Source organism: Dysosmobacter sp., assembly GCF_034093755.1.
In the GTDB taxonomy this organism is placed as follows: domain Bacteria; phylum Bacillota; class Clostridia; order Oscillospirales; family Oscillospiraceae; genus Oscillibacter.
On the sequence record NZ_JAXEBZ010000021.1, the window covers coordinates 57522 to 114985 of the forward strand.

Below are 57464 nucleotides of genomic sequence, written 5' to 3' on the forward strand. Positions count from 1 at the left end.
CGCAGGGGATGCCCCGCTGCTCCAACAAAGCACGGACGGCGGCCTTGTCCCGGTCCCCCACCGGCAGCAGCAGGTGGGACAGCTGGCGCTGGGTCAACTGATAGAGGAAGTAGGTCTGGTCCTTGGCCCGGTCCTGCCCCCGCAGCAGCTGCCAGCGGCCGCCGGCCGGATCGAAGCGCACCTGGGCGTAGTGGCCGGTGGCGATGTAGTCGGCGCCCTGCTCCAGTGCCCAGTCCAGCATGGCGCCGAACTTGATCTCCCGGTTGCAGTCCACGCAGGGGTTGGGAGTCCGCCCGGCGGCGTATTCCGCGGCGAAGCGGTCCATGACCTCCCGGGCGAACCGCTGCCGCAGATCCAGCACCCGGTGGGGGATGCCCAGCGCGGCGGCGGTTTCCCGGGCGGAGCGGAGGTCGTCGCCTTCCGCCGGCTGATCCGGCTGCAGGCACATGGTGACGCCGGTGACGTCATACCCGGCCTGCTGCAGTAGCAGCGCCGCGCCGGCGCTGTCCACGCCGCCGCTCATGCCGACAAATACCCGCTTTTTCATGGAAACAGTCCTCCTTTTGGGTGGTGGGTCACTCCTCCTCCCGCAGGAGGAAGGCGGCAGGGGGCAGGGCATCCGCCAGCCCCAGCAGTGTGGGGTTGAAGCCGCCGGCGCCGTCGGCGGGCAGGTCCGCCTCCGGGGGGCGGCCCACCTGCCGGTCCGGCAGGGAGAGGGTGACGGTGCTGCCCTCACCGGGCCGGGTCTCCGCCACCATGCTGCCGCCGTGGGCCTGAGCGATGCGGCGGCACAGCAGCAGCCCCAGGCCCAGGCCGTGGGGCGGCAGGGCGGAGGGCCCCTCCTGCCGGAGACAGTGGGTGAACAGGGTGGGCAGCAGCTCCGCCGGAATCCCGCTGCCGGTGTCCCACACCGACAGCAGCACGCGGCCGGAGGCGCGCCGAAGCTCCACCGTGACGGAGCCGCCGGCGGGGGTGAATTTGAAGGCGTTGGACAGCAGCTGCAGCAGCAGATGCTCATAGCTGTCCCGGTCCACGGCGCAGACGTGGGCGGGCAGGGTGCAGCGGAACGTGACGTTCAGCTCCAGCAGCGCCCCCAGGGAGACGCACCGGCGGCAGACCTGCTCTGTGAGAGCCACAATGTCCCGGTCTGCCGGATACAGGGGACTTCCGCCCTGCAGCCGGGCCGCCATGGTGAGATTGGCGGCCAGCCGCCCCAGCCGGTAACAGCCCTGGTCCAGCAGGGCCGCCCGGGCGTCCAGCGCCGGGTCCCCGTCCCGGTCCTCCGGCGGGGCCAGGGCCGCCGCGGCGGCGGGGATGCCCTCCATGGCGCTGCGGAGCTGGGCAGCCGTCCGGGCAAGCAGCTGCTCCGCAGATCCCAACTCGTCTTGTTCCATGGTCCACGCTCCTTTGCTTGCTGAGGGTAGCATTCACACAAAGGTGGCCGGTGAACCGTGGAAAACGCTGCCTGAATTAACAGAATCATAGCAAACGCCGGGAGAAAAAACAAGGATTCCCGGCGGATTTGCCGGCAGCGGACGAAAAAGGGGGAGGATCGGGTCAAAACGATTGCGCAAACGTCGCCTTATAAAAAACGGACAAAAAGTTTGCGCAAATATCGTTACTTTTTTACGCAAATAATGAAGCAAAATGAAAATCCAGGCGTTATAATGAAAATGGACAGACCGGCGGAGGCCGGAAAACGGGAAAACGTGAAATCGTGGAGGTACGCAATATGGCGATCAAAGTTGGCATCAATGGTTTTGGCCGCATTGGCCGCGTGGCCCTGCGGGTCATGGTGGAGAGAGGCTGCAACTCCTATCAGATCTGCGGCATCAACCTGCGCAACGCGGATCTGGATTATATGGTTTATCAGGTGAAGTATGACTCGGTGTTCCGTACCTTTACGGGCATTGTGGAGCGGGATGACAAGCACCTGATTGTCAATGGCAAGAAGATTCGGGTTTACAGCGAGTCTGACGCCGCCAATATCCCCTGGGATGACTGCGGCGCGGAGTACATCATCGAGTCCACCGGTGCCTACTGCACCACGGAGAAGGCCTCCGCCCACTTCAAGCACGGCGCGAAGAAGGTCATTATCTCCGCCCCCTCCAAGGATGACGTGACCCCCACCTTCGTCATGGGCGTCAACCATCTGAAATATGAGCCCACCATGGACGTGGTGTCCAACGCCTCCTGCACTACCAACTGCCTGGCCCCCATGACCAAGGTCATCAACGATACCTTCGGCATTGAGCAGGCCCTCATGAGCACCATCCACGCCGCCACCGCCAAGCAGAAGGCCGTGGACTCCCGCGCCGGCCGTGACTGGCGGACGGGCCGCAGCGTCATGGGCAACATCATCCCCTCCACCACCGGCGCCGCCAAGGCCGTGGGCCTGGTGATTCCGGAGCTGAAGGGCAAGATGACGGGCATGAGCTTCCGCGTTCCCACCAACGATGTGTCCGTGGTGGACCTGACCGCCCGGCTGAAGCACCCCGCCTCCTACCATGACGTGTGCGTGGCCATGGAGAACGCCGCCCACAACAGCATGCGGGGCATCATCTCCTACACCACCGATCAGGTGGTGTCCTCCGACCTCACCGGCTTCTCCGAGACCTGCATTTTCGACGAGACCGCCGGCATCATGCTGGACAACAACTTTGTCAAGCTGATTGCCTGGTATGACAACGAGTGGGGCTACACCAACAAGATCCTGGACCTGATGGCCCATATGTATCAGGTGGATAACCAGTAACAAAGGCGAAAGTGCTCCCTTTCCGGCACGTGGCCGGAAAGGGAGCGCTTTTCTGAACCGCCGGGTATGGCGGAAACAGGGGGAAGGAACGGATATGATGTGGGTGATCATAGCGGCTGCAGTCATCGTTTTCGCGGTCTGGAAGATCGCCAATGGGCGTGCGGAAGGTCCCCGGGGACCTTCCTCTCAACAGGGAAGCGGCGCCGGCAGGCCCAATCCCGCGGCGTTCCGCTGCCCCAATTGCGGAAGCCCCGTGAAAATCAGCGGCAGGCAATGGGAGTGCGGCTGGTGCGGCGATTATGGATATTTCCGCTGAACGGACCGCTTTTGTGAGAATGCCGGGGATCAACCGGGCGCAGACAGTGAAAAAAGGCTCCGGCGAAAGCCGGAGCCTTTTGCTCGTCGAAAAAACGAGGCATTGTTTTGATTATTATTCGTCGGCGCCGTCAGTCTCGATGAGGCCGTAGCCGCCCCGGTTGCGGCGGTAGACGATGCTCAGGGCGTTGGTCTCCTCGCTGCGGAACACGAAGAAGGAGTGGTCCAGCAGGTTCATCTGCAGAATGGCCTCCTCGGTGCTCATGGGCTTCACGGAGAAGCGCTTGGTGCGCACCACGTCGAACTCCTTCTCCTCGGCCACCTCGAAATCGTCCTCAGGGGCGGAGACCGGCAGGGCCTCGCTGCGCAGCTTCTTGGCGAGGCGGGTCTTGTTCTTCAGGATCTGGCGCTCAATGTAGCCGCAGGCCGCGTCCACGGCACCGCGCATGTCGCCGTCGGGGGCCTCCGTCTGGGCGCGGAGCAGCGTTCCGGCGCCGCGGATGGTAATCTCAGCGGAGCAGAGGTGATTCTTCTCCACGGAGAAGGTTACGAAAGCAGTCGGCTCCTCCTGAAAATAGCGATCCAGCTTGGAAATCTTCTTCTCGGCATAGTCCTTGATGGAATCGTTCAGGGAGACTTTCTTGCAGGAAAAGGTACACTTCATAGTTATCGCTCCTTTCGTATGGCGGGGAGGATGGCCCCCTCACCGTATAACCAGTATAGCACAGGAAAGCGCCGTTGAAAAGGGGGCGGGGGATTCTCTTTTCAAAAAGTTCAAATCTGGGGAAAGGCGGCGTAAAAAGGAGCCGTCCGTCCCGGAGGACAGGCGGCTCAAGCGGGTGGGATATTGGAAAGCTTCCGGGAAACAGCATACCGCACTGCCGGCGAAAAAGCGGTCGAAACCGGGGAAGCGGAAAGAAAAAAACAGCGCGGAGCGCTGTTTTTTTGCGCGTGGGGCCTGCCGGCCCGGTTTTTCGCCCCGGAACCGGAAAAAAACCATCTCCGGAGCGGCGCTCCGGAGATGGCGGGTGCTTATTTTCTGCGGCGGCCGCCCCGCTTGCCGTCAATGTTGCGGTTCAGGTCCGCCATCTTTCCCTCGGAGGCGGTCATGAACTGCTTCAGCTTGTCCTCGAAGGACAGGTCGGCGGAGGGGGCCAGCGTCTGCTGGGGCGCCCGGGCGAACCGGGGGGCGCCGCCGGCGGGACGGGGCTGCTGCGCCGGCCGGGGGGCGCGGGGGGCTGCGGCGGGGCGGGGTTCCGGAGGCAGCGCCTTTTTGATGGACAGATTGATTTTTCCGTTTTCCGTGGACAGGACCTTGACATTGACGGTCTGCCCCTCCTGCAGGAAATCGTGGACGTCATTGACGAAGGTGTTGGCGATCTCCGAGATGTGTACCAGCCCGGATCTGCCGTTGCCCAACGCCACGAAGGCGCCGAACTTCATGATTGCGGTGACTTTTCCTTCCAGAATGCTCCCAACCTCAGGCTCCATGTGTTCTACTTTTTCTCCTTCCGCGATGTTTCAACGCGGCGCCGCCGGAGGACCCCACACAAATGGCCCGCCGGGCGGACACCGGTCAGTTGCTGGTGTCGTAAAAAACCTTTTCGTTCGGTTCCACCAGGCCCAGCTCATCCCTGGCGATTTTTTTCATCTCTTCCTCGCTGCCGCCGTGGTCGATGCTCTCCTGCAGGGCGTCGTTTTCCTGCTGGCGGAGGGCCACCTGCGCGGCCAGCTGCTGCTGCTGTGCTCTGGCTGCCTCCATCTGTCCCTGCAGATGGTACAGCTGAAATCCCAGGGCCGCCAGCAGCACGCACAGCAGCACCTTGGTGAAAAAGCCGGCCCGGACTGGCGGACGCTTTTCCGTTTTTGCCATGGCTGACGCCCCCTCTCTCCCGGCGGGATGGGCCCATCCCGCCATTTTTCCTTATTGTATAGCATTTGCGGGCAAAATAAAAGAACTTTTTGCAGCGGACGGTGATTTTTTTCCCGAGTCCCACCGCCTTCCACGCCGGAAGGACCAGCAGCCGGAGGGCCAGGGACAGCGTGTCCGCCCAGAAATCCCACACCGGCCGCAGCACCGGAGACGGCAGCGTGAAGTACAGCGTCCCGCCCCCCGCCAGCCCCAGCAGCACGTACAGCCGGGGGACCCCCTCCACCTGCCGCAGCAGAAAGAGGAACGTCACCGTCAGCGCCGCGGCGCAGTAGGCGCCGTCGGCCAGGAACGTGAGCCGGGGATGCCGCAGCCGCAGCGGCCGCAGCAGGTCATACAGCAGGGCGATGCCCGCCCCCAGCAGGATGGACCGGCCGAAGGTGGCCAGCTGGACGGAGATCTCATTGCCCATGTCAGCCGAACAGGCGGCGCAGCAGGCCGCCCCGCCCTCCGTCATCCTCCTCGTAGGAGATGGAGTCCACCCGGCCGTCCACGTGAAGCTCCCCGCCCTCCAGAGAGAGCTGGCCGATGTGGAGGCCCTCGCCTGTCACCGTCAGCACGCCGGCGGAGGTGGTCATGACGATGCCCGTCTCGTCAAAGCGCTCCACATCCTCCACGCCGGAGACGGTCAGTCGTTCCCGCCCCTCCAGCTCCAGCCGGTGGGCGGCGTAATTCGCGGCATAGTCGTTGTTCATCGGTCGTCCCTCCCTGCCGCCAGTGTATGCGGCGGGCAGGGGGCTTAGACCTCTTTGTACAGGGCGGCGGCCTCCGCCTGGCGCACGTTCTCCTGCACCGACACCACCTCCACCGTCACGGTGCGCACGCCGAAGCGCAGGGAGATCACGTCCCCCACCTTCACGTCATAGGACGCCCGGGCGGGCTTGCCGTTCACCGTCACCAGCCCGTTGTCGCAGGCCTCGTTGGCCACGGTGCGGCGCTTGATGAGCCGGGACACCTTCAGATATTTGTCCAGTCGCATGACAGTTCCTCCAATGAAAGACTGCCGGCACGCAGACGTACCGGCAGTCGGAAATTCAGACAGCTTACTTCGCCACGGCGTCCTTCAGGGCCTTGCCGGCCTTGAACACGGGGACGGAGGAGGCGGGGATCTCGATGGCCTCCTTGGTCTTGGGGTTGCGGCCGGTACGGGCGGCGCGCTTCTTCACCTCGAAGGAGCCAAAGCCCACCAGCTGCACCTTCTCGCCTTCCTGCAGGGCGGCGGTGATGGTGTCCACGGCGGCGGTGATGACAGCCTCGGCGTCCTTCTTGGAGACGTCGGCGGCGGCGGCAACGGCATTGATCAGTTCAGCTTTGTTCATAAGAAATTCCTCCTGTTGTTTTCCTCAGTATGATGAAATGAATGAAACGCTATTCTCAGTGCGGACGCACAAAGTCAGGACTCTGCCCGCTTGCTGCGGTCCCACAGCTCCAGCAGCTCCCGGGGACTCAGGTCGGAAAGGGGGGTGCCTTCCGCCCCCTCCTCCACGCCCCGGAACCGGCGGGCAAACTTGTCGCAGGCGGCGTGAAGGGCTTCCTCCGGGTCCACGCCGTGGTTGGCCGCCACCTGCGCGGCCATGAACAGCACGTCCCCGATCTCCTCCCGGACGCCGTGGTGACCGTCCGTATTCCCGGTGTCCACCGCGGCGGCCAGCTCGTCCACTTCCTCCCGCAGCTTGTCCATGCCGCTGTGGGCGTCCGGCCAGCGGAAGCCGGCCTTGGCGGCCTTGGACTGCATCTTTTCCGCCCGCCACAATCCCGGCAGCGTCCGGGCCACGGCGTCCACCGCGTCGGCGGTGGACCGCTGGTGCTTTTCCTTCCGCTTCAGGGCCTCCCAGTTCACCAGAACCTGGTCGCTGGTGTCGGCCTGCAGGGAGCCGCCGAACACGTGGGGATGGCGGTATATCAGCTTTTTGCAGACGCCGTCAATGACGTCGTCCATGGTGAAGCCGCCCCGCTCCTCTTCCATGCGGGCGTGGAACACCACCTGCATCATCACGTCTCCCAGCTCCTCGCACAGGGCGGGCATGTCGCCCCGGTCGATGGCCTCCACGGCCTCGCAGGTCTCCTCCAGGAAATTGCGCCGGATGGACGCGTGGTCCTGTTCCCGGTCCCAGGGGCACCCGCCGGGAGAACGCAGCAGCGCCATGACGCGCAGCAGGTCCTCGTAATCATAACGTTCCTTACACTGAAAATCTACCATATCTTATCCGCCTTTGCAAGAAGAATTAGCATATCCGGGCTGTTTACGGAAAAAAGTCACTTCAGATGCAGCAGCCGCACCAGTTTGTCGCCCTTGGGCATGGACCGCACGTCCTCCGCCCGGAGAATCCGCAGGGCCACCACCAGCACGGCGTACACCGCCACGCCGGCGCAGATGCTGACCATGGTGGCCAGGGCGTTGGCGCCGTAGGCGGAGTGGCCGGCGCTGAGCAGGCGGTAAACCAGCCCGTGAATGGCCCACACGGCAGCCCCCATGACGCAGGAGGCCAGCACCGGCTTGGCGAACAGCTGGAAGTATCTGGGCTTTTTCGGGGAGTAAATCCACACGAACACCAGGTTCAGCACCACAATCACCAGGTAGCAGCACAGGGTGGAGATGGGGGCGCCGTGGATGTTGATGGCGGGGTTGCCCACCAGAATGTAGTTCAGGGCGATTTTGGTGATGCCGCCGATGATGACGGTGATGATGGGGATGCGCTCTTTTCCGTAGGTCTGCAGAATGGCGTTGGTGAGGTTCATCAGGCAGATGAAGATGCAGGCAAGGCCCAGCCAGCGCATGTGGGGGCCGGCGGCCATGGCGTCGGTCTGCTGGGCGGGATAGAGCATCATCAGCGCGCTGCCGCCCACCACGCTGAGGCCCACGCCGGCGGGGATGGCCAGCACGGCGATGATGCGGAAGGCGGAGGAGATGATGCGGTCCGCCTCCCCGTGGCCCTTCCGGGCCATGGCCGCCGCCGCGAAGGGGATCAGGCTCATGGTGACGGGGAACACGAAGGAGGGGGGCAGGTTGATGAGGTTCATGCCGAACTGGTACTGGCCGAACAGCGTGGCGGCGGAGTCCGCCAGCTCCGGAATGGTGTGGAGCCGGCCCAGCACGTTCTTGGTGTCAATGAGGGTGATGATGCTCATGGCGGAGTTGCTGAGGGTGATGGGCACGCCGATGGAGAGCACCTGGCGCATGATGGCGCCGCCGGAGTCCGGGGTGTCGGCGGAGGGGAGACGGTCCCGGTGGGTCATGAGATAGACCATCAGGAACAGCATGGAGAGGATGGTGCCCACGGTGACGCCCAGAATGGCGCCGGCGGCGGCGATGTCCAGCCCCTTGCCCAGCTGCAGGAAATACCACGCCAGGGACAGCCCCAGCACCATTTTGCACACCGCCTCCAGCACCTGGGACACGGCGGTGAGGGTCATGTTGCCCTGGCCCTGGGTGTAGCCCCGCATGCAGGCCAGCAGGCACACGCAGAACACCGCCGGGGCCAGCGCCCGGATGGGCCAGTAGCCCAGCGGCTCGTTCATGAAGGATGCCAGCTGCGCCGCGCCGAAGTACATCAGGGCGGAGCCCACCAGACCCAGGCCGAAGAACAGCCAGATGGCGGTGCGGAAGATCTTCCGCTTCTGATTCTCCCGCCCCTGGGCGTGGGCCTGGCTGGTGAGCTTGGAGATGGCCAGGGGCAGACCGGCGGTGGAGATGGTCAGCAGCACGTTGTAGATGTTGTAGGCCACGTTGAAGTAGGTCTGGCCCTGGCTGCCCACAATGTTGCCGAAGGGGATTTTGTAGATGGCGCCGATGACCTTGACGATGGCCACGGCGGAGGCCAGAATGGCGGCTCCGCCCAGGAAGGACTGCTTTTTGGCTTTAGACATTTGGCGATTACCTCGATCAGACGTTCAGAATACGGGGACCTTACAGCCTGGCGCCGCAGTGGCGGCAGAAGCGGTCCTCTCCGCCGGACACGCCGCCGCAGCGCTGGCAGAGCCGGCCGCCCTTCCGGCGCGCCAGCTCCCCGTTGACTTCGGCGATCCGGTCATTGACCTCATCCACAACCCGCAGCTGCTCCAGCAGCTGCTCCGAGTCGGTGGGGTCGCCGGTGTGGGTGGCGTAAACCAGCTGGCCTACCCGGCGCAGCTCCCGGTCCCGCCGGTTTTCCAGCTCCGCCAGCTGCAGACGCAGCCTGGCGCTGTCCGTCAGGCGGACGGCCTGGTGCATGGCCAGATACGCCGTGTCCGCGGCGGCGGAGGAGGCGCGGCGGCAGGTCTGCCGGGCCTTTTCCTGCAGCTCCTGCAGTTTTTCATCCATGGGACGTTCTCCTTTCCTCCCTGCGGCGGCTTCCGCCGCCATGCTCAATAGGCGTGATAGCTGCTGCCGCCGATGAACTCCCGGATCAGGGAGTTCTCCGGCACGTATTTGTCTTCCATGGGCTCAATGGCCTGACAGGCCTTCAGAATCTGGTCCGCCTCCGGGAACTCACCCCGGGGCAGCTCCTCCAGCAGCGGCACCACGTAGGGCTTCAGCACGGAGAGCTCGTAGGCCAGGGAGGAGTCGAACATGAGGCTGGCGTTTTCCTTGTAGGGGGAGATGTACAGCTTCTCGCCCCGGCGGACGTTGGGCCACAGCTTCATGGTGGTCCGGGCGCCGCAGCCCCGGAACTTGAAGTCCCGCACAATGCGGCGGCAAAGCCGCAGCCACGCGTGCTGGAACACCACCTGGCCGTCCGCGTCCACCACGTTGGACCGGGCGGCGATGTACAGCTTGAAGGCCTCCGGATTCTTGCCCACAATCACGTCGTTGAGGGCGTGGATGCCCTCGAAGATCACCAGCTCATCCTTCCCCAGGTGCATGGCCTGGGACAGGGTGTCGGAGCGCATCTGCCGGGCGAACTCGTACTTGGGGATGTGGATGGTCTCTCCCCGGTCCAGCATGGCGAAGTGCCGGTTCAGAAGCTCAATGTCCAGGCAGAAGGGGGACTCGTAGTCGATGGCGCCCTCCCGGGTCCGGGGGGCGGTCTCCGGGTCCACGGTGTTGAAATAGTTGTCCATGGACACGGTGTGGGTCTCCACGCCGCTGTCATCCAGGCACTTTTCAATCATCATGGCAGTGGTGGTCTTGCCGGAGCCGGAGGGACCGGACAGCAGGATGATGTGGGACTGGTCCCGGTGGGCGGCGATGCGGCGGGCGGCGTCCCGGATTTTCTTTTCGTGGGCGGCTTCGCACTCCGCGGCGAAGGCTGCCGGGTCGCTGCGGACGGCAGTGTTGATGGTCTCCAGAGAATATGCCATGGTACAGTACTCCTTTCCCGTGGTGGTTATTCCTCTGCGTAGAAGGCGGCGAACTCCGCCTGGTTGGCCTGCCACTTCTCCGGGCGGGCGATATACTCCTGGGGGTATTTCAGGTTGAAGGCCCGGGTGATGCGCCTGTCCGCCGGGCCCACCATCTTGGTGGAGCCGCCGGCGCCCATGGACAGGATGGAGCACAGCTCCTCCATGATATAGATGTTGTACAGGTTCTCCCCGCCGGGGCGGCACCAGCCCACGTTCTCAAAGCTGCCGGACATGTACTTCTGCCGGTAGAGGTAGTAGGGGGCGTAGCCGGCGGCGCGGAGGGTGGGGGCGGCGTAGTCCAGCATCTCCGCCACCGCCTCCGCCGGAGGAATGCGCAGCCCCTCCGTCAGGATGGTGCTGCCCTTTTTCAGGCTGAGGGTGTGGACGGTGATGTTGTTGGCCCCCAGGGCGATGCACTCGTCCAGGGACCGGCGGAAGCCCTCCGGGGTGTCCTCCGGCAGTCCCGCGATCAGGTCCATGTTCACGTGTTGGAACCCGGCAGCGGCCACCTGCTCCATGGCCCGGCGGGTGTCCGCCGCCGTGTGGCGGCGGCCGATGGCCCGCAGCACCCGGTCCTCCATGGTCTGGGGGTTCACGGACACCCGGGTGACGCCGTGGCGCCGCAGCACCGCCAGCTTCTCCGGGTCAATGGTGTCGGGACGGCCTGCCTCGATGGTGGTTTCGGCGCAGGCCGACAGGTCGAAGGCGGATTCAAAGGCGGTGAGCAGCCGGTCCATCTGACCGGCGGACAGCGTGGTGGGGGTGCCGCCGCCCATGTAGAAGGCCCGGACCCGGAGGGCATGGCGGCGGGTCAGCTCTCCCGCGGCCCGGACCTCCTCCAGCAGCGCCTCCAGATACGGCTCTACCTGCCGCAGCGACCGCTCCACGCTGCTGGAGACGAAGGAGCAGTAGGCGCAGCGGGTGGGGCAGAAGGGAATGCCGATATAGGCGGCGATGTCCCGCCGGGAGAGACCCGCGGCGGCGTCCAGGCCGGCCCGAGCCGCCTCCGCCGCCAGCACCGCCCGGTCATGGGTGACGTAGTACTCCTCCTCCAGCCGGCGGACGGCCTCCTCCGGTTCCGCGCCCTGCCGCAGCAGCTTCGCGGCCACCTTGGCGGGGCGGACGCCGGTGAGGCTGCCCCAGGCGGGGGCGATGCCGGCGGCGTCCCGGGCGGCCAGAAACACGCTTTTGCCCAGACAGCGGCGGCGCAGGCCCTCGTTTTCATAGTCGGTGCCGCTGAGCGTCTCGCTCCACTCCCGGACGGCGGTATTTCCGTCCCAGTGGAGCTCCGTGGTGAAGCGGCAGCGGCCCTCCCGCTCCTCCATGGAGAGCACGGCCCAGCGGGTGTCCGCCGGCTCCGGCGGCCCGTAGGTCAGCTTTTCCTCCGGAAACAATGCCAGCAGGGACTGCTCCGCGGCGTAGACCTCGTTGTGTCCGACGAATGTAATCCGCATGGCTCAACCCCGCATGGCCATGGTCATGTAGTAGTTGGTGGAGCGCTCCAGATCCAGGCTGGAGGTGTCCATGTGGCCGGGCAGCACGGCAAAATCGCCCTCCAGCTGCCCCAGGCGGCGGAGGGAGGACAGCATGTCCTGCATGCTGCCGCCGTAGAGGTCCGTCCGGCCGCAGGACCCGGCGAACAGGGTGTCGCCGGTGAACAGCACGTCGCCGCACCGGAACACCACGGAGCCCAGGGAGTGGCCGGGGGTGTGGAGTACCTCCACCTGCAGCCCGCCCACGGCGATGGTGTCCCCCTCGCCGCAGTCCAGCACGGGGCCGGGCAGGGCGGGGAACAGCTGGTCGGACATGGCGCCGGGGATGGCCTGGCCCAGCACTTCCGCGTCCCGGCGGTTGAGATACAGCGCCGCGCCGGGATACCGTTGGCGCAGCTCCGCCACGGCGCCGGTGTGGTCATAGTGGGCGTGGGTCAGGAGGATGGCGGTGAGGGCGTACTCCCGGCCGTCAATGGCGCCGGCGATGCGGCCCGCGTCTCCGCCGGGGTCCACCACGGCGCAGCATTTGGCCTCCTCGTCGCAGAGAAGGTAGCAGTTGGTGCCCAGAGGGGCGACCTGCATGGACAGGACTTTCATGGCGTTCACCTCGTATTCATCATAAGTCGGCAGTGTCCAGAATCAGCGTCAGGGGGCCGTCGTTTTCCGACGTCACCTGCATGTCGGCGCCAAATTGGCCGGTTTCCGTGTGGAAGCCCTTCTCCCGGCACAGGGACACGAATGTCTCGTAAAGGGGGATGGCGGTCTCCGGCCGGGCGGCGGCCAGGAAATCCGGGCGGCGGCCGTGGCGGCAGCTGCCGTACAGGGTGAACTGGGAGACGATCAGCAGCTCGCCGCCCACCTGGTCCAGCCCGATGTTCATTTTCCCGGCTTCATCCTCAAAAATGCGCAGGGAGCAGATTTTGTCCGCCAGCTTTTTGGCTTGGGCCTCGGTGTCATCGTGGGTGACGCCCAGCAGAATGAGAAAGCCCCGGCCGATCCGGCCCACGGTCTCGCCGCCGATGGCCACAGCGGCGTGGTTCACCCGGGTAACAACAGCGCGCATAGAGTTCCTCCTTAAAATTCCGGATGGGGAAAGGGGAAAACCCTGCGGGTTTTCCCGGTTCGCCTGTGGCAGCAGGCAGAAAAGGGAGGGGACGGGGAACCGTAGGTTCCCGTTTTCGTCCGCCCGCAGGCGGACGAAAGAATTGAAATGATTTTTGCCGCGGCACGGAGTGCGTCTCCTCGCGGCATAGCCGCTGCGGCCTCCGCTGAAAACATGACGCCGGCATGTTTTCTTAACGCTGCGGCGGCGGAAAAATACTTTGACCTAAGCGCCCTGGGCGCGTTCACCAGTGACCGATGTCACTGGCGTCTTCTGAGCAAACCAGCGCAGCGTTTGCGAAGGAGGAAGGTCAGCCGGCCGGACGGGTGACCTTCAGTACCCCGGAGATCTGATTCAGCTTGTTCATGATCTCCCGCAGGTGCTGGCCGTTGCGGACGTTGATCTCCACGTGGAACATGGCGAAATGGTCATCGGTGCTGCGGGTCTGGATGCTCACCACGTTGGTGTTGGTGACGGACAGGGCCGTGGACACGTCCAGCAGCAGGTTGGCCCGGTCCTTGCACACCAGCTCCACGGAGGTCTGGTAGGTGTCATTGACGTTGTCACCCCAGGAGACCTTCAGCCACCGGCCCTCCTGGCCGGGGGCGCCCCGGCGGGCGGCGCTGGCGTTGGGGCAGTCTGCCCGGTGGACGGACACACCGTAGCCCCGGGTGATAAAGCCCACAATCTCGTCGCCGGGGACGGGGGTGCAGCACTTGGAGAACTTCACCAGGCAGTTGTCCAGCCCCTCCACCACGATGCCCTCCTGGCTGCGGGGCTTTTTCACGGGGGCGGGGGCAGGAGCGGCCTTTTCGTCGGCGGGCTTCTCCTCCGCCAGGGCGGCGGCAGCCGCCTTTTCCGCCTTCAGCTTGGCGGTGCGGCTCAGCTCGCCCTGCAGGCGGCTGACCGCCTTCTGGGCGGTGAAGCCGCCGTAGCCGATGGCGGCGTACAGGTCATCCAGCGTGCTGTAGGAGGACCGCTTCAGCAGCAGGTGCAGGTTTTCCGGCTGCAGCACCTCCTTCATGGAGATGCCCACGTGCTTCAGCTCCGCCTCCAGGGCGGCCCGGCCGTTGGCAATGTTCTCCTCCCGCTTCTCCTTTTTGAACCACTGGCGGATTTTGCTGCGGGCCTCGCTGGACTTGGCGATTTTCAGCCAGTCCCGGCTGGGGCCCTTGGAGGCCTTGGAGGTGATGATCTCCACAATGTCGCCGTTTTTCAGGGTGGAGTCCAGGGGCACAATGCGGTTATTCACCTTGGCGCCCACCATCCGGTTGCCCACGGCGGAGTGGACGGAATAGGCGAAGTCGATGGGGGTGGCGCCGGCGGGCAGGTTCTGCACGTCGCCGTTGGGGGTGAACACGAACACCTCGTCGGCGAACATGTCCACCTTCAGGGAGTGGATATACTCCTCGGCGTCGGTGCCCTCCTGGTTCTCCAGCAGGCGCCGGACCCACTCGTAGCGGCCCTCGGTGCCGGAGCCGGCGCCGCCCTGCTTGTACTTCCAGTGGGCGGCCACGCCGTACTCGGCGATCTCATGCATCTCCCGGGTGCGGATCTGCACCTCGAACTGCAGGCCGTCGCCGCCCATGACGGTGGTGTGGAGGGATTGGTAGCCGTTGGGCTTGGGGGTGCCGATATAGTCCTTGAACCGGCCCAGAATGGGCTTGTACAGATCGTGGATGACGCCCAGCACGTTGTAGCAGTCGCCCACGGTGTCCACCACCACCCGGAAGGCGAACAGGTCGAAGATTTCATCCAGGGACTTGTTCTGGTTGAACATCTTGCGGTAGATGGAGTAGGGGTGCTTGATGCGGCCGTAGACAATGTGGTGGATGCCCAGCTCCTCCAGCCGCTGGTGAATCTGGTTCTGGGTCTTTTCCATGAAGGCGTCGTATTCCGCCTGCCGGGCGGAGAGACGTGAGACAATCTCCTCGTAGCCGATGGGGTCCAGATACTTCAGCGACAGGTCCTCCAGCTCCCACTTGATGCGCTGCATGCCCAGCCGGTGGGAGATGGGGGCGTAGATTTCCATGGTCTCCAGGGATTTCTGCTTCTGCTTGGCGGGGGACTGGTACTCCATGGTCCGCATGTTGTGGAGCCGGTCGGAGATTTTGATGAGAATGACCCGGATGTCCTTGGACATGGCGATGAGCATCTTGCGCAGGTTCTCCATCTGCTCATCTTCCTTGGTGGCGTACTGGATGCGGGTCAGCTTGCTGACGCCGTCCACCAGGTCCGCCACCGTGGGGCTGAACAGCTTGGCAATCTGCTCGTGGGTGGCGGCGGTGTCCTCAATGCAGTCGTGGAGCAGGGCGGCCTCGATGGACTCGGAGTCCAGCTTCAGCTCCTCCGCCACGATCTGGGCTACCGCCAGCGGGTGGATGATATAGGGCTCGCCGCTTTTGCGCCGCTGGTTTTTGTGGCACAGGTCGGCAAACTCGAAGGCGGCCCGGATCTGGGCGAAGTCCGCCGAGGGGTTGTAGCCCCGGATGGTTTTTTCCAGTTTGTCGTATTCGGCCCGGATTTCCTCGTCGGTGGTAATCAGCATATCAGTCAGCTCCTGTCGGAAGAAGATGGAATCAAAGCGCGGATAGGTAGGGACAGGCGAACAGGTCCACCTTTCCCTGGGTGGGGACGAGACTGAGGGTCAGGCGCCCGTCTCCCCGGGACAGATGCAGCAATCCCCGCTCGGCAAAGACCTCCATGGCCAGGGCGGCCCGGAGGAAGCTCTCGCTGCCGCCGGCCTCCGCTGCCAGCTGCCGCAGCAGCGGCAGCTCCGTCTCTGATACCTTGCCCCGGCGGAGACGGCGCTCCAGCAGCGTCCAGTACACGCCGAACTGCTCCCGGGAGGTCCGCAGCCGGGACCGCTCCTGGGGCGTCAGCGGTTCGCCGGCACAGCACCGGCGGCACAGGGCGATGGCCTCCGCCTCGTGGCGGCTGGCGGTGAGGGAGGGACGGATGTCAATGAGCTGCAGCTGCAGGGTGGTCTGGCCCCGGAAGGAGTTGGCCTGGAGATAGAAGGCGGCGTCCACCCGGCTGCCGGCGGCCACGCCGCAGCTCTCCGCCGTGGCGGAGAAGAAAATGGCGTCGAAGCGGCAGGTGCCCTTGCTGAGCCGCAGCTTCAGGTGGCGGCCCTGGCCCACGGTCTGGAGGGAGTCCACCGTGGCACCCAGCAGGGCGAACACCGGCCGGGGGTTGCCGGAGCCGTAGGGCTCCAGCTGGGAGAGGTGCTCCACCTCCGCCAGCGTCACGGCGGCGGGGGCGAGAATGGGGGCGTCGATCTCCAGGGAGGACACCGGCAGCTCTCCGTCCATGGAGGAGCGGACGAACCGGTTCATCCGCTGGCGGAAGGCGTCGATATTCTCCTCCCGGATGGTGAAGCCCGCCGCCAGCTCATGGCCGCCGAAGCCCTCCAGCAGGTCGGCGCAGGACTCCAGGGCGGAAAACAGGTTGAATCCGCCGTAGGAGCGGCAGGAGCCCTTGCCCGTGCCGTCCTTCAGATGGATCATGAAGCTGGGGCAGGAGTATTTTTCCGAAAGCCGGGAAGCCACAATGCCCACCACGCCCTGGTGCCAGTCCTCGCTGGCCAGTACCAGTGCGCTGCGGGCCTCCTCCGGCAGCCTTTCAATCTGGGAAATGGCGTCCAGGCAGATGGCCTGCTCCACGCTCTGGCGCTCCCGGTTCAGTTCGCACAGCTGCCGGGCCAGCCGCTCCGCCTCCGCGCTGTCGGAGGTCATCAGCAGGTCCGCCGCCAGGTCCGCCGCGCCCATGCGCCCGGCGGCGTTGATGCGGGGCGCCAGCACAAAGCCCACCTGGATGGAGGTGATGGGCTTGCCCTGCAGCCCCGCCTCCTTCAGAAGCGTCCGTATGCCCACAAAGTCCGTGTGGGACAGGGCCTCCAGACCGCTGTACACAATGGTGCGGTTCTCGCCCTCCATCAGCATCACGTCGGCGATGGTGCCGATGGCCGCCAGGGAGCAGTACCGGGCGAACAGGGCGTCCTCCCGGGACTCGCCGCCCAGGGCCAGCACCAGCTTCAGCGCCACGCCCACGCCCGCCAGATGGGGGAAGGGGTAATGGCAGTCCGGCCGGTGGGGGTCCACCACCGCCAGGGCGTTGGGCAGGGGGAACTTGCACTCGTGATGGTCCGTGATCACCACGTCCATGCCCAGGGAGTTGGCGTAGTCCACCTCCTCGTTGCCGGTGACGCCGCAGTCCACGGTGATCATCAGGGTGGCGCCCTGGTCGTGCAGGCCCCGGATGGCATCCCGGGACAGGCCGTAGCCGTCCTCGATGCGCCGGGGGATGTAGCGCAGGCATCTGGCGCCGCACCGGCACAGGTAGTCCATCAGCACCACGGTGGAGGTGATGCCGTCCACGTCATAGTCGCCGAACACGGCAATGGTCTCGCCGTGGGCAATGGCCCGCTGGATGCGGTCCACCGCCTTGTCCATGTCCCGCATCAGCAGGGGGGAATGGGACAGCTTCCGCTCCCGGTCCAGAAACACGGCGGCGTCCTCCGGGGTGGTAATCCCCCGGGCGGCCAGCACCGTACTGAGCAGATAGGGATAACCGGCGGAGCGCAGGAGGTCCACATCCTGTTGCCGCGGTGTGCCGATCATCCATTTTTCGTATTTCATCCGGAGACCTCCTCTCTGTCTGCCAAAGCAAACAAAACTCCACATTAACCACTCTATTATAGCAAAGCTGCCTGCAAACGTAAAGAAAATTATCGTCAATCGACGGGATTCCTTTGACTGCCCGCCGGTCCTCTGGTACAATAAACAAATGTCTAAGACTTTCGAAAAAGCGGCAGAGCCGCTTTTTCGAGAAAGATGCGCTCCGCCGCGCGCACTCGCCGTCCGCTGAAGGCGGACGGCTCGCACACTTGCGGACCGAGAAGTATTTTCTGCCACGTACACGCCGCGGCAGAAAATCAATTTGTTTTTTTCGCGCCTGCGGGCGCGAACTCGGTGAGACCATTTTGAAAAAGAGGAAATACCCTCGGAAATCACGGATTTTGGGAGGATGACACATGAATCGACTGAAACGATGGCTGGCGGTGTGCCTGTTGTGCCTGCTGACGGCCTCGGCCGCGGCGCCGGCCGCCGCTGCCGCTTCCGACACAGGCTTCCGGGATGTGCCCGCCGGCCACTGGGCGGCGTCGGAGATCCGCCGGGCGGTGGACGCGGGGCTGGTGCAGGGCGTCAGCGCAGCGGAGTTCGGCCTGGGCCGCCCCATGACCCGGGCCGCCTTCACGGTGGTGCTGTGCCGCTTCTTCGGCTGGGAGATGCAGACCCCCTCCCAGGGGTCCTTCGCCGACAACCGGAACCCCGCCGCCTGGTACTACAGCGCGGTGGAGACCGCCTGCGCCAACGGCGCCGTGGTGCGCAAGGCGGAGAATTTCCGGCCGGATGACCCCATCACCCGGGAGGAGATGGCGGTGATGCTGGTGCGTGCCCTGGGCTTCACGGCTCTGGCGGGGCTGGACCAGGGGCTGGAGTGCCCCTTCGGCGACGTGACCACCAACCAGGGGTACCTGACCATGGCCTATTACCTGGGCATCTCCCAGGGTGCCGGCGACGGCTCCTTTGCCCCGGACCGGGCTGCCACCCGGGAGCAGGCGGTGGTGATGCTGATGCGGGTGTATGACCGCTGGAAGGCCGGGGCGCCGGAGCGCATCGGCGTTACCACCTTCGCGGAGCAGCTGACGGACTTCCGGGGCTGCGGCGCGGTGGCCCTCAGCGGCCCCCGGCTCACCTCGGTGGGCGGACTGTCCTCCCTGCCGGCGGCGGAGACTGCCGCCGCTGCCCGGGACGCGGTGCGGGCCTCCGGGGCCAAAGTGCTGCTGGGAGTCTCCGGCAGCCAGACCGGCCTGCAGGACAAACCGGCCGCCATTGCCCGGGCCATCGCGGCGGAGGCGGAGGCCTATGACGGCGTCCTGCTGGACGTGTCAAAGCTGCCGGAGAACCGGCGGAAGGCCTACACCGCGCTGGCGGAGGCGCTGCGGACGGAGCTGGGCGACAAGCTGCTGTACGTGGCGGCAGACGCTCCGGAGAGCGACGGCACCCGGTACGGCTACGACTATGCCGCACTGGCGGAGACGGCGGACCGGCTGATTCTCCGCACCTGCCGCTATGACACCCAGACCGGCGGCTTCCCCACCATGCCCCAGGAGCCGCTGGAGGAGGTCTACTACGCCCTGGCCGCCCTCAGCGACAGCACGGACCTGAGCAAGTGCAGCCTGTGGCTCACCACCTCCGGCCTGGGCCGGGAGGGGAACCGGGGCGGCGTCTCCTACTATTCGGCGGAGAAGCTGGCGGAGCTGCTGGCGGACCCGCTGACGGAGCGGTATTACTCCGCCCGCTACGCCGACGGCTACCTGAGCCGCACCGTGGGAGACCTGCGGACGGTGGTGTGGTACCACACCGGCCGGGCGGCGGAGGCCCGGACCCGCCTGGGGGCCTTCTTCGGCGTGGACAGCGTCTGTCTCAGCGGCATTGGGGACGCCTCGGAGGAGCTGCTGGAGGGCCTTGCGTGACGGCGAACGGCCGGGCTTTTGCCGTCCCTGTCAGAAATGGCAAAAAAGAATGCAGGTTTTTATTCATGATTTTCAAAAAGCTGTGTTGACTTCCGGGGAAAAGACCGATAGAATAAGCTTGAGTGGAGAATAGCTCAGTTTTTTCGGCGAAAACAACAGTTTTCGCCTGCAAGTTTTCTTTCATTTTTAAGGCGGATCAATCAAACGAACATATAATTTTTAGAGGAGGAACAGCAACATGGGTTACAAAGTACTTACCCTGAAGCACATGGACGAGGCCGGCCACAAGTATCTGGCGGAGCACGGCGTGGAGGTTATCACCTCTCAGTATGACAGCGAAGAGGGCTTCCTGAAGGAGATCACCGAGAACCAGGTGGACGCCATCTACTGCCGCGTGGACAAGATCACCCACGCCATGATGGACGCCAGCGCCAACCTGAAGGTCATCGCCAAGCAGGGCGCCGGCCTGGACAACATGGACCTGGCCTACGCCGCCGAGAAGGGCATCCAGGTGGTGTTCTCCCCCGCCGGCAACGCCCAGACCGTGGCGGAGCACGCCACCATGCTGCTGCTGGAGTGCGCTCAGCGTGCCCGCTATGTGGACTGCGAGATGCGCCGCGGCAACTTCAACGTCCGCTACACCCTCACCGGCACCCATGACCTGCAGGGCCACGTGCTGGGCCTGATCGGCTGCGGCCGCATCAGCCAGCTGTTCGCCCACATCGCCATCCACGGCTTCGGCATGAAGGTCATCGGCTACGATCCCTTCCTGAAGCCCGAGATGCTCCGCGAGCCCATCGAGCTGCGTCCCACCGCCGAGGAGGTCTGGAAGGAAGCCGACTACGTTTCCATCCACATGCAGTCCAACGACGCCACCCGCTACAGCGTGGGCTACGCCCAGTTCAGCAGCATGAAGCCCACCGCTTCCTTCATCAACTGCGCCCGCGGCGATCTGATCGTGGAGGAGGATCTGATCCGCGCCCTGGACGAGGGCAAGCTGGCCAACGCCGCCCTGGACGTGTTCGAGCAGGAGCCCCTGCCCATGGACCATCCCTTCCTGACCCGGGAGAACGTGGTGCTGACTCCCCACATGGGCGCCGCCACCGAGGACTCCGTCATCCGCTGCACCCTCAGCTGCTGCGAGGACATTGTCCGCGTGTTCAACGGCGAGGCTCCCGTCTGCCCCGCTCCCAAGCACAACTGATTGTTCTGAAGCAAAAAGCAGGCCGCGATTCCGCGGCCTGCTTGAGACTTTCGAAAAAGTGGCTTTGCCACTTTTTCGAGAAGGCAGCAGCCCGCCGCGCGCACTCGCTGTCCGCTTTCAGCGGACAACTCGCACACTTGCGGGCTGAGAAGTGTTTTTCCCGCCGTACACGCCGCCGGAAAAAACGGATTTCATTTTTTCGCACCTGCGGGTGCGAACTCTGCGAGGCTTTTTTGCCGGCGCCCTGTTCCGGCGGGAGCCGGAAAAAACGCAAAAGGACCGTTCCGCATTTGCGGAACGGTCCTTTTTGTGTACGCTTTACATAAACCGCTTCATGCCCTCGGTGGCGGTGGCGGGATCGCCGCTGGCGGAGACGGTGAACTTGATGCCGTTCTTCTCGCCGAACACATCCAGCCAGTTCAGGAAAGCCTCGGTATCGGCGCCGGCCTCGCCGCCGACGATCTTGAACAGGTTGTCGATGAACACCTGGCAGATGTCGTAGTTGCCGGCATACAGACCGCTGATAAAGCCGCGGAACACCTCATAGCTGTTGAGATTGTACTCCTGGGCGTGGACAAGGCGGATGTTGTAGTGAATATCATAAGTCAGCGTAGGGTTGGCCTCAATGCAAACCACGTTGCCGGGCTCGTCCTTCGCCGCGTTGTTGATCATTTCGATCAGTTGCTTGGTCTTGCCGGAGCCTTTCACGCCCATAATCAGTCTGACCATAGTAAATCACTCCTGTACTCATAAAAATTGCGGTGACGCGGAAATCAAAACGCTGATAGTTTTTGATTATGTTAAGGATAACATAACTTTCCGCAAAATACAAGGTAAAAAAGGGACTGCAAACTTTGTTGATAATGCCGTGTTGACAGGGGGCGGACATTACTCGCCCAGTCTGGCCTCCAGCTCAGCCTTGCGGTCCTCGTAGCCGGGCTTGCCCAGGAGGGCGAACATGTTCTTCTTGTAGGCCTCCACGCCGGGCTGGTCAAAGGGGTTCACCCCCAGCAGGTAGCCGGACAGGCCGCAGGCGTACTCGAAGAAGTAGATCAGCTGGCCCAGGGAGCGGGCGTTCCGGCCCTCCACGTCCACCAGCAGGTTGGGCACGCCGCCCTCGGTGTGGGCCAGCAGGGTGCCCTCGGTGGCCCGGTCCCGGATGAAGTCCATGGACTTGCCGGCCAGGAAGTTCAGCCCGTCGCCGTTGACCTGGTCAAAGGGGACCTGCAGCTGGCTGGCGGATTCGCCGAAGCGCACCACCGTCTCAAACAGCAGCCGCTGGCCCTCCTGGATATACTGGCCCATGGAGTGGAGGTCGGCGGTGAAGTCCACGCTGGCGGGGAACAGGCCCTTGCCCTCCTTGCCCTCGCTCTCGCCGTAGAGCTGCTTCCACCACTCGGCCATGAACCGGAAGGCGGGGTCATAGCAGGCCAGCACCTCCACGGACTTGCCGGCGGAGTACAGGGCGTACCGGGCGGCGGCGTAGCGCCAGGCGGGGTTTTCATCGCAGCCCTCCCGGGTGCAGACGTCCATCATCTCCGCGGCGCCGGCCATCAGGGCTTCAATGTCCACGCCGGTGACGGCGATGGGCAGCAGGCCCACGGCGGTGAGGACGGAGTAGCGGCCGCCCACGTCGTCAGGCACCACGAAGGTCTCCCAGCCCTCGGCGTCCACCAGGGACTTCAGAGCGCCCCGGGCCTTGTCGGTGGTGGCGAAGATGCGCTCTTTCGCGCCCTCCCGGCCGTACTTTTCCACCAGCTTCTCCCGGAAGAACCGGAAGGCCACGGCGGGCTCGGTGGTGGTGCCGGACTTGGAGATGACGTTGACGGAGAAATCGTCATCTCCCAGCAGGTCCATCACCTCCTGCAGACTGTCGGAGGACAGGCCGTTGCCCACAAAGTAGACGTTGGGGGTGTCCTTCTTTTTCAGGTTGTAGTTGGGGGAGCACAGGCACTCAATGACGCCCCGGGCGCCCAGATAGGACCCGCCGATGCCGATGACCACCAGGGCCTTGGAGCTGCTCCGGATTCTGGCGGCGGCGGCCTGGATACGGGCGAATTCCTCCCGGTCATAGTCGGCGGGCAGACGGACCCAGCCCACAAAGTCATTGCCGGCGCCGGTGGCGTGCTGCAGCTGGTCCTGCGCGGTGCGGAGCCGGGGCGTCAGGTCTGTTTCGTAGTCGGTGGGAATAAACTTCTGAATCTGAAAGCGTTTGACATTCAGCATTGTTTTCAACGTTCCTTTCCTGCCCAAAACGGGCCTCTTTAACCGATTATATCATTTTCCGGAACCACTGACAAGGGAATTATGACGCCAGAAACGCGGAGCGCAGCAGCCGCAGGGCCATGGCGCCGTAGGTGATGCGGGGGACGTCCTCCCCGGCCAGAATGGGCACCTCCGCCACCACCCCGCCGCCGGAGGTGACGGTGAGGGTTCCCAGCCGGTCGCCCGTGGCCACAGGGGCCTCTACGGAAGGCGCCATGCTGACCTCCCGCTCCACAGCCGCCGCGGCGGCCTTCTCCAGCAGCACCGACCGGCTCTCCAGCACCGGCTGCACCGTGGCCCGGGCGCCCAGGGACACCGCCACCGGCAGCAGGGCCTGCCCGGCGGTGACGTTCACCAGGGCGTAGTTGGCGAAGCCGTGGTTCAGCAGACTTTTGGCGTCCTCGAACCGCTGGGCGGAGGTGGCGTCCTTCAGAATGACGGCGATCAGCTCCATGCCGTCCCGCTCCGCCGTGGCGGAGAGGCAGTAGCCGGCGGCGTCGGTGGAGCCGGTTTTCAGCCCCGTGGCGCCGCTGTAGAAGCGGATGAGCTTGTTGGTGTTCACCAGGGAGGACTGGCCGCCCCGCAGGGTGTCCATCCAGATGGTGGTGTACTGCCGGATGTCCGGGTGACGGAGGATCAGCTCCCGGGACATGACGGCGATGTCCGCGGCGGAGGTGACGTGGCCCGCCGCCGGCAGCCCGGTGGCGTTGCGGAACACGGTGTCCGCCATGCCCAGCTCCGCCGCCCGCCGGTTCATCCGCTCCACGAAGGCCTCCTCGCTGCCGGACACCGCCTCCGCCAGCGCCACGGCACAGTCATTGGCGGACACCACGCACACCGCCTTCACCATGTCCGCCACACTCATCTGCTCGTTTTCCTTCAGCCAGATCTGGCTGCCGCCCATGGAGCAGGCGTGGGCAGAGGCGGTGACGGTGGTGTCCCAGTTCAGCCGGCCGCTGTCAATGGCCTCCATCACCAGCAGCAGCGTCATCACCTTGGTGACGCTGGCCGGCTCCAGCTGCTGGTGCTCCCCCTTGGCAAACAGGACGGTGCCCGTCTCCTTTTCCATCAGCAGTGCCGCCGGCGCGTCCACCTCCAGCGCCCGGACCGGGGTGGTCAGCAGCAGGATGGCGCAGAAAAACGCCGCGATTCGTTTCATCCTCGTTCCTCCTCCTTTATCATCGCTGCTGAAATCTTATGAAACAGGCCTGCGGATTCATGCGTCATTCGCCATTTTTCACGTTGCAAACGGCGAAAGTCTGTGCTATAATACACTTCACAACGGAAAACGCGGATATAGTTCATCGGTAGAACGGCAGCTTCCCAAGCTGCATAGGCGGGTTCGACTCCCGTTATCCGCTCCAGAAAAACCCCCGGTATTCATTGCGGCGCAATGAATACCGGGGGTTTTACTTTCGGGGAACGGGGGCGCCCTTCCGGGACAGGCTGGTCAGCCCTGCCGGCCGGGCGCGTAAACGCTTCTGTAGCGGGACTCCATCTGCTTGCGGGAGGTCACGGCCAGCTTTCCGTAGAGATTCCGGCTGTGGAATTTCAGGGTGTTCTCCGTAATGTGCATGGCGGCCATGATATCCTTCGTGGAGTCGCCGGCCATGTAGGCGTCAAACAGCGCCCGCTCCCTGGGCGTCAGGTCCGCCAGGGCCCGCAGAAGCGCTTCGCTGTCATCGCTCTGCGCTTCCTCGTCCGCCGGCGGCGCGGCCACGGGCCGGGGAGGTCCTGCCTGCTCCGTTTGCCTTGCGCGCTCCTTCAGCTGGCGGTTCTCGTGGATGACCAGATGGACGCTCAGCAGGAACAGCTCGCTGATGATATAGGAGATGGACAGCATCTCAAACTCTATGTTTACCAGCTGCTCGATCAGCCAGACGCCCAGGTTGGTCAGCCCCGCCATGGCCAGAATGACGGCGTGCAGGGTGGTGTCGATGGCCTTCACGGCGGCCGCGTGGGCAATGACAGCCGCCATTGCCGCGAAATAGGCGAACAGATAGAACAGATACAGGAAGTGCCAGGGGCCGTAAACCTTCACCAGGACGGCAACGCTGTTGACCACCGCGAAGGACACCTCCTTATAATAGATGTCCAGATATCCCGGGCTGGCCGCCACAAAGAACACCGGGACGCAGACGCCCATGAGAACCCACGGAAGATACCGGGGGTATCTGGTTCCGGTCACGTTCAGAATGACGAGGAACATGGACATGGGCAGCAGCACCGAGCCGAGGTAGGAAATGCGGTTGGCCAGCAATGCCTCGCTGAGGGTGGAGGAGACCGCCAGGCAGAAATACCCCACGTTCACCACCAGCACCGATGAAAACAGCAGAATAAACCAGGGGTCCCGCCGGAGCTTCAGGCAGAAATAGCCTATCAGCAGCAGGAGGGACAGAATGGCGGCCGCCCCGTAAATCACCGTCAGGCTGACGCTTTTCTCTCCCACCGGACCGCAGACCGCCAGCCCCAGCATGATCAACAGCAAGACCGCTGTGCCCGCAAACAGTTTCTTCATACGATCTCTTCTCTTCTCCTCTGACCGCCGCGTTTTCACGGGATTGCGGCCATCCCACACCCGCCCCACACTTTCCCCACACTTTTTTCTTCCGGAAGTGTGGAGACAAATTCCCCGGGCAGCGCTATTATTTTCCTATGGCAGGAAGACAGCCGCCCGCGCCCATGGGCACGGAGCCGGCCCCGCCGCTTTCGGCCATTATACCATAAGCTTCCGACCCGGGCAAGGCACTGCTTTGGCCGGGGGTGTTAAATCTGCGTAAACCGGGCGTACTGCCCGGGGGAAAGGGGAAGGCGCTCATGGGGAGGAAACGGGCAACCGCGGATTTTCAGGTCATTGCCGGCGCGGAGGGAAACCGGTACCGGTTTTACTGCGGCCTTTCCGGCGCACTGATGTGCACCACCGGCCCCTGCCGGGGGGACACGCCGGAGGAGGAGCTGCTGCTGGCCTGGGAGACGGAGGGCAGACAGCACTTCAATGAGTGCCGCAGCTGCGGCAGGTATGTCAGCAACGCCATGTATAACGTGGAGGTGTGGGAGTGCGTGGGGTGCGCGCCCTACGAAGCGGAGGCGAAGTTCTGCAAAAGCTGCGGCGCGAAGCTGGACGATCCCGGCAGGATCTGCCCCAGGTGCGGCAGACTGCTGAAGTATCCGGGGAGGGAGAACGTGTATGACGGCTGCGGAAAAAGCGAGATATGACACCCTGGAGGCCTTCGGCTTCGGCCCCAATGTGATGCGGAAGACGGCGGTGTGCGGAACGTGCGGCCGCATGGCGGACGCCGGCGCCGCCGCCTGTCCCGCCTGCGGCGGGAAGCTGCCGGAGGAGACCCTGTATGACTGCTACAAACGGCAGCACGCCTGCTGCCCCGCCTGCGGCACGGTGCTCTCGCCCGGTTCCCGGTACTGCCCCAGCTGCGGAAAGCGGGTGTTCTGCTTCATGGCCGGGCGCCGCCGGCGGGCGGGCCGTACCTGACGGGGCCGGGCGGCTCAGAACGGAGGAGAGGAGGAGACGCGATGAAAACGGGAAAACTGAAAAAACACGGCGCCTTCCTCTGCGCCGCGGCGGCGGTTCTGGCGGCGGCTGTCCTGCGGCAGATCGGCTTTCACGCGGAGGACCCGCTGGACTGGGCCTGCGCGCTTTCCCGCTCCTGCATCTACATTGTGCTGTTTTCCGCGTGGGGCATCTCCGTCCGCGGGCGGGTCATCCAGCCCCAGGTGCGCCACAGTCTCACCGCCGCTGCCGCCCTGATGGTGTTCTGGGTCACGGCCCGGACGATTCGGTATCACTTCGCCCGGGACCCCGGGGTGCTGCGCCACCTGTGGTACCTGTACTACCTGCCCATGCTGTTCATCCCGCTGCTGGCGGTGTTCGTGGCGCTGTCCCTGGGCAAGCCGGAGAACTACCGCCTGCCGAAGCGGACAAACCTCCTGTACATTCCCACCGCCGCGCTGGTGCTGCTGGTGCTGACCAATGACCTCCACCAGCTGGCGTTTGCCTTCCCGGCGGACGCGGTGATCTGGGCGAACGAGTACCGCCACGGCATGGTGTATTATCTGGCGGTGGGCTGGGAGGTGGCCTGCGCCGTGACGGCTCTGGTCACCATGCTGCTCAAATGCCGGATTCCCGGTAGCCGCAGAGTTCTGCTGCTGCCCTTCGTGCCCGTGGTGCTGGCGGTGATCTACGGCGTGCTGGATGTGCTGCGGCTGCCGTGGCTGAAGCGGATCGCCGGGGATATCACCGTGGTGCTCTGCCTGCTGATCACCGCCGCCCTGGAAAGCTGCATCCAGTGCGGCCTGATTCCCTCCAACACCCACTACCGGGAGCTGTTCGACGCCTCCACCGTGGGGGCGCAGATCACGGACGGGGACTACCGGCCCTGGCTGGCCTCCCGGAACGCCCGGACCGTGCCGGAGGCGGTGCTGCGCCGGACGGAGGAAGGCCCGGTGCCGCTGCCCGGCGGCATCCGCCTCTGCGCCGCCGGTATCCGGGGCGGGCGCATCTTCTGGCAGGAGAACGTGGCGGAGCTGCTGGAGGTGCTGCGGCAGCTTCACGACACCCGGGAGGAGCTGGCGGGGTACTCCACGCTGCTGGAGGAGGAAAACCGGCAGAAGCAGGCCCGGTGCGAGCTGGAGGAGCAGAAGCGGCTCTATGACGCCATGGACCGCACCGTCTCCCCCGCCATGGAGCGGCTGGCGGCGCTGGCCGCGCGGCTGGAGGACGCGGAGGACCTGGCCGCCGCCCGGGCGCTCCACGGCCGCATCGCCGTGCTGGGGGCCTATATCAAGCGCCGCAGCAATCTGGTGTTCCTGGCCGACGAAACCGGCACCGTCCCCGCCCGGGAGCTGCTGCTGTGCCTGAACGAATCCGTGTCCAACCTGCGTCTGGCGGGGATGGACTGCGCCGTCAGCCTGGAGGGGGAGGCGCCCATGGACGGCGCCGCCGCCGGACGGCTCTACGACTTCTTCGAGGCGGCGGTGGAGGAGGTGTGGCAGCGCCTGCCGGCCATGGACGTGATGGTGGCCCGGACGGCCCCGGGCTGGCGGATGACGCTGATGCTGGAATGGGACGGGGAGCTGCCGGCCCTGCGCCGCCGCTTCCCGGAGACGGAACTGGAGCGGGACGAGGAGCTGTGCTACTGCCGTCTCACCGTGGGGAAGGGAGGCGCGCCGGTATGAGACTGTTTCACCGCAAACCCGGGCTGGGACGCTCCTCCGTGAAGGAGGGGTTTGACAACCTGCCCTCCGCCATCTGCTTTGCCGGCGCCGGCGGCACCATTCTGCTGTGCAACCGGCAGATGTATCACCTGTGCCACATCCTCATGGGGATGGACCTGCAGCACATGGGCGAGCTGCGGCGGGCGCTGGACCAGCCCCGGCCCGGCGTGGAGGTGCTGGACCGGGCGGCGCGGCTCTACCGCTTCCCCGACGGCACCTGCTGGCAGTTTTCGGAGACCTCCGTCACCGACGCGGAGGGGGAGGATTACACCCAGGTGCAGGCCATCGACGTGACGGAGCTGCGGGAAAAGCAGGCGGAGCTGGAGCGGGACAACGCGGCCCTGGCGGAGGCCAACCGGCGGGCCAGACAGCTTTACGCGGAGCTGGACCGCATCGTCCGGGAAAAGGAGACGCTGGCCATGAAAATCCGGGTCCATGACGATATGGGCCAGTGCCTGCTGGCCACCCGGAAGCTGCTGCTGACGGGGGACGCCGCCCTGGAGGACTATCGCACCGGGGGCCGGCGCTGGGCGGAGACCCTGGGGCGCATCACCGCCGCCGGGGGCGGCCGGGACAGCGGGCCTGACACCCTGCCGGCGCTGCTGGCCTCCGCGGCGGAGATCGGCGTCCGGGTGCGGGTGACGGGCAAGCTGCCGCAGTCGGCGGAAAACGCCCGGCTGATGATCGCCGCCATGCGGGAGTGCGCCACCAACACCGTCCGCCACGCCGGCGGCAGCGAGATGACCGTGGAGCTGGCCCGGAGGGCGGAATCGGACATTGCGGTCATCACCAACAACGGAACACCGCCGGAGGGCGAGATTGTGGAAGGCGGCGGGCTGTCCGGCCTGCGCCGCCGGGTGGAGCACCGGCAGGGGACCATGACGGTGGAGGGCAAACCGGCCTTCCGGCTGACCATCGTTCTGCCGGGGAAGGAGGAACAAGGATGATCAACGTACTGCTGGTGGAGGACACCAAAATGGGCCGGGACTGCATCGCCGGCTACCTGCGGGACAGCGACCGCTATGTGCTTTCCGCGGCCATCACCAACGCCGCCATGGCGGAGACCGTCTGCCTCCACACCCCCATTGACCTGATTCTCATGGACTACTGCACGGAAAACGACGAAGACGGCATTGCCGCCGCCGCCGTCATCAAGCGGCGGATGCCCCACATCAAAATCATCATCATCACCGGCATGGCCTCCACGGACCTCATCGACCGGGCCAGAGCGGCGGGGGCGGACAGCTTCTGGTACAAGGAGACGGGGGACCAGGAGCTGCTGGCGGTGATGGACCGCACTATGGAGGGCCGGTCCGTCTACCCGGACACCACCCCGGTGATCCGCATCGGCACCGCCCGGTCCACGGACCTGACCCCCATGCAGCTGAGCGTGCTGCGGCTGATGGTGCAGGGCTGCAGCAACCCTGCCATCGCGAAGGAGCTGCACATCAGCGTGGACGATGTGAAGTGGCACATCAAGGGCCTGTACGACAAAACCGGCTACAACAGCCGGGTCACCCTGGTGGGGGCCGTCATCAAAAAGGACTTCATCGTCCCCGGCCTGTAAACCGATCCGCGTCCGGCGTGTGCCGGGCGCGGATTTTTTTTGTCCCGGGGCGAAAGACTACCCGACCGGGTAGGGAAAGGCGGGGCGGATTCCGGTACAATAGAATCGGAGGATACCCAATCTTCAACGGAAAGCTGGTGATCAGAAGGTGCGCAGGGTCATTGTCAACATGAAGAACTATGTCTTCGCAGATGCCATTGCCCAGTCCCTTCAGGCGGACAAACACAGCGATTTCCTTGTCCAGCGGGCGGCCACGCCCGGTGAGACCATGCAGTACGCCCGGCTGTGCGAGCCGTACGCCGTGCTGCTGGAAGTCACGGGCTACCCGCCCTATGTGCTGGAGGAGCGGCTGAAAATCCGCGACGCCGTGAAAGCGGCTGACCCGCAGTGCAAGGTAGTCTTCATTGTGGACGAAAACTCGGAGGAGGAGGTGGCGGAGCGGGTCCGGCAGGTCAAGAAGCAGGGCCTCATCGACCAGTTCATTTACGGCTCCGTCAGTGCCAGCTACCTTGCGGCGCTGATGGACACCCTCTGACGGGGGAACCCCCACACGGTCAACCAACAGGCCCGGGGAACGGGCCGGAGACAACCACTTTTCAGAATAAGGAGGAAGATCATGAAGAAACGAACCCACAAACTGCTCAGCTGGCTGCTGACGCTGTCCATGGTGCTGGGGATGCTCCCGGCCATGAGCATCCCGGCCTTTGCCAGCGACTATGAGGACGGCGAGAACTGTCCCTACTGCGGCGCGTACAACTGGGGCGACTGGAAGTGCGACGGCTGCGGCGGCTGCTCCGCGGACAGCGGCCGTACATCCTGCTATGAGGAGCACCACTGCCAGGACTGCGGCAAGTGCCTCTGGGAGGATGACGAATACTGCGAGTCCTGCCTCACCTGCTGGACCTGCGCGGAACAGGATGGAACGCACTGCGTTTCCTGCCATAAAGAGGACTTTGATATTTGTTCCGAATGCGGCCTGTGCGAAGACTGCATTGAAGAGATGGAAATCCACTGCATCGACTGCTATGAGTGCGGTTTGGGCGGCCTCTCTATGTGCGACAAGGACCACCCCGGCGGCGCCCACGTCCACTGCACCGGCTGTGCCGAGGACTGGGTCTGCGGCAACTGCGGCAAATGCTTCATCTGCGACCAGGATATGTTCTGCGAGGACTGCGGCAACTGCCTGGAGTGCCAGGCGGGCGGCGCCCACTGTTTGCACTGCGCCAAGTGCGTGGCCAGCGAGGGCGGCGAGGTGGACGGCGCCTATGATGAATTCGGCTACACCTTCTGCTATGACTGCCTGAAGGAAGCTGAGTGGATCTGCGAGGAGTGCGACGAATTCACTAAGAGTGGCGAATGGTGCGAGTGGTGCGGCGAGGGGACCCACTGCAAGGAGTGCGCCGAGGAATTCATCTGCCCCCAGTGCGATGAGTGCATCCTGGGCAAGGGCGTGGAATTCTGTGACGAGTGCGGCTGGTGCGAGGACTGCTGCCGGAGCGTCACGGAGATGTTCGACTGCGTCCACGAGATTTGCACCGAGAGCAGCGAGTTTGAGGACCACCTGTGCGCCGAGTGCGGCAACTGCCCGGGCTACGGGGACGTCTGCGAGGACTGCGGCCGCTGCGAGGAGTGCGCCGAGGACTACCACTGCGACCACGATCTGTGCCGCGATAGCGCCGACTTCTATGACGAGGGCCACTACTGCGAGGAGTGCGGCGAGTGCTACGACTTTGACGAGATCTGCGAGTTCTGCAATTTCTGCTTCGACTGCGCGGAGATCATGGAACTGCACTGCAGCTGCGGCTTCTGCTCCGAGGGCGACCCGGACTATGAGGACGAGAGCCACCTGTGCCCCGGCTGCGGCGTGAATCTGGTCTGCGAAGGCCATGACCTGTGCGATGACTGCGGCCTGTGCGCCGACTGCGCCGAGGGCGAGACCCACTGCGAGCACGATATCTGCGTGGAGAGCCTCGACTGGGAGGAGCACTTCTGCGTCAACTGCGAGGAGTGCCCCGGCAACGACGAGCGCTGCGAGTACTGCGGCATGTGCGAGACCTGCGTGGAGAGCGAGAACTACCACTGCGCCCACGGCGTCTGCCTGGACGATCCCACCGGCTGTGATGAGTGCGCAAGCCACACCTGCGTGTTCACCACGCCCTACGGCAGCAACTCCCACGGCCACTGGACCGTCTGTTCGGAGTGCGGCAAGCACGGCTCCACGGAGGACCACGCTCCCCAGTTGGTGACCGTCACCGCCCCCAACGCGGCAACCAAGACCAACGGCGAGGGCAAGTACGTCTGCGAAGACTGCGGCTATGTCATGGAGACCGGCGTGGTGATCCCCTATGAGGTGCCCGCCCATGACCATGTGTACAGCGCCAGCGGCCTGTGCACCGTCTGCGGCAAGCGGTGCGACACCATGTGGTTCGCCCGCCAGCCCAAGAACGTCACCGTCACCGTGCCCGACGTGGGTCTGGAGGAGCAGCTGGGCATGACCGTCGCCTTCACCGTGAAGCCGCGGGACGCCAAGGGCCACACGGAAGAGGATTTCGGCTACTATTGGGAAGCGGGTTATGTGAAGCCGGACGGCACCTGCAGCTTCCAGGACGTGGAGGACACGTATGCCAACCTGGTCCCCCAGGAGATCCGGAACAGCAACCCCGATTTCTTCCAGCAGTCCACCCTGATCCTCAGCGTGCCCACCGACATCTGCTGCGGCAATATCCGGGTGCGCTGCTGGGCCGGCCTGTACAACGAGGAAACCGGCGATTACGACTACTTCATGTATTCCGACACGGCCGACCTCATCGGTAAGCACAGCTTCAAGTATCAGGACCTGCCTGACGGCGGCAGCAAGAGTATCCAGCTGACGCCCGGCGGCAGCAGCACCACCCATTTCACCTCCGCCCAGCACCAGAAGATCTGCGTGGGCGAGGGCTGCGGGGAGGCCCTGGGCGCCGCGGCCGACCACAACTACAACGGCTGGCAGTGGGTGTACGGCGCCACCACCGACCACACCGGCCTGAAGTACCGGGCCTGCAAGGACTGCGGCTACAAGGACTACACGGTGACTCCCAAGCTGGACGCCACCCATGTCCATCACTTCGTCTACAAGTACAATGACACGGTTCACTGGCAGGAGTGCTCCGGCTGCGGCGCCAAGCAGGTGCTGGACAAGGACGGCAGCCCCGTGATCTTCCCCGAGGGCATGGAGCCGGCGAACAGCGTCTATCAGAGCTCCCACGTCTACGGCGACTGGGTCCGGACCACGGAACCCACCGAGGACGCGATGGGCGAGGATACGGCCACCTGCAAGGTCTGCGGCTACGAAATCTATCGGGACGTTGACAAGCTGGCCCACACCCATGCGTTCTACACCTACGATGAATACTTCCAGTATGCCTTTGTGGAGGCCGTCGCCGGGTGGAATGTAACGAATGACGCCAAGGGCAATCCCGCCTCCGGTGACTTCTATTACGCCGGCGAAAAGGTCATGGGCGGCGACGGAACGGGCCACTGGTTCTACTGCAAGGGCGAGATGTGCGAGCAGAAGGGCTACCTCCACCCCCACAGAATGTCCGCCTGGAACGTGGTGGCAGTTCCCACCGCCACCGAGGAGGGCGCCGCCTACGGCGAGTGCCTGGACTGCGGCTTCTGGAGCACCAGGTCCATCCCCGCCGGCGGCTATCCCATCGGCGTGCAGAACGGCGAAAGCTTTGACGCTGCCGGCAATCCGGTGGCCGGCGGCACCGTGGACCAGACCATCACCATCAAGGCCAGCCAGATCGAGGGCAAGAAGTTCGATCACTGGGAAGTGATGAGCGGCGGCGTGACCCTGGCCAATGCCAACGCCAGCGAGACCACCTTCGTGGTGAAGAACATCACCCCCGCCCATGACCCCGCGCTGCTCAATGACTATACCATCAACATCTACGGCGCGTTTATCGCCTGCCCCCACACCTCCACCCACACCGGCGGCGCCATCGCCCCCACCTGCGGCGCCAACGGCAAGACGGATGACACCATCTGCGACGAGTGCGGCAAGGTGATGGTTGAGGGCGACCCCATCGCCGCCACCGGCGAGCATGACTTCCAGATTGATCCCAAGACCGTGAAGACCGGCGACTGCACCCACACCGGCTACACCGGCGACTATGTGTGCACGGTCTGCGGCGAGAAGGGCGAGTCCGGTACCCGCACCGGCAGATACCATGCCAACACCGAAACCACCGGCGCCAAGGAACCCACCTGCACCGTGGCGGGCTACACCGGCACCACCGTTTGCACCGACTGCGGCGCCATCGTGAGCAAGGGCGACAAGATCGACAAGACCGCCCACAGCTTCAGCGAGTGGACCGAGACCACCGCCCCCACCTTTGACAAGACCGGCAAGGAGACCCGTACCTGCTCCCTGTGCGGCAAGACGGAGACCCGCACCATCCCCGCCACCGGCGCCTACACCGTGAAGTTCAACTCCAACGGCGGCACCGAAGTGGCGGCCCAGAGCGTGGCCCCCGGCTCCGCCGCCGCCAAGCCGGCGTCCCCGTCCAAGAGCGACAATGCCTTTGTGGACTGGCACACCAACAAGGCCCTCACCAAGGCTTACAACTTCTCCACCCCGGTGACCGCCAACCTGACCCTGTATGCCGAGTGGGAGCCTTCCGCCGGCCACACCCACAGCTACGGCACCGCGTGGAAGTCCGACGCCAACAATCACTGGCATGAGTGCGCCTGCGGCGAAAAGGCCGACCAGGCCGCCCACACCGCCGGCATCTGGATCATCGACAAGCCGGCCACTTCCACCGACGACGGCTCCCAGTACAAGAAGTGCACCGTCTGCGGTAAGATTCTGGCCACCGAGACCATCCCCGCCACCGGCGGCAGCGGCTCCGGCAGCGGTTCCGGCTCCGGTTCTTCCGGCGGTTCCGGCATCACCACCTACGCCATCACCGTGGAATCCGCCAAGAACGGCTCTGTGACCTCCGATGTCAAGACCGCCGCCAAGGGCGACACCGTCACCCTGACCGTGAAGGCCGACAAGGGCTACACCCTGGAGACCATCACCGTCACCAACGGCAGCGGCGACAACGTGAAGCTCACCGAGAAGAGCGGCAAGTACACCTTCACCATGCCCGCCTCCAAGGTCACGGTCCGGGCCACCTTCATGGAGGATAACTCCATGCTGAACTTCTTCGTGGATGTCCCCGCCGACGCCTACTACTATGACGCGGTGCTGTGGGCTGCCGAGAAGGGCATCACCGGCGGCGTGGACGAAACCCACTTCGCCCCCAACGCCACCTGCACCCGCGCCCAGGCCGTCACCTTCCTGTGGCGCGCCGCCGGCAGCCCCGCGCCCAAGTCCGGCGAGAATCCCTTCACCGACGTGGCCGAGGGCGCGTACTACTACCAGGCGGTGCTGTGGGCCGCGGAGAACGGCATCACCGGCGGTACCACCGCCACTACCTTCAGCCCCAATGCCACCTGCACCCGCGCCCAGATCGTCACCTTCCTGTGGCGCGCGCAGAAGTCTCCCGCCGCTGACAGTGCGAATCCCTTCACCGACGTGGCCGAGGGCACTTACTACTCCAATGCGGTGCTGTGGGCCGTGGCCAACGGCATCACCGGCGGCACCACCGCCACCACCTTTAGCCCCGCCAACAACTGCACCCGCGCCCAGATTGTGACCTTCCTGTATCGCTGCCTGGGCTGAGCAAACACACCATTTTCGCCCTGTGCGGTCCCCCTTCCGGGGCCGCACAGGGCTGCCCCCTATTTCCACAAGGAGGAATGATCATGAAAACCATGAAAAAACTGCTGGGCCTGATGCTGACGCTGGCGATGGCCCTGTCCCTGGTCCCTGCCGCCAGCGCTGTGAATCTGACGGACGTGGACACCATCGCTGTCAAGGGCCTGGTGAAGCCCTGGGTGGATGACACCCCCAGCACCGACATCACCGTCTCCGACGGCGTCACCGTGAAGGATTGCTACTGGTGGTGGGACAGCGACGGCAACGGCGCTGCCGACGAAAGCCGCTGCACCGAGTTCAAAGAGGGCGGCAAGTACTACCTGCGCATCATCCTGGCCCCCGACGGCGGCTACACCTTCCCCACCACCCAGGTCCTGGGCAGACGGGGCACCATCCTGAACAAGTACACCGGCACCATCACCATGAACCTCAGCGCCGTGACCGACGCCGTCTACGTGGCCAGCGACGGCACCATCAACATTGACTGGTGGAAGGACGCTGCCATTTCCGGCTACTACATGGATAACGGCAGCACCGCGGTGGTGGTCCAGATGCCCACCATCACCCAGCAGCCCCAGGACGCTGAGATCGCCAAGGGCGGCACCGCCACCTTCACCGTGGCCGCCCAGCACACCGCGGAGCTCCACTACCAGTGGTATTTCCGGCCCGAGAACGGCACCGCCGAGAAGGTGGGCGAGGACAGCCCCACCCTGACCCTGGACCGTTATGAGGCGGGCAGCGTCTACTGCGAGGTGTCCGTCACCGGCGCGTCCAAAACCTCCGACGAGGCGAAGTTGACCCTGATCCCGGAGAACACCAAAAATGATAACTGGGCCACGGTCACCTACGCGCCCTCCATCACCAGGCAGCCGGTGGACGCCGCCGTCGCCAAGGGCGGCACCGCCAGCTTCACCCTGGAGGCCGACGGCACCGGGCCGCTGCACTACCAGTGGTACGGAATCAGCGACGCCTCCAGCGCCATCTCCAGAGCCCCCAGGAAGGTGGGCACCGACGCCCCCGCGCTGCTTGTCACCAACGCCTTCAGCAATTATGACAAGGCCGTGTTCTACTGCGTGGTGTCCAACGACTACGGCGAGGAGCGGTCCGACACCGTCCAGCTGGTGCTGAAGGAGGAAACGCCGGCGGTCATCCAGAAGCCCATCATCAAGCGGGAGATCAAGTTCGCCGACGTGGCGGAGACCGCCTACTACAAGGACCCCGTGGCCTGGGCGGTGGACAAGGGCATCACCAACGGCACCTCGGACACCGCGTTCAGCCCCAACAACACCTGCACCCGGGCCCAGATCATCACCTTCCTGTGGCGTGCCGCTGGGTCCCCGGAGCCCGCGGGCGGCTGCCCCTTCACCGACGTGCCCTCCGGCGCCTACTTCGAGAAGGCCACCGCCTGGGCCGCCCAGCAGGGCATGGCCGCCGGCGGCAGGTTCGCCCCCTACGATCCCTGCACCCGGGAGATGGCCGTGGAGTTCATGTGGAAGCAGGCCGGCAGCCCCAAGGCCCCTGCCGCCGCCTTCACCGACGTGACCTCTGAGGCCGTCAACTGGGCGGTGGACGCGGGCGTCACCAAGGGCACCACCGACACCACCTTCTCTCCCAACAACACCTGTACCCGGGGCCAGATCGTCACCTTCCTGTGGCGGGCCTTCGGAGACTGACCGGCGGTAAAGGAGGGACCCACACATGAAAAAGCGCGCAAAACTGCTGAGCGTCCTGCTGACGCTGGTGATGGTGCTGGGACTGGTCCCTACCATGAGCATCCCGGCCGTGGCAGCCCCGTTGAGTGACGGGATTACCGTCAACGGTACCGTCGTCACTTCTGAGAACGCCGGGAATGTGCTGCCGGGCGGCAATTCCGGCAAAGTCAAGTATTTCTCCTCCACCGACACTCTCATCATCAGCGGCAGCCTGGTGGACGCGGACGGGGAAATGACATCCACCGTCATCCAGGGCAGCGGTGCCACCAACGTTCAGATTGATGGCAGTGACGGCCCTGTCGCCCGCAACCTGACCATCAGCGGCGCGAAGGACGTCACTGTGGCTGCCGACTGCAGCGCCCCGGGCATAAACGGCGCAGCCAAAATCACCTGCTCCGGCAATGTGTCCATCACAAACAGCAGTGGGTATGCTGTGGGGGGCTCACTGACCGTCAGCGGTGCGAAGGACGTCACCGTCACCGGAAACACCACCGGCCCCATCGTCATCGGCAGTGCGAAAATCACCTGCTCCGGCAATGTGGCCATTACAAATGAAGGCACGGGTTTTGCGCTGGCCGGCTCGCTGACCGCCAGCGGCGCGAAGGATGTCACGGTGACCGCCATCAGCGGCAGCCCCACCGTCACCGGTGACGTCACCATCGACTGCACGGGGAATGTTGTCATCAAAAACGGCGGCACCAGCATGGCTGTGACAGGCTCACTGAGCGTGGAAGGTGCGAAGGACGTCACGGTTATCGCGGACACCTTCGAGGGTCCGGCCGTCCGCGGCACTACAGATATCAGCTGTTCCGGCGTAATCGCCATCAGCGACAATACCACCTACGTATCCAACGTCACCATCACCGACCTGGACGCCCTCGTCCACGGCCAGGCGGCCGACTACAACGCCTCCACCTCCACTCCCGGCTGCACCGTCGAGAAGGTGGAGTACCAGATGTTCCGGAAAATCCTGACCGATTACGTTCCCTCCGACGGGGACAATGTGGCGGTGGTGGTGACGGTATCCGCGGCGGACGGTTACGCCTTCGCCTCCGGCAGCACCGCAACCTGGAACGGCCTGACCTCGGACGACACGGCGGCTGGCCTGAACGCCAATGAGAAGCGCTACGCGTTCTACATCAAGGTGGGCGCGGACGAGTCCCAGATCGTCAGATCCGCCGCCATGACCGTCACCCCGCCGGAGATCGGCAAGGCCCCCTCCACGGCTGTGACCGGCAGCGGTGTTGAGGCCAGCAGCGTCAAATGGTCCCCCGCCGACGCCACGTTCCAGGCGGGGAAGGCATACACTGTCTCCTTTACACTGAAGGCGGACGCCGCCCACGTGCTGGCCGATGACTTCGCCACGGCCGGCTCTGTCACGGTCAACGGACAGAAGGCCGCCCTGACTTCCTCCGTCAAGGGCAAATTCGTCACCTATACCGTCAGCTTCACCTTCCCGGCACTGACGGCGGCGGTCAGCGACATTGCGGCCGTTTCCGTCACCGGCATCGACGTGCCGGTGATCGGCGCCAGGCCGGACACCACCGCCCTGGCGGGCAGCGGCAATTACACCGTGGCCGCCGTGAACTGGGAGCCGGCAGACGGCACCTTTGCCGCCGGAAAGGCCTACGCCGTCACGGTGTCCCTGGAGGCCAAGGACGGCTTCCGCTTCGCCGCCAGCCCCGCCGTCACCGTCAACGGCCAGACCGCAAAGGTCATCTCCGGGGCGGGCAGCCAGGAGATGAAAATCAGCTATACCTTCCCGGCGCTGACCCTCGGCGCGCCGGTGATCACCAGGCAGCCCAAGGCTGTCACCGCCAGACCCGGCGAGGACGTGACCTTCACCGTCGCCGCCGCCGGCGAGGCCCTGAATTATCAGTGGTGGATGGTGGGTAAGAACGGTGCCGCCGCCAAGGTGGGCACCAACGGCCCCAGCTACACCATCAAGGCCGTCAACGCGGCGGACGATGACGGCACCAAATATTACTGCGTGGTCAGCAACAAGGCCGGGGAGGTCACCTCCAACAAGGCCGGCCTCACCGTCTCCGAGACGGTGGTGACGCCCACCCCCACCTTCATCGACGTGCCGGTGGGTGCCTACTTCTTCTACCCCGTGGAGTGGGCCGTGGACCTGGGCATCACCAACGGCACCACCGCCGCCACCTTCAGCCCCCACAACACCTGCACCCGGGCCCAGATCATCACCTTCCTGTGGCGGGCCAACGGCTGCCCGGAGCCCAAGGGCGCCTGCCCCTTCACCGACATCCCCGCCGGCGCCTACTTTGAAAAGGCCACCGCCTGGGCGGCGGAGCAGGGTATGGCCGGCGGCACCAAATTCGGCCCCTATGACCCCTGCACCCGCCTGATGGCGGTGGAGTTCATGTGGAAGCAGGCGGGCTGCCCCAAGGCCCCCGCCGCCGCCTTCACCGACGTGACCTCTGACGCCGTCAACTGGGCGGTGAACCAGGGCGTCACCAACGGCACCACCGCCGCCACCTTTGCCCCCGGCACCACCTGCACCCGGGCCCAGATCGTCACCTTCCTGTGGCGGGCCTTCGCGGAGTAAAACAGAGCTATCCCCAGAGACAACGGGGCGGCAGGCCGATGCCTGCCGCCCCGTGAGGCTGTCGAAAAAGCCCGGAGGAGTTTCCCGGACAGAATGAAAAGGAGCGGGACAGATGTCCCGCTCCTTTTGCATAGCTGCGCGGATTTACTTGTCCAGCTGCTTCATCCGCCACACGATGGCGGAGACCTGACCGCGGGTCAGGGTGTTGTCGGGCTTGTAGCTGCTCTTGCCGTTGGAGAAGTAGCCCTCCACAACGCCGGCGGCGTTCAGGGCCCGGACGCTGGCGTCCGTGGTGTCGGTAAAGGGCTGGATGCTGGTGAGGTTGTCGGTGTCCAGCTTCAGGGCGCCGGCGGCCAGCTGAGCGGCCTGCTGCCGGGTGATGGGGGCAGACAGGTTCACATTGCTGCGGGTGATGATGCCGTCGGCCCGGGCTTTGTCCAGATAGCCGCTGAACACGTTGGCGCCGGTGGGCTTCTGCTCGTCATAGCCGGCGGCCAGCATGATGAGCTTCAGGGCCGCGCCGTAGGTGACGGTGTTGTCGGGCCGGAAGCTGCCGTCGCTGTAGCCGGAGATGACGCCGGCGTCGCTGAGCTCCGCCACGTACTTGTAGCACCAGGTGGAGGAGTTGATGTCGCTGAACTTCTTCAGGCTGGTGACGATGCCCAGGCAGAACTTGCCGCTGGCGATGGCCGTGCCGTTCTTGTTGTAGGCCACGTAGGGGATCTCCACAGAGCCGGTGAAGCCGCTGGCGGGAACGAACCGCAGCTCGCTGATGGATTTGGAGCCGCTGGCGTAGGTGTAGAGGGTCTCGGTGTCCGCCTTGACGGAGGTGCCGCTGCCCACGTAAACCTTGCCCACGGACGTCTCCGGCAGGCGCAGCAGCCGGATGCTGCCCAGGGAGGTGCCGGTGCCCGCCAGGATGGCGTTGGAGATGGCGGAGGCGGGGAAGGTGACGGCGGTGTTCTTGGGGGTGACGCCGTACACGTCCGCCACGGAGGCCAGGGTGGCGCTGATGAGAATGGTGCCGCTGAGGGTCTTGGAGCCGCTGCCGTAGGCGGTGAAGGGAATCAGGTCACAGACGTTGGTCTTGCCGGGCACGTAGGTCAGCTCGGTGAGGGCGTACTGGCTGGTGGAGGTGGGGCTGAAGTAGAAGGAGATGGCGGTGCGGTTGGAGGAGGTCAGCAGGGTCTTTTTGGGCCCGTACTGGCTGGCGCCGTAGTAGTTGTAGTACAGGCTGCCGTTCTCCGGGACGCCGCCCAGCCGCACGTACTCCAGGGTGGAGGTGGGATAGGCCTTGCGGAAGAACCGGGCGATGTCGTTGGCGTTGATCTGCAGGTTGGTGTTGTAGGTGGTGTTGTAGCGGATGTCGGCGCCGAAGCTGCTGCCGGCGCTGGTGGAGGCGCCGATGACGATGGACACGGTGCCCTCCACGTATTTGCTGGTAGAATAGGACACCTTGCACTTCAGGGTGACGGTGCGCTCCATGGCCAGCTCGGGAGCCACGAAGGACAGCTTCTCCAGGGCGTAGTCGCCGTAGGACTCGTCGTCGTAATAGAACTTCTCGTCGTCAATGGTGGAGGCGGAGAACATCTTCTCCTTGCTGCCGTCATAGTCGAAGTAGACGGCGCCTCTGGTGGCGCTGAGGGTGTCATCGGTGTCGAACTCCACCCAGCGGGGGGTGCCGGAATACTCCTCCTGATAGAGCTTCTTGAAGTCGGCGGGGTCGAAGTCCACCTGACTGCCGGGGTTCACCTCGTAGGTGATGTCGGGCTTGTCGGTCTTCTTGGCGTCGCCGACGGTGATGGTGACGGTGGTCTCCACGTACCTGCTGGAGGAGTAGTAGATGGTGCACTCCAGGGTGACGGTGCGCTCGTCGGCGTCCTCGGGAGCTACGAAGGACAGGTCCTCCAGGGCGTAGTCGCCGTAGGACTCGTCGCTGTAATAGAATTTGCTGTCATCGATGGTGGAGGCGGAGAACATCTTCTCATCGTCGCCGTCATAGTCGAAGTAGACGGCGCCCTTGGACTTGCTGAGGGTATCGTCCGTCTCGAACTCCACCCAGCGGGGGGTGCCGGAGTACTCCTCCTGGTAGGCGCTCTTGAAGTCGGACAGCCGGAAGGAGACCTCCTCGCCGGGGTCCAGCTCGTAGGTGATGCCCTCGGCGTCATCGCTGCCGGTGACCTCGATGGTGAGAGTGGCGGTGACGTACTTGCTGGAAGAGTAGTAAACGGTGCACTCCAGCTCCACGGTGCGGCTGGCGGCGTCCTCGGGAGCCGCGAAGGACAGGTCCTCCAGGGCGTAGTCACCGTAGCTGTCGGAGGAGTAATAGAACTTGTAGCTCTCAATGGAGGAGCCGGTGAACATCTTCTCGTCGTCGCCGTCATAGTCGTAGTACACGGCGCCCTTGGCGGAGGACAGGGTATCCTCCGTCTCAAACTCCACCCAGCGGGGCGTGCCGGAGTACTCCTCCTGATAGACCTTCTTGAAGTCGGAAAGGTCGAAGTCCACGGACTTGCCGGCCTTCACGGTGTAGGTGATTTCACCGTCGGAGGAAGAGGAGGAGCTGCTGCCCTTCACCTCGATGGTGAGGGTGCCGGTGACGTACCGGGTGCTGGAGTAGCAGGCGGTGAAGTCCAGTTCCACGGTGCGGCTGGAAATGCCGCTGGGAGCCACGAAGGACAGGTTCCGCAGGGAATAGTCGCCGTAGCTGGAGGAAGAGTAATAGAACTTGTAATCGTCGATGGTGGAGCTGGAGAACATCTTCTCGTCGTCGCCGTCATGATCGTAGTACACGGCGCCCTTGGAGGAGCTGAGGGTGTCATCCGTCTCGAATTCCACCCACCGCAGATCGTAGCCGGAATACTCGTCCTGGAAGACGTCCAGGAAGTCGGTGCGGTCAAAGGCCACGGACTTGCCGGTGGCCACGGAGTAGGTGATGTCGCTGCTGCTGCCGGAGTAGGACACGGTGTACACCGCGTAGTAGGTGGTGTTGGCGGAGACGGCGGTGGAGGCCACCTTGGCGGAGGTCAGCACCGTCTGCCCGTTGTAGAGGGCGGAGCTGCCGGGGTTGGTAGTGGTCCAGCCCTTGAAGGTGTAGGTCTTGCCGCTGGCGGTCTTGGAGGGGGTGCCGGGGTTGGAGGGGGTGCCGCCCTTGGACACCGTCTGGGTGGCGAAGGTGCTGGTGCCGTTCATGAAGGTCACCGTCACCGAGGAGACCGGCATATCCCTGCCGCAGGCGTCGCAGGCGCCGTTGAGGTCCTTGTCCGCGTGGGCGGTTTTGGCGGAGGCGCCGCCGCAGACGGTGCAGACCTGCCAGTGGTAGGAGCCGTTGGTGACATACTCGCCGGCGGTGAAGGTGTGCTTGACCTCGCTGAGCCGTGCGGTGCAGCCGCTGGCGGCAGTGCAGGCGTGCCAGTGGGTGGTCTCGCTGCTGGTCCAGCCGGTGGCGGCGGTGTGCTTGCCGGTGGCGGCGATGGATTCGGTCTTTTTGTAGCCGCAGACCTGGCAGGTGCGCACGCCCTTGCCCGTCTGGTAGCAGGTGGGCTCGGTGGTGACCTCGATGCCGCCGAAGTCATGCTCTTCATAGTCGCTCTTGGCGGTGCAGCCGGCGTCGGCGCAGGCGTGCCAGTGGTAGGTGGCGTCGGTGCTCCACTTGCTGCTGTAGTTGTGGTCGGTGGCCAGCGCGGGGGCGGTCAGGCCCGTCATCAGGGTCATCGCCAACACCAGCGCGGGCAGTTTTCTGCTCCAAAATCCTTTCATAAGCAACCTCCGTTCTGATGGCTGAAAGTGGCAGTCTGATACTTGCCACCAGCATAGCGGAAAAGCACCTCACAATCATGAACAAATTATGAACAACTGCCCCGGAGAGCTGCCCAAAATATCCTGAAATTGGAAAAGCATTAAAATAGTACGGGAAACCTACATTTTCCTTTACAAAAATGGGCTGCTCTTGTATAATACTATGGCTAAAAAGATTTTCTGGAAATGGAGAATTTGCCATGGCTTTGATTGAATATGACGAGTACAAGCAGAAGCTGACGGCCCTGGAGCCGGAGCTGGAGAAGCTGTCTGCCGCGCTGGACCTGGAGGCCGCCCGGGCCGAGGTCCGCCGCCTGGAGGACGAGTCCGCCCAGGAGGGCTTCTGGAACGACCTGGAGCGGTCCCAGAAGGTCCACCAGCGGATGCGCCAGCTGCAGAACAAGATCGCCCGGCAGGAGAAGCTGCTGGGCGAGTGGGAGGACCTGACGGTGCTGTGCGAGATGGGCCAGGAGGCCGACGATCCCGATCTGCTGCAGGAGCTGAAGGACGGCTTCGCGGCCCTGGAGCAGCGGGTGGAGGAGACCCGGCTTACCACACTGCTCACCGGCGAGTATGACGCCAACAACGCCATCCTCACCATCCACCCCGGCGCCGGCGGCACCGAGGCCCAGGACTGGGCCCAGATGCTGTTCCGCATGTACACCCGCTGGGCGGAGCGCCATGACTTCAAGTGCACCACCCTGAACTACGAAGACGGCGACGAGGCGGGCATCAAGTCCGCCACCATCTCCATCGAGGGCGAGAACGCCTACGGCTTCCTCCGCAGCGAAAACGGCGTCCACCGGCTGGTGCGGGTGTCTCCCTTTGACGCCCAGGCCCGCCGCCAGACCTCCTTTGCCGCGGTGGAGGTGATGCCGGAGCTGCCGGATGACGTGGAGGTGGAGATCCGCCCCGAGGACATTGAGATGCAGGCCTGCCGCTCCTCCGGCGCCGGCGGCCAGCACATCAACAAGACCTCCTCCGCCGTCCGCCTGACCCACCTGCCCACCGGCATCGTGGTGTTCTGCCAGACGGAGCGGAGCCAGTTCCAGAACCGGGACAACGCCATGAAGATGCTGCGGGCCAAGCTGGTGGAGATGAAGATCCAGCAGCATGCGGAGAAAATCTCCGACATCAAGGGCGTCCAGATGAAGATCGAGTGGGGCAGCCAGATCCGCTCCTACGTGTTCATGCCCTACCAGCTGGTGAAGGACACCCGCACCGCCTACGAAACCGGCAACATCGACAATGTGATGGACGGCGACTTAGACGGCTTCATCAACGCCTACCTGACCCAGATGGCCACCGGCGAGCTGAAGAAGTAAATGATTCTGTCCGCGGGCTGCGGACGAGTGAAGACGGCTTTCCCTGTCTGACGGGGAAAGCCGTTTATCCGGATGACAGAGGAAAGGAATCCCATGTCCATGGAAAACAAGAGAGACGAACAGGGCCGGGAGGTCCGGGAAAACAAAATGGGCGTTCTGCCGGTGGGCAGGCTGCTGGCGGGCATGGCCATCCCCATGATGATCTCCATGCTGGTGCAGGCGCTGTACAACGTGGTGGACAGCGTGTTCGTGGCGCGGATCAGCCAGGACGCCTTCAACGCCGTGTCCCTGGCCTTCCCCCTCCAGACGCTGATGATCGCCGTGGGCAGCGGCACCGCCGTGGGCATCAACGCCCTGCTGTCCCGCTCCCTGGGGGAGCGGCGGCAGGAGACGGCGGACCGGGCCGCCAACACCGGCGTGTTTCTGGCCCTGTGCAGCGCGGCGGTGTTCGCCGTGCTGGGGCTGGCGCTGGGCCGGGTGTTCTTCGCCGCCCAGACCGCCAACGAGGCCATCGTCCGCTACGGCGCGGCCTACGCCCGGATCTGCCTGGGGCTGTCGGTGGGCCTGTTCTGCCAGTTCTGCTTTGAGCGGCTGCTGCAGTCCACCGGCCGCACGGCGCTGGCCATGTGCACCCAGCTCACCGGCGCCGTCATCAACATCGTGCTGGACCCCATCCTGATTTTCGGATTGCTGGGCGCGCCCCGGATGGAGGTGGCCGGCGCGGCGACAGCCACGGTGGCGGGACAGCTGGCGGCGGCCGCACTGGCGCTGGCGCTGAACCTGAAATGCAATCCGGACGTCCATCTCCGCCTCCGCCACATCCGCTGGCACGGGGACACCGCGGCGGAGATTTACCGGGTGGGCGTGCCCTCCATCATCATGCAGTCCATCGGCTCCGTCATGACCTTCGGCATGAACCAGATTCTCATCTCCTTCACCGAGGCGGCCACCGCCGTGTTCGGCGCTTATTACAAGGTCCAGAGCTTCATCTTCATGCCGGTGTTCGGCCTGAACAACGGCATGGTGCCCATTATCGCCTATAACTTCGGCGCCGCCCGGATGGACCGGGTGCGGAAGACCATCCGGCTGACCATCTGCACCTCCATCTCCATCATGACCGTGGGCTTCGCCGTGTTCCAGCTGTTCCCGGCGGCGCTGCTGTCCATCTTCACCCCCTCGGAGGAGATGCTGACCATCGGCGTCACGGCCCTGCGGATCATCAGCTGCACCTTCCCGGTGGCGGGGTTCTGCATCATCGCCGGCTCCGTGTTCCAGGCCATCGGCAACCCCATCTACAGCCTGATTGCCTCCGTGTGCCGCCAGCTGGTGGTGCTGCTGCCGGCGGCGTGGCTGCTGGCCAAAACCGGGCGGCTGGAGCTGGTGTGGCTCTCCTTCCTCATCGCGGAGGTATTCTCCCTGTTGCTGAGCCTGATTTTCATGAGACGCACCCTGCGTCAGGCGGAGGAGGCAGTCCGGGCCCGGCTGAACTAATCAAAAAAACGGACCGCCCAGCGGTCCGTTTTTTATAAGTATTGGGGAATCTGGGACAGGTGGTCCACAATGAAGTCCACCGGCAGGGCGATGTCATGGGGCGCTCCGGCGTGGTTGTACCAGCCGGTGTGGAGACCGAAGGCGATGCCGCCCTCCATGTCGGCGGTGAGGGAGTCCCCCAGCAGCAGCACCTCGTCTTTGGGCGGGTTTCCGATTCGCTCCAGGCAGGCGGCGAAAAAGGCGGCGGTGGGCTTGGTGGCGCCGATCTCCCGGGAGGCGAAAATCTCCCGGATAAAGGGCAGCATCCCCGCCAGCTCCAGCCGGTGGTGCTGCTGGGCATAGGAGGCGTTGCTGGCGGCGTAGACGGTGTATTTGCCGGCCAGGTACCGCAGGGCCTCCGGCGCGCCCTCCACCGGCTCGTGGCTTTCAAACAGCAGCTCCCCGAACCGGTCCTCGAAGGACGTCCCCTCGGCGGAGAGGCCCAGCTCCCGGAAAATGCGGTTCCAGCGGACCTGCCGCAGCCCCTCCCGGGTCAGGCGGCCCTGTTCAATGTCCCGCCACAGATCGTCGTTGATGGTGATGAAGGTGGGAAAGGTCCGGTCCGTGTAGGGCAGATCCAGCTCCCGGAAGCCCTGGCGGATGCACGCGTCGGCGCACTTGTGGAAATCCAGCAGGGTGTTGTCGATGTCAATGAGAATGGTGCGGATCATGGGCAGACCTCCTTTCCTCCGCATGATACCAGAAAGCCGGCAAAACCGCAAGAGAAAGGGGACGCGCAAAGCGCGTCCCCTTTCTCACTTTTTCAGGTATTCCTCCGGGTCCACCAGGTCCCCGTCTTTGGAGACGGAGAAATGGAGGTGGGGGCCGGAGGACCCTTCGATGAGGGAGGTGGTGCCCACGGCGCCGATGATCTGCCCGGCGGACACGTGGTCCCCCGCCCTGACGGTGGGACTGCCCTGGAGGCTGGCGTAGGTGGTCTGGTAGCCGCCGGAGTGGCCGATGATCACCGTGGTGCCCAGCAGATCGTCGTCGGCCACGGACAGCACTGTCCCGGCGCTGGCGGCCAGCACGTCGGTGCCCGGCGCGGCGGCGATGTCGATGCCGTCATGGGTCCGCCAGTCGTTGAGGGTGGCGTTGTAGGTCAGCCGGTCCACGGAGAAGGCGGCCACCATCTGCCCGCTGAGGGGCGACACCACCAGCGCCGGGGGCTGGGGCGTCACCGCCGTCACCGGCTTGGACACGGGGGCGGTCTCCTCCGGCTGGGGTTCCGGCTGAGGCTCCGGCTCCGGGTCCGGTACCGTCTCCGGAATCTCCGCCGGCAGCGCGGTCTCCACCGCCTCCTGGGGAGCGGACACCGCCGCCTGGCGGACGGTCTGCTCCGTTTCGGCGGAGGCGGCGGGGGTTTCCGCTTCTCCGCCGCCCCGGAACAGCAGGAGATAGCCCCACAGCCCAACGGCTGCCAGGCACAGGGCCAGAACGGCGTAGAATCCTCTGCTGCGGAACAGCTCATTGAATTTGTGCATTCGCAAATCCCTCCTTTTCTACCCCAGTATGGACAGGAAAAGGAGAGATTATACCCCAAATTCCGGAAAAATACGGAAAAAGGACTGCCTTTCCGGCAGCCCTTTTCAAAAGGCGGTTTAACGGTTTATTTGATGATCAGGGTGCTGCCGGTCATTTCCTCCGGCTTCTGCAGACCCATCACGTCCAGAATGGTGGGGGCGATGTCCGCCAGCTTGCCGCCCTTGCGCAGCTCCGTGCCGGCGCCGCAAAGAATGAAGGGCACCAGGTTGGTGGTGTGGGCGGTCATGGGGGAGCCGTCGGGCTGGGTCATCTGCTCGGCGTTGCCGTGGTCGGCGGTGACCATGGCGATGCCGCCCATTTTCAACGTGGCCTCCACCACCTCGCCCACGCAGGCGTCCACGGTTTCCACGGCCTTCACGGCGGCGCTGAACACGCCGGTGTGGCCCACCATGTCGCAGTTGGCGAAGTTCAGGATGATCACGTCATAGGCGCCGCTCTCAATGCGCTCCACGCATTTGGAGCAGACCTCGTAGGCGCTCATCTCCGGCTGGAGGTCATAGGTGGCTACCTTGGGGGAGGGCACCAGCACCCGGTCCTCGCCGGGGAACACGGTCTCGGAGCCGCCGTTGAAGAAGAAGGTCACGTGGGCGTACTTCTCCGTCTCGGCGATGCGCAGCTGGGTCATGCCCAGGGAGCTGAGGTACTCCCCCAGCCCGTTGCGGACGGATACCCGGGGGAAGGCCACCTCCACGTTGGGCATGGAGGCGTCATACTCCGTGTTGCACACGAAGGTCAGGGGGAAGGACTGGCGGGTGAAGCCGGTGAAGTCCGGGTCCACCAGCGCCCGGGTGATCTCCCGGGCACGGTCGGGGCGGAAGTTGAAGAAGATGACGCTGTCGTTGTCGGAGATGGTGCCGTCCAGATCGCAGACCACCGGCTCCACGAACTCGTCGGTGACGCCCCTGGCGTAGGAGTCCTTCACGGCGGCCACGGGCACGGGGTTGAAGGCGGCGCCCTCACCGTAGACCATGGCGTCATAGGCCTGCTCCAGCCGGTCCCAGCGCTTGTCCCGGTCCATGGCGTAGTAGCGGCCCATGACAGTGGCGATTTTGCCCACGCCGATCTCCCGGCACTGCTCCACCGTGCGGGCCACAAAGTCCGCACCGGAGGTGGGGGACACGTCCCGCCCGTCCAGAAAGGCGTGGATGTAGACCTTTTCCAGCGCCTTGTCCCGGGCCATGCGCAGCAGGGCGAACAGGTGCTCCAGGTGGGAGTGGACGCCGCCGTCGCTCAGCAGACCCATCAGGTGCAGGGAGGTGCCGTTTTTCAGGCACTCGTCCATGGCGTGGTTGTAGGCGGCGTTTTCAAAGAAGCTGCCGTCGGCAATGGCGTTGGTGATGCGGGGCAGGTCCTGAAACACCACCCGGCCGCCGCCGATGTTGGTGTGCCCTACCTCGCTGTTGCCCATCTGCCCCTGGGGCAGACCCACGCTGAGGCCGGAGGCGTCCAGCTCCGTGTGGGCGTACTCGGCAAACAGCCTGTCCAGATGGGGGGTGGCGGCGGCAGCCACGGCGTTGCCCTCCCGGTCGGAGGTCAGGCCGAAGCCGTCCATGATGATGAGAGTGGTCGGTGTTTTGCTCATGGAGAAAACCTCACTTTGTCCCAAATGGGGTGCTCAGTCCTGATTGGCGGCGTTGATGATGTCCACGAACTGGTCGGGCTTCAGGGCGGCGCCGCCGATGAGGCCGCCGTCGATGTCGGGCTGGGCCAGCAGCTCCGCGGCGTTCTTGGGGTTCATGGAGCCGCCGTACTGAATGGTGACGCTGCGGGCCACCCGGGCGCCGTACAGGCCGCGGATGGTGGCGCGGATGGCGGAGCAGACCTCGCCGGCCTGCTGGGCGGTGGCGGTCTTGCCGGTGCCGATGGCCCAGATGGGCTCATAGGCGATGATGCAGCGGCGCAGCTTGTCGGCGGGCACGCCGTACAGGGCGCTCTTCACCTGCAGGGAGATCCAGTCGGCGGTGACGCCGGACTCCCGCTGCTCCAGGCTCTCGCCCACGCAGATGATGGGACTCATGCCGGCGTTCAGCACGGCCAGCACCTTCTTGTTGACGGTCTGGTCGGTCTCGCAGAAGTACTGCCGGCGCTCGGAGTGGCCCACGATGACGTACTTCACGCCCAGGTCCTTCAGCATGTCGGCGGAGACCTCACCGGTGTAGGCGCCCTTCTCCTCGAAGTAGACATTCTCGGCGCCCACGGAGATCCGCAGGTCCTTGAAGGCCTTCATGGCGGTGGAGATATTGCAGGCGGGGACACAGATCAGCGTCTCGCACCACTTGGCGCGGGGCATGATCTTCTTGATGTCCTCGGCGAACTTCTTGGTCTCGGTGGCGGTCATGTTCATCTTCCAGTTGCCGGCGATGACGGTTTTACGGTATCTGCGATTCATGTTCTCTATTTCTCCTTCGATTTTGTTCTGACGGACCGCCCGGAGGCGGTGCGGGTGAATGTTTCTGCGGGGGAATTCTCCGGCGGGGAGTGCCCGCCGGAGGTATCCGGAAATACTTATTTGTCCAGCAGGCAGGCCACGCCGGGGAGTTCCTTGCCTTCCAGGAACTCCAGGGAGGCGCCGCCGCCGGTGGAGATGTGGGTCATCTTGTCGGCGTAACCCAGCTGGTCCACGGCAGCCGCGCTGTCGCCGCCGCCGATGATGGTGACGGCGCCGGTTTTGCTGAGGGCCTCGGCGATGGCCTGGGTGCCCACGGCGAAGGCGGGGAACTCAAACACGCCCATGGGGCCGTTCCAGATGACGGTGCCGGCGCCGGCCACGGCGCCGCAGTAGAGCTTCACGGTTTCGGGGCCGATGTCCAGACCCTGCCAGCCGTCGGGGATCTGGCCGGCGGGGACCACCTTGCGTTCCGCGTCGGGGGCGAACCTGTCGCCGCAGACGGAGTCCACCGGCAGCAGCAGCTTCACGCCCTTTTCGGCGGCCTTTTCCACCATCTGGTTGGCGTAGTCCTCCCAGTCGGCCTCCAGCAGGCTGTCGCCGATCTTTCCGCCCTTGGCGGCGGAGAAGGTGTAGGACATGCCGCCGCCGATGATGATGGTGTCGGCGATCTCCAGCAGGTTGTTGATGACGCCGATCTTGCTGGATACCTTGGAGCCGCCCAGAATGGCCACCAGGGGCCGCTTGGGGGCGGACAGGGCGCTGCCCATGACGTCCAGCTCCTTCTGAATCAGGAAGCCGGACACGGCGGGCAGATACGCGGCCACGCCGGCGGTGGAGGCGTGGGCCCGGTGGACGGCGCCGAAGGCGTCGGACACGTACAGCTCCGCCAGGGACGCCAGAGCCTTGGACAGCTCCGGGTCGTTCTTCGTCTCACCCGGCTCGAAGCGGGTGTTCTCCAGCAGCAGAATCTGGCCGGGCTGCAGCGCGGCGGCCTTGGCCCGGGCGTCGGGACCCACCACGTCGTCGGCCATGATGACCTCCTGGCCCAGCAGCTCGCTGAGCCGTTTGGCCACGGGCTTCAGGGACAGCTCCGGCTTCACCTCGCCCTTGGGCTTGCCCAGGTGGGAGCAGGCGATGACGGCGGCGCCGTTTTCCAGCAGATAGCGGATGGTGGGCAGCGCGGCGACAATGCGCTTGTCACTGGTGATCTCACCGGTGGCTTTATCCTGCGGCACGTTGAAGTCGCAGCGCAGCAGGACCTTCTTGCCCCGGACGTCCACGTCCAGAACAGTCTTTTTCCGGTAGTTCATGGAAAATTCCTCCTATATAGAATGTGAGGGGATCCGGAAGATCAGCGGTCGGCCATCTCGCCCACGTCCAGCAATCCGGGAAACCCGTTCTGCCGCAGGGCCTCGTACACGCAGACGGCCACCGTGTTGGACAGGTTCAGGCTCCGGGCCTCCGAAATCATGGGCAGGCGGATGCACCGCTGGGCGTATTGTTCCCGGAAAGCCTGGGGCAATCCGGCGGTCTCCTTGCCGAAAAACAGCCAGCTGTCCGGCGTGAACCGGGCCTGCTGATAGGAACGGGGGGCCTTGGTGGTGGTGAGCCACAGGTCCTGCCGGGCCTCGGGACGGCGGGTGAAGAAATCCTCTAAATTCTCGTAGTCGAAGACTTCCACCAGATGCCAGTAGTCCAGCCCGGCCCGCTTGACGGCCTTGTCGGAAATGTCGAACCCCAGGGGGCGGACCAGATGCAGGCGGCTGCCGGTGGCGGCGCAGGTGCGGGCGATGTTGCCGCAGTTCTGCGGGATCTCCGGCTCCACCAGAACGATATTCAGCATGGGCGGTCCCCTCCCTTTGTCCAGTGCAAGCTATTGTAATCCATTGTACGGACAAATTCAACTGTAAAATGGAGATTTATTCGCATTTTCATAAGAAATCACCACAAATGCGGACAAGATTCTGCAAAACGCCGAAAATGGGGCGGCCGCCGGAGGCCCCCGGTTTTTCAAAAACGGGGAAATCAACGGAAAATCCGGTCAAACTGCCAAAAAGACCTCTGAAAATTCTCCAAATGATTTCCGCACGCACACTGGATTTTTACCGGAAGCTTGCTATAATAGGCATAGAAGCGTATGGAAAGGAGGGGACCCCATTGGATCAAATGCGTGCAATCATCCTGCTGAATGATCCAATTTCCCCCAGTGCGCATGGCAAACCGCTGATGCTGACAGCCCTTATGTTTGAACCGATCCTGACCTGGGTCAGCGAAAAACTGAAGGCCGGTGGTGTGAGGCGGTTTTTTGTCGCCTGCGCTCCGGAATTTACGGAAGAGGTCCGGAACTGCTTCCGGACGGAGGACAACGTGACGGTGTCCGGCAGCCGGGAGGACCTGCTGGCCTTCCTGGCGGAGGACGGACCTGTGGCGGTGCTGCCGGGACCGGTGCTGCCGGTGCCGGAGGGAACCAGACATCTGGACAGCTGCGCCTGCACCGCGGAGGCCGCGGCGCTGCGGCGGGGCTGGGAAAACGGCGGAATCGCCGGGGTGACGGGCACCGTTCCCCTGGAGGGCTTCGCGGATATTGCAACCCCGCGGGAGGCCCGGGAGCTGAGCCTGCTGTGCCGGGATGACGTGGTGGACCGCCTGCTGGACGCGGGGGCGGAGATCCTGGACCCGGACGCGGTGTATATCGGGCCCCGGGTGGAGCTGGGAGAGAACACCGTGGTGCTGCCGGGGACCATTCTCCGGGGCGCCGTGAAAATCGGCCGGAACTGTGAGATCGGCCCCAACACCATGATCCGGGACTGTGTCATCGGCGATGACACCACTGTCAACGCCTCCCAGCTCAACGAGAGCACCGTGGGCAGCCGCACCAATATCGGACCCTTTGCCTATGTCCGCCCCAACTGCCGCATCGGGGATGACATCAAGGTGGGGGACTTTGTGGAGGTGAAAAACTCCTCCATCGGTGACGGCACCAAGATTTCCCATCTCACCTATGTGGGCGACAGCGACGTGGGCCGGAAGGTGAACTTCGGCTGCGGCACCGTCACCACCAACTACGACGGATTCAGAAAATACCGCTGCACCATCGGGGACCGGGCCTTCATCGGCTGCAACACCAACCTGGTGGCGCCGGTGACGGTGGGCGAGGGGGCGTATACCGCCGCCGGCAGCACCATCACCGAGGAGGTCCCCGCCGACGCGCTGGCCGTGGCCAGAAGTCGCCAGAAGAACCTGGAGGGCTGGGCCGAGCGCCGCCGCCGGATGCACGAGAACCATAAATAAGTCTTTCAAAATCATTCAAATACGATCAGAAAGAAAGAGGGAGAACAAACATGATTTCTCACGGCAAAGACATCAAGATTTTCACCGGCAACGCCAATCCCCAACTGGCGGACGACATCTGCAAGCTGATGGGCACCAAGCTGGGCGAGGCGGAGGTCGGAACCTTCTCCGACGGCGAGATCTTCGTGTCCCTGTATGAGACCGTCCGCGGCAGCGACGTGTTCGTCATCCAGCCCACCTGCAACCCCACCAACAAGAATCTGATGGAGCTGCTGATCATGACCGACGCCCTGAAGCGCGCCTCCGCCGGCCGCATCACCGCCGTCATGCCCTACTACGGCTACGCCCGTCAGGACCGCAAGGCCAAGGCCCGTGACCCCATCACCGCCAAGCTGGTGGCCAACATGCTGGTGGCCGCCGGCGCCGACCGGGTGCTGACCATGGACCTCCACGCCTCCCAGATCCAGGGCTTCTTCGACATCCCCGTGGATAACCTGGCCGGCAACCCCATCTTCGTGGACTACTACGCCAAGAAGTTCGGCGGCGCCTGCGAGGACATGGTGGTGGTGTCCCCCGACGTGGGCTCCGTGGCCCGTGCCCGCGCCTTCGCCCAGAAGCTGCACATGAACCTGGCCATCGTGGACAAGCGCCGTCAGAAGGCCAACCAGTGCGAGGTCATGAACGTCATCGGCGACGTCCGGGGCAAGGACTGCATCCTGTTTGACGACATGGTGGACACCGGCGGATCCCTGTGCAACGCCGCCAAGGCCGTTATGGAAGTGGGCGGCGCCAAGAGCGTCCACGCCTGCGCCTCCCACGGCGTGCTGTCCGGCCCCGCCATTGAGCGCATCAACAACAGCGTCATCACCGAGCTGGCCCTGCTGGACACCATTCCCCCCATCGAAGCCGGCAAGAGCGACCGCATCAAGTACCTGACTGTGGCCCCCATGTTCGCCGAGGCCATCGAGCGTATCTATCAGGAGGTCTCCATCTCCAAGCTGTTCCGGTAAGGCGGAGCGGGAGCGTCCCATCACAATAAGAACCATCAAAGGCGGGAAAGGCGACTTTCCCGCCTTTGCGGGCTGTATCAAACAAGTTTATGCAAAAGGAGCAAACACAATGCTGTTCGGCAAAAAACCCTCCGGCGTGGAATGGCTGGTGGTGGGTCTGGGAAACCCCGGCGAGAAGTACGCCAGAACCCGCCACAACATGGGCTTTCTGACGCTGGACCTGCTGGCGGAACGGGAGCATGTGAAAATCGACCGCATCAAGTTCAAGGCCACCACCGCCCAGGCCACCGTGGGCGGCGCCCGCTGCCTGCTGCTCAAGCCCCAGACCTATATGAACCTGTCCGGCGAGGCGGTGCGGGAGGCGGCCCAGTTCTATAAAATCCCCGCCGACCACGTGCTGGTGATCTACGATGACGTGTCGCTGCCGGTGGGGAAGATCCGGGTGCGGCCCTCCGGCAGCGCCGGCGGCCACAACGGCATCAAGAATATCATCGCCCACCTGGGCACCGACCAATTCCCCCGGGTGAAGATCGGCACCGGCGCCCCGGGCCAGGACGGCGACATGATCGACTGGGTCATCGGTGAGCCGTCCCAGGCGGACAGGAAGGTGCTGCTGGAGTCCTTCAAACGGGCCATCGACGCGGCGGAGTGCGTCATCGAAAACGGCGGCGACTGCCAGAAGGCCATGAACCGCTTCAACTGAAGGGAGGCGGCCTTATGCGCTGGCTGAACCGGCATCCACTTGCGTACAGTGCGGCAGTCTGCCTGCTGGCAGCTGCCGCCGTACTGGCTGTGACGGCGGGAGCCTCTCCCTTGCTGCTGGCGGCGGTTCCGGCGGTCTGCTGGTGCCTGCGGAAGCTGCCGGGGCGATTGCTGCTGCGGGAGCTGGGAGAGTCCGGCCGGGCGCTGACGGAGGAGTGCGATCCGGAGCCGCTGGAGCGGACCTGCCGGGAGATTGCCGAAAGCCGGAAGGGCGGTCGAAAGACTGTCCTGCTGGTGGAGGTGCAGCTGCTCTATGCCGACGCGGTGTCCTGTCTGGGCCGGTTTGACGAGGCGGAGCGGGAGCTGGACCGGGTGCTGTTCGGCTATGAGCAGTACGACAAAAGCACCCAGCTGCTGATTGAGATGGAGGCCAGCGAGGTGAAGCTGCGGGCGGGAAAGCCCGCCGACGCCCTCTCCTACCTCCGGGAGGCGGAGAAAAAGGTTCACAGGATGGAGGGCCTCCCGCCTTTCATGGCGGCGTCAGTGGAAAACCGCTTCCTCTGGTACCGTCTGGTGACGGAGGGCGGCTCTCAGGAGCTGCTGGAGGCCTTCCAAAAGGCGATGGAAACGGCGGCTTCCCGGCTGGACCGGGTGTGCGGCCACATGAACATCGCCCGGTGCCTGCTGTCCATGGGCCGCCGGGAGGAAGCCCGGCCCCATCTGGAATTCGCGGCGGAGCAGGGGAACAAGCTGTATCTCCGCCGGGAAGCCCAACAGGCCTTGGCAGAACTGCCGTAACGTTTTCCGCGCTCCGGCCGTCTGTTCAGAAAAGGGGGCGTGGGAATGAAACGAAAAATCCGCAAACGCTGGCTGGCCCTTGCGGCCGTGATGGTCCTGTGCGCCGCGGTGCTGGCGTGGCCGGTACCCTTTGCCCGGTACGCCAACACGGCGGAGGCAGAGTACATGATCCTGCTGTCCCGGGAGAGCGGCACGTCCCGCTCCCGGTCGGATCTGACGCCGGAGGAGCTGGGACAGGTGCTGCCGCTGCTGGAGAACGGACGGCTCCGCTGGCGGGGCTTCTGCCGGAACATCGTGTATTCCGGCGGGGAGACCCTGTACTCCTTTACTCTGAGCCACACGGAAAACGGCACCTGCGTGCAGGATGCCCGGTTCGAGCTGCTCAGCGACGGCACCCTTTACAACGTGTGGTACAATGTGGGTTATACCCGCTTCCGGCTGGAGGGCGTGGACATGGAAGCCCTTTGCCGGACGCTGGAGGGCCTGCTCTCCGGCGGCGGGGCGTAAAAAACGGCGCAAGTCTGTCCCCGGCGCCGCATAAGAAAGAAACGGCACATCCCCCCTCTCCGGCGGCGGGATGCGCCCCGTTCTGCGTTAGATTGCCAAATTTTAACAGAAGGTGTCATGCCTATGGAACAGCTGCTGAAAAAACTGAATACCATTCCCGAGGCGGCGGAGCTGGTCCGCCGGGTGGAGGAGGGTGGCTGCCCGGCGGCGGTGTCGGGTCTGCAGCCGGTCCACCGGGCGGAGATCGGCGCGGCGGTGGCTTACGGCGCGCATCGCCCGGCGGTGTTTGTCTGCGGCGACGAGCGGGAGCTGCAGGCTCTGGCGGCGGACCTGCAGGCCCTGACCGGCACCGCGCCGGTGAAGCTGCTGGCCCGGGAGTGGCAGTTCCACCCCAACGCCGTGTCCAGCCGCTCCTGGGAGCAGGACCGGCTGGCGGCGCTGTACGCCCTGGCCCGGGGGGAGGCGCCCCTGGTGACGGCCACCATCGACGGCCTCATGGCCCGGACGCTGCCGGAGGAGCTGCTGCTGGCCTCCGCCGTGACGCTGCGGGTGGGGGAGCGGCTGGATCTGAAGGCCATGGCGGACCGGCTGGTCTCCGGCGGCTATACCCGCTGCGACCAGGTGGAGGGCGTGGGCCAGTTCGCCCTGCGGGGCGGCATTCTGGACGTGTTCTCCCCTCTGATGGACCAGCCGGTGCGCTGCGAGCTGTTTGACGACGAGATCGACTCCCTGGGCTGCTTCGACCCCGGTACCCAGCGGCGGACGAAAAACGCGGAGGAGGCCCTGATCCTGCCGGCAGCGGAGGTGCTGCCCCATCTG

General features: G+C 64.6%; 49 protein-coding genes, 1 tRNA gene and 1 pseudogene (2 of these 51 cut by a window edge). 22 read left to right on the forward strand and 29 right to left on the reverse strand.

Features of this window, described 5'->3' with window-relative positions; all coding sequences use genetic code 11:
- Positions 1-547: the 5' portion of a tRNA 2-thiouridine(34) synthase MnmA gene (gene mnmA, locus SOX55_RS02440; RefSeq protein ID WP_325285844.1), read on the reverse strand. The gene continues 497 nt to the left of window position 1, outside the view; 547 of the gene's 1044 nt are visible here — the first part of the coding sequence; its start codon is at positions 545-547; its stop codon lies off the left edge, out of view.
- Positions 548-575: 28 nt separating this feature from the next.
- On the reverse strand, positions 576-1394 hold the full coding sequence (locus SOX55_RS02445) for a sensor histidine kinase (RefSeq protein WP_325285845.1): 819 nt from the start codon (positions 1392-1394) through the stop codon (positions 576-578).
- A gap of 338 nt (positions 1395-1732) precedes the next feature.
- Here SOX55_RS02445 and gap point away from each other — a divergent pair, with 338 nt between their 5' ends.
- Positions 1733-2755: a type I glyceraldehyde-3-phosphate dehydrogenase gene (gap, locus tag SOX55_RS02450; protein WP_325285846.1), complete on the forward strand. Its 1023-nt coding sequence runs from the start codon at positions 1733-1735 to the stop codon at positions 2753-2755.
- Between the two features lie 430 nt (positions 2756-3185).
- On the opposite strand, the gene hpf is transcribed toward gap, so the two are convergent.
- The 3 genes from hpf to SOX55_RS02465 all read right to left on the reverse strand — a co-directional run bounded on the left by hpf (position 3186) and on the right by SOX55_RS02465 (position 4943).
- The gene (gene hpf / locus SOX55_RS02455; protein ID WP_325285847.1) at positions 3186-3734 is read right to left on the reverse strand and encodes a ribosome hibernation-promoting factor, HPF/YfiA family; all 549 of its coding nucleotides are present in this window, start codon (positions 3732-3734) and stop codon (positions 3186-3188) included.
- A gap of 368 nt (positions 3735-4102) precedes the next feature.
- Positions 4103-4561 carry a S1 RNA-binding domain-containing protein gene (locus SOX55_RS02460; RefSeq protein WP_325285848.1) on the reverse strand — a complete coding sequence of 153 codons (459 nt, stop codon included), beginning with the start codon at positions 4559-4561 and terminating at the stop codon, positions 4103-4105.
- Positions 4562-4646: 85 nt separating this feature from the next.
- Positions 4647-4943 carry a septum formation initiator family protein gene (locus SOX55_RS02465; protein WP_325285849.1) on the reverse strand — a complete coding sequence of 99 codons (297 nt, stop codon included), beginning with the start codon at positions 4941-4943 and terminating at the stop codon, positions 4647-4649.
- 101 nt (positions 4944-5044) lie between these two features.
- Between SOX55_RS02465 and SOX55_RS02470 the strand changes: the two genes are divergently transcribed.
- Positions 5045-5275, forward strand: a complete 231-nt coding sequence (locus SOX55_RS02470) for a hypothetical protein (protein WP_325285850.1) — start codon at positions 5045-5047, stop codon at positions 5273-5275.
- On the opposite strand, the pseudogene yabQ reads toward SOX55_RS02470, so the two are convergent.
- The 13 genes and pseudogenes from yabQ to recJ all read right to left on the reverse strand — a co-directional run.
- Positions 5209-5457: pseudogene (yabQ, locus tag SOX55_RS11095) on the reverse strand (spore cortex biosynthesis protein YabQ); the annotation flags it as partial. The gene SOX55_RS02470 and the pseudogene yabQ overlap by 67 nt on opposite strands.
- Entirely contained in the window at positions 5414-5695 is a 282-nt protein-coding gene (locus tag SOX55_RS02475; RefSeq protein ID WP_325285851.1) for a YabP/YqfC family sporulation protein, read from the reverse strand. The pseudogene yabQ and the gene SOX55_RS02475, both read right to left, overlap by 44 nt.
- Positions 5696-5739: 44 nt before the next feature.
- Complete coding sequence (locus SOX55_RS02480) at positions 5740-5979, reverse strand: RNA-binding S4 domain-containing protein (protein ID WP_325285852.1); 240 nt, start codon at positions 5977-5979, stop codon at positions 5740-5742.
- 64 nt (positions 5980-6043) lie between these two features.
- Positions 6044-6319: an HU family DNA-binding protein gene (locus SOX55_RS02485; RefSeq protein WP_325285853.1), complete on the reverse strand. Its 276-nt coding sequence runs from the start codon at positions 6317-6319 to the stop codon at positions 6044-6046.
- A gap of 74 nt (positions 6320-6393) precedes the next feature.
- Positions 6394-7200, reverse strand: a complete 807-nt coding sequence (gene mazG, locus SOX55_RS02490) for a nucleoside triphosphate pyrophosphohydrolase (RefSeq protein ID WP_325285854.1) — start codon at positions 7198-7200, stop codon at positions 6394-6396.
- A gap of 56 nt (positions 7201-7256) precedes the next feature.
- The gene (locus tag SOX55_RS02495) at positions 7257-8867 is read right to left on the reverse strand and encodes a putative polysaccharide biosynthesis protein (RefSeq protein WP_325285855.1); all 1611 of its coding nucleotides are present in this window, start codon (positions 8865-8867) and stop codon (positions 7257-7259) included.
- 40 nt (positions 8868-8907) lie between these two features.
- Positions 8908-9300, reverse strand: coding sequence for a hypothetical protein (locus tag SOX55_RS02500; RefSeq protein ID WP_325285856.1), 393 nt, complete (start codon positions 9298-9300; stop codon positions 8908-8910).
- 44 nt (positions 9301-9344) lie between these two features.
- Entirely contained in the window at positions 9345-10280 is a 936-nt protein-coding gene (locus tag SOX55_RS02505; protein ID WP_325285857.1) for a uridine kinase family protein, read from the reverse strand.
- 26 nt (positions 10281-10306) lie between these two features.
- Positions 10307-11776, reverse strand: coding sequence for a coproporphyrinogen dehydrogenase HemZ (gene hemZ / locus SOX55_RS02510; protein ID WP_325285858.1), 1470 nt, complete (start codon positions 11774-11776; stop codon positions 10307-10309).
- A gap of 3 nt (positions 11777-11779) precedes the next feature.
- Complete coding sequence (locus tag SOX55_RS02515) at positions 11780-12412, reverse strand: MBL fold metallo-hydrolase (RefSeq protein WP_325285859.1); 633 nt, start codon at positions 12410-12412, stop codon at positions 11780-11782.
- Positions 12413-12431: 19 nt separating this feature from the next.
- Entirely contained in the window at positions 12432-12878 is a 447-nt protein-coding gene (dtd, locus tag SOX55_RS02520) for a D-aminoacyl-tRNA deacylase (RefSeq protein WP_325285860.1), read from the reverse strand.
- A gap of 349 nt (positions 12879-13227) precedes the next feature.
- Positions 13228-15465: a RelA/SpoT family protein gene (locus SOX55_RS02525; RefSeq protein WP_325285861.1), complete on the reverse strand. Its 2238-nt coding sequence runs from the start codon at positions 15463-15465 to the stop codon at positions 13228-13230.
- Between the two features lie 31 nt (positions 15466-15496).
- Positions 15497-17557: a single-stranded-DNA-specific exonuclease RecJ gene (gene recJ / locus SOX55_RS02530; RefSeq protein ID WP_325285862.1), complete on the reverse strand. Its 2061-nt coding sequence runs from the start codon at positions 17555-17557 to the stop codon at positions 15497-15499.
- Positions 17558-17952: 395 nt separating this feature from the next.
- Between recJ and SOX55_RS02535 the strand changes: the two genes are divergently transcribed.
- Both SOX55_RS02535 and SOX55_RS02540 read left to right on the forward strand, forming a co-directional pair.
- On the forward strand, positions 17953-19458 hold the full coding sequence (locus SOX55_RS02535) for an S-layer homology domain-containing protein (protein ID WP_325285863.1): 1506 nt from the start codon (positions 17953-17955) through the stop codon (positions 19456-19458).
- Between the two features lie 238 nt (positions 19459-19696).
- Positions 19697-20662 carry a hydroxyacid dehydrogenase gene (locus SOX55_RS02540; protein WP_325285864.1) on the forward strand — a complete coding sequence of 322 codons (966 nt, stop codon included), beginning with the start codon at positions 19697-19699 and terminating at the stop codon, positions 20660-20662.
- A 318-nt stretch (positions 20663-20980) separates the two neighbouring features.
- On the opposite strand, the gene SOX55_RS02545 is transcribed toward SOX55_RS02540, so the two are convergent.
- The 3 genes from SOX55_RS02545 to SOX55_RS02555 all read right to left on the reverse strand — a co-directional run bounded on the left by SOX55_RS02545 (position 20981) and on the right by SOX55_RS02555 (position 24086).
- Positions 20981-21391 (reverse strand): ATP-binding protein, encoded by a 411-nt coding sequence (locus tag SOX55_RS02545; protein ID WP_325285865.1) that lies wholly within the window; start codon positions 21389-21391, stop codon positions 20981-20983.
- Between the two features lie 159 nt (positions 21392-21550).
- Positions 21551-22897 carry a glucose-6-phosphate isomerase gene (locus SOX55_RS02550; RefSeq protein ID WP_442873602.1) on the reverse strand — a complete coding sequence of 449 codons (1347 nt, stop codon included), beginning with the start codon at positions 22895-22897 and terminating at the stop codon, positions 21551-21553.
- A 70-nt stretch (positions 22898-22967) separates the two neighbouring features.
- A complete protein-coding gene (locus tag SOX55_RS02555; RefSeq protein WP_325285867.1) occupies positions 22968-24086 on the reverse strand; it encodes a D-alanyl-D-alanine carboxypeptidase family protein in 1119 nt (372 codons plus the stop codon).
- Between the two features lie 131 nt (positions 24087-24217).
- Here SOX55_RS02555 and SOX55_RS02560 point away from each other — a divergent pair.
- Positions 24218-24291, forward strand: a tRNA-Gly gene (locus SOX55_RS02560).
- Between the two features lie 86 nt (positions 24292-24377).
- Here the strand turns inward: SOX55_RS02560 and SOX55_RS02565 are convergent.
- Complete coding sequence (locus SOX55_RS02565; RefSeq protein WP_325285868.1) at positions 24378-25445, reverse strand: histidine kinase N-terminal 7TM domain-containing protein; 1068 nt, start codon at positions 25443-25445, stop codon at positions 24378-24380.
- Positions 25446-25744: 299 nt separating this feature from the next.
- Here SOX55_RS02565 and SOX55_RS02570 point away from each other — a divergent pair, with 299 nt between their 5' ends.
- The 9 genes from SOX55_RS02570 (at position 25745) to SOX55_RS02610 (ending at position 39750) form a co-directional block, all read left to right on the forward strand.
- Positions 25745-26143: a hypothetical protein gene (locus SOX55_RS02570; RefSeq protein WP_325285869.1), complete on the forward strand. Its 399-nt coding sequence runs from the start codon at positions 25745-25747 to the stop codon at positions 26141-26143.
- On the forward strand, positions 26115-26417 hold the full coding sequence (locus tag SOX55_RS02575) for a zinc-ribbon domain-containing protein (RefSeq protein ID WP_325285870.1): 303 nt from the start codon (positions 26115-26117) through the stop codon (positions 26415-26417). The genes SOX55_RS02570 and SOX55_RS02575 overlap by 29 nt, the downstream gene beginning before the upstream one ends.
- Before the next feature lie 41 nt (positions 26418-26458).
- Positions 26459-28120, forward strand: coding sequence for a histidine kinase N-terminal 7TM domain-containing protein (locus tag SOX55_RS02580; protein WP_325285871.1), 1662 nt, complete (start codon positions 26459-26461; stop codon positions 28118-28120).
- Entirely contained in the window at positions 28117-29106 is a 990-nt protein-coding gene (locus SOX55_RS02585) for a sensor histidine kinase (RefSeq protein ID WP_325285872.1), read from the forward strand. Before SOX55_RS02580 ends, SOX55_RS02585 begins: the two co-directional genes overlap by 4 nt.
- Positions 29103-29726 carry a response regulator transcription factor gene (locus tag SOX55_RS02590; protein ID WP_325285873.1) on the forward strand — a complete coding sequence of 208 codons (624 nt, stop codon included), beginning with the start codon at positions 29103-29105 and terminating at the stop codon, positions 29724-29726. Before SOX55_RS02585 ends, SOX55_RS02590 begins: the two co-directional genes overlap by 4 nt.
- A 169-nt stretch (positions 29727-29895) precedes the next feature.
- Positions 29896-30261 (forward strand): hypothetical protein, encoded by a 366-nt coding sequence (locus SOX55_RS02595; RefSeq protein WP_325285874.1) that lies wholly within the window; start codon positions 29896-29898, stop codon positions 30259-30261.
- Between the two features lie 81 nt (positions 30262-30342).
- The gene (locus SOX55_RS02600; protein WP_325285875.1) at positions 30343-35436 is read left to right on the forward strand and encodes an S-layer homology domain-containing protein; all 5094 of its coding nucleotides are present in this window, start codon (positions 30343-30345) and stop codon (positions 35434-35436) included.
- Positions 35437-35519: 83 nt separating this feature from the next.
- On the forward strand, positions 35520-37145 hold the full coding sequence (locus SOX55_RS02605; protein WP_325285876.1) for an S-layer homology domain-containing protein: 1626 nt from the start codon (positions 35520-35522) through the stop codon (positions 37143-37145).
- A 25-nt stretch (positions 37146-37170) separates the two neighbouring features.
- Entirely contained in the window at positions 37171-39750 is a 2580-nt protein-coding gene (locus SOX55_RS02610; protein ID WP_325285877.1) for an S-layer homology domain-containing protein, read from the forward strand.
- Between the two features lie 144 nt (positions 39751-39894).
- On the opposite strand, the gene SOX55_RS02615 is transcribed toward SOX55_RS02610, so the two are convergent.
- Complete coding sequence (locus SOX55_RS02615; protein WP_325285878.1) at positions 39895-43509, reverse strand: S-layer homology domain-containing protein; 3615 nt, start codon at positions 43507-43509, stop codon at positions 39895-39897.
- A gap of 245 nt (positions 43510-43754) precedes the next feature.
- Between SOX55_RS02615 and prfB the strand changes: the two genes are divergently transcribed.
- Both prfB and SOX55_RS02625 read left to right on the forward strand, forming a co-directional pair.
- Complete coding sequence (gene prfB, locus SOX55_RS02620) at positions 43755-44873, forward strand: peptide chain release factor 2 (protein WP_325285893.1); 1119 nt, start codon at positions 43755-43757, stop codon at positions 44871-44873.
- A 99-nt stretch (positions 44874-44972) separates the two neighbouring features.
- Positions 44973-46364, forward strand: a complete 1392-nt coding sequence (locus SOX55_RS02625; RefSeq protein ID WP_325285879.1) for an MATE family efflux transporter — start codon at positions 44973-44975, stop codon at positions 46362-46364.
- A 32-nt stretch (positions 46365-46396) separates the two neighbouring features.
- On the opposite strand, the gene SOX55_RS02630 is transcribed toward SOX55_RS02625, so the two are convergent.
- From SOX55_RS02630 to trmL, 6 genes are all read right to left on the reverse strand, one after another.
- Positions 46397-47074, reverse strand: coding sequence for a YjjG family noncanonical pyrimidine nucleotidase (locus SOX55_RS02630; RefSeq protein WP_325285880.1), 678 nt, complete (start codon positions 47072-47074; stop codon positions 46397-46399).
- A gap of 84 nt (positions 47075-47158) precedes the next feature.
- Positions 47159-47887, reverse strand: coding sequence for a M23 family metallopeptidase (locus tag SOX55_RS02635; RefSeq protein ID WP_325285881.1), 729 nt, complete (start codon positions 47885-47887; stop codon positions 47159-47161).
- A gap of 125 nt (positions 47888-48012) precedes the next feature.
- Entirely contained in the window at positions 48013-49530 is a 1518-nt protein-coding gene (gene gpmI / locus SOX55_RS02640; RefSeq protein WP_325285882.1) for a 2,3-bisphosphoglycerate-independent phosphoglycerate mutase, read from the reverse strand.
- 33 nt (positions 49531-49563) lie between these two features.
- Positions 49564-50337, reverse strand: a complete 774-nt coding sequence (tpiA, locus tag SOX55_RS02645; RefSeq protein ID WP_325285883.1) for a triose-phosphate isomerase — start codon at positions 50335-50337, stop codon at positions 49564-49566.
- A gap of 116 nt (positions 50338-50453) precedes the next feature.
- Positions 50454-51647 (reverse strand): phosphoglycerate kinase, encoded by a 1194-nt coding sequence (locus SOX55_RS02650; RefSeq protein ID WP_325285884.1) that lies wholly within the window; start codon positions 51645-51647, stop codon positions 50454-50456.
- Between the two features lie 41 nt (positions 51648-51688).
- Positions 51689-52180, reverse strand: a complete 492-nt coding sequence (trmL, locus tag SOX55_RS02655) for a tRNA (uridine(34)/cytosine(34)/5-carboxymethylaminomethyluridine(34)-2'-O)-methyltransferase TrmL (RefSeq protein WP_325285885.1) — start codon at positions 52178-52180, stop codon at positions 51689-51691.
- A gap of 398 nt (positions 52181-52578) precedes the next feature.
- Between trmL and SOX55_RS02660 the strand changes: the two genes are divergently transcribed.
- The 6 genes from SOX55_RS02660 to SOX55_RS02685 all read left to right on the forward strand — a co-directional run.
- The gene (locus SOX55_RS02660; protein ID WP_325285886.1) at positions 52579-53628 is read left to right on the forward strand and encodes a glucosamine-1-phosphate N-acetyltransferase; all 1050 of its coding nucleotides are present in this window, start codon (positions 52579-52581) and stop codon (positions 53626-53628) included.
- A 50-nt stretch (positions 53629-53678) separates the two neighbouring features.
- Positions 53679-54638, forward strand: a complete 960-nt coding sequence (locus SOX55_RS02665) for a ribose-phosphate pyrophosphokinase (RefSeq protein ID WP_325285887.1) — start codon at positions 53679-53681, stop codon at positions 54636-54638.
- A gap of 109 nt (positions 54639-54747) precedes the next feature.
- Positions 54748-55341: an aminoacyl-tRNA hydrolase gene (gene pth / locus SOX55_RS02670; RefSeq protein ID WP_325285888.1), complete on the forward strand. Its 594-nt coding sequence runs from the start codon at positions 54748-54750 to the stop codon at positions 55339-55341.
- Between the two features lie 14 nt (positions 55342-55355).
- Positions 55356-56138: a hypothetical protein gene (locus SOX55_RS02675; RefSeq protein ID WP_325285889.1), complete on the forward strand. Its 783-nt coding sequence runs from the start codon at positions 55356-55358 to the stop codon at positions 56136-56138.
- A gap of 45 nt (positions 56139-56183) precedes the next feature.
- Complete coding sequence (locus tag SOX55_RS02680) at positions 56184-56645, forward strand: hypothetical protein (protein WP_325285890.1); 462 nt, start codon at positions 56184-56186, stop codon at positions 56643-56645.
- 123 nt (positions 56646-56768) lie between these two features.
- Positions 56769-57464 carry part of the coding region annotated (locus SOX55_RS02685) for a CarD family transcriptional regulator (RefSeq protein WP_325285891.1) on the forward strand (this coding region is incomplete at its 3' end). The annotated region continues 1404 nt past the right edge of the window, so 696 of the 2100 annotated nt are shown.

Coding starts and splice junctions, on each gene's coding strand:
- SOX55_RS02445 (WP_325285845.1), bottom strand. CDS start 1,394: ATGGAACAAGACGAGTTGGGATCTGCGGAGCAGCTGCTTGCCCGGACG.
- gap (WP_325285846.1), top strand. CDS start 1,733: ATGGCGATCAAAGTTGGCATCAATGGTTTTGGCCGCATTGGCCGCGTG.
- hpf (WP_325285847.1), bottom strand. CDS start 3,734: ATGAAGTGTACCTTTTCCTGCAAGAAAGTCTCCCTGAACGATTCCATC.
- SOX55_RS02460 (WP_325285848.1), bottom strand. CDS start 4,561: ATGGAGCCTGAGGTTGGGAGCATTCTGGAAGGAAAAGTCACCGCAATC.
- SOX55_RS02465 (WP_325285849.1), bottom strand. CDS start 4,943: ATGGCAAAAACGGAAAAGCGTCCGCCAGTCCGGGCCGGCTTTTTCACC.
- SOX55_RS02475 (WP_325285851.1), bottom strand. CDS start 5,695: ATGAACAACGACTATGCCGCGAATTACGCCGCCCACCGGCTGGAGCTG.
- SOX55_RS02480 (WP_325285852.1), bottom strand. CDS start 5,979: ATGCGACTGGACAAATATCTGAAGGTGTCCCGGCTCATCAAGCGCCGC.
- SOX55_RS02485 (WP_325285853.1), bottom strand. CDS start 6,319: ATGAACAAAGCTGAACTGATCAATGCCGTTGCCGCCGCCGCCGACGTC.
- mazG (WP_325285854.1), bottom strand. CDS start 7,200: ATGGTAGATTTTCAGTGTAAGGAACGTTATGATTACGAGGACCTGCTG.
- SOX55_RS02495 (WP_325285855.1), bottom strand. CDS start 8,867: ATGTCTAAAGCCAAAAAGCAGTCCTTCCTGGGCGGAGCCGCCATTCTG.
- SOX55_RS02500 (WP_325285856.1), bottom strand. CDS start 9,300: ATGGATGAAAAACTGCAGGAGCTGCAGGAAAAGGCCCGGCAGACCTGC.
- SOX55_RS02505 (WP_325285857.1), bottom strand. CDS start 10,280: ATGGCATATTCTCTGGAGACCATCAACACTGCCGTCCGCAGCGACCCG.
- hemZ (WP_325285858.1), bottom strand. CDS start 11,776: ATGCGGATTACATTCGTCGGACACAACGAGGTCTACGCCGCGGAGCAG.
- SOX55_RS02515 (WP_325285859.1), bottom strand. CDS start 12,412: ATGAAAGTCCTGTCCATGCAGGTCGCCCCTCTGGGCACCAACTGCTAC.
- dtd (WP_325285860.1), bottom strand. CDS start 12,878: ATGCGCGCTGTTGTTACCCGGGTGAACCACGCCGCTGTGGCCATCGGC.
- SOX55_RS02525 (WP_325285861.1), bottom strand. CDS start 15,465: ATGCTGATTACCACCGACGAGGAAATCCGGGCCGAATACGACAAACTG.
- recJ (WP_325285862.1), bottom strand. CDS start 17,557: ATGAAATACGAAAAATGGATGATCGGCACACCGCGGCAACAGGATGTG.
- SOX55_RS02535 (WP_325285863.1), top strand. CDS start 17,953: ATGAATCGACTGAAACGATGGCTGGCGGTGTGCCTGTTGTGCCTGCTG.
- SOX55_RS02540 (WP_325285864.1), top strand. CDS start 19,697: ATGGGTTACAAAGTACTTACCCTGAAGCACATGGACGAGGCCGGCCAC.
- SOX55_RS02545 (WP_325285865.1), bottom strand. CDS start 21,391: ATGGTCAGACTGATTATGGGCGTGAAAGGCTCCGGCAAGACCAAGCAA.
- SOX55_RS02555 (WP_325285867.1), bottom strand. CDS start 24,086: ATGAAACGAATCGCGGCGTTTTTCTGCGCCATCCTGCTGCTGACCACC.
- SOX55_RS02565 (WP_325285868.1), bottom strand. CDS start 25,445: ATGAAGAAACTGTTTGCGGGCACAGCGGTCTTGCTGTTGATCATGCTG.
- SOX55_RS02570 (WP_325285869.1), top strand. CDS start 25,745: ATGGGGAGGAAACGGGCAACCGCGGATTTTCAGGTCATTGCCGGCGCG.
- SOX55_RS02575 (WP_325285870.1), top strand. CDS start 26,115: ATGACGGCTGCGGAAAAAGCGAGATATGACACCCTGGAGGCCTTCGGC.
- SOX55_RS02580 (WP_325285871.1), top strand. CDS start 26,459: ATGAAAACGGGAAAACTGAAAAAACACGGCGCCTTCCTCTGCGCCGCG.
- SOX55_RS02585 (WP_325285872.1), top strand. CDS start 28,117: ATGAGACTGTTTCACCGCAAACCCGGGCTGGGACGCTCCTCCGTGAAG.
- SOX55_RS02590 (WP_325285873.1), top strand. CDS start 29,103: ATGATCAACGTACTGCTGGTGGAGGACACCAAAATGGGCCGGGACTGC.
- SOX55_RS02595 (WP_325285874.1), top strand. CDS start 29,896: ATGAAGAACTATGTCTTCGCAGATGCCATTGCCCAGTCCCTTCAGGCG.
- SOX55_RS02600 (WP_325285875.1), top strand. CDS start 30,343: ATGAAGAAACGAACCCACAAACTGCTCAGCTGGCTGCTGACGCTGTCC.
- SOX55_RS02605 (WP_325285876.1), top strand. CDS start 35,520: ATGAAAACCATGAAAAAACTGCTGGGCCTGATGCTGACGCTGGCGATG.
- SOX55_RS02610 (WP_325285877.1), top strand. CDS start 37,171: ATGAAAAAGCGCGCAAAACTGCTGAGCGTCCTGCTGACGCTGGTGATG.
- SOX55_RS02615 (WP_325285878.1), bottom strand. CDS start 43,509: ATGAAAGGATTTTGGAGCAGAAAACTGCCCGCGCTGGTGTTGGCGATG.
- SOX55_RS02625 (WP_325285879.1), top strand. CDS start 44,973: ATGGAAAACAAGAGAGACGAACAGGGCCGGGAGGTCCGGGAAAACAAA.
- SOX55_RS02630 (WP_325285880.1), bottom strand. CDS start 47,074: ATGATCCGCACCATTCTCATTGACATCGACAACACCCTGCTGGATTTC.
- SOX55_RS02635 (WP_325285881.1), bottom strand. CDS start 47,887: ATGCACAAATTCAATGAGCTGTTCCGCAGCAGAGGATTCTACGCCGTT.
- gpmI (WP_325285882.1), bottom strand. CDS start 49,530: ATGAGCAAAACACCGACCACTCTCATCATCATGGACGGCTTCGGCCTG.
- tpiA (WP_325285883.1), bottom strand. CDS start 50,337: ATGAATCGCAGATACCGTAAAACCGTCATCGCCGGCAACTGGAAGATG.
- SOX55_RS02650 (WP_325285884.1), bottom strand. CDS start 51,647: ATGAACTACCGGAAAAAGACTGTTCTGGACGTGGACGTCCGGGGCAAG.
- trmL (WP_325285885.1), bottom strand. CDS start 52,180: ATGCTGAATATCGTTCTGGTGGAGCCGGAGATCCCGCAGAACTGCGGC.
- SOX55_RS02660 (WP_325285886.1), top strand. CDS start 52,579: ATGTTTGAACCGATCCTGACCTGGGTCAGCGAAAAACTGAAGGCCGGT.
- SOX55_RS02665 (WP_325285887.1), top strand. CDS start 53,679: ATGATTTCTCACGGCAAAGACATCAAGATTTTCACCGGCAACGCCAAT.
- pth (WP_325285888.1), top strand. CDS start 54,748: ATGCTGTTCGGCAAAAAACCCTCCGGCGTGGAATGGCTGGTGGTGGGT.
- SOX55_RS02675 (WP_325285889.1), top strand. CDS start 55,356: ATGCGCTGGCTGAACCGGCATCCACTTGCGTACAGTGCGGCAGTCTGC.
- SOX55_RS02680 (WP_325285890.1), top strand. CDS start 56,184: ATGAAACGAAAAATCCGCAAACGCTGGCTGGCCCTTGCGGCCGTGATG.